Annotated in this window: 51 protein-coding genes and 6 pseudogenes; 30 read left to right on the top strand and 27 right to left on the bottom strand. The window is 67.3% G+C overall.

Annotated features, from left to right (window positions below):
* Positions 1–612 precede the first annotated feature (612 nt).
* Positions 613–1,644 carry an NlpC/P60 family protein gene (locus AB0C62_RS25020; RefSeq protein ID WP_362976630.1) on the top strand — a complete coding sequence of 344 codons (1,032 nt, stop codon included), beginning with the start codon at positions 613–615 and terminating at the stop codon, positions 1,642–1,644.
* Between the two features lie 473 nt (positions 1,645–2,117).
* Here AB0C62_RS25020 and AB0C62_RS25025 read toward each other — a convergent pair whose 3' ends face one another.
* Positions 2,118–2,474 (bottom strand): hypothetical protein, encoded by a 357-nt coding sequence (locus AB0C62_RS25025; RefSeq protein ID WP_362976721.1) that lies wholly within the window; start codon positions 2,472–2,474, stop codon positions 2,118–2,120.
* A gap of 48 nt (positions 2,475–2,522) precedes the next feature.
* On the bottom strand, positions 2,523–3,167 hold the full coding sequence (locus tag AB0C62_RS25030; RefSeq protein WP_362976632.1) for a class I SAM-dependent methyltransferase: 645 nt from the start codon (positions 3,165–3,167) through the stop codon (positions 2,523–2,525).
* A gap of 293 nt (positions 3,168–3,460) precedes the next feature.
* Between AB0C62_RS25030 and AB0C62_RS25035 the strand changes: the two genes are divergently transcribed.
* A complete protein-coding gene (locus AB0C62_RS25035; RefSeq protein ID WP_362976634.1) occupies positions 3,461–3,922 on the top strand; it encodes a hypothetical protein in 462 nt (153 codons plus the stop codon).
* A 673-nt stretch (positions 3,923–4,595) separates the two neighbouring features.
* Here AB0C62_RS25035 and AB0C62_RS25040 read toward each other — a convergent pair.
* The gene (locus tag AB0C62_RS25040; protein ID WP_362976636.1) at positions 4,596–5,066 is read right to left on the bottom strand and encodes a VOC family protein; all 471 of its coding nucleotides are present in this window, start codon (positions 5,064–5,066) and stop codon (positions 4,596–4,598) included.
* 315 nt (positions 5,067–5,381) lie between these two features.
* Between AB0C62_RS25040 and AB0C62_RS25045 the strand changes: the two genes are divergently transcribed.
* The 3 genes and pseudogenes from AB0C62_RS25045 to AB0C62_RS25055 form a co-directional block, all read left to right on the top strand.
* A complete protein-coding gene (locus tag AB0C62_RS25045; RefSeq protein WP_362976638.1) occupies positions 5,382–5,996 on the top strand; it encodes a redoxin domain-containing protein in 615 nt (204 codons plus the stop codon).
* Between the two features lie 5 nt (positions 5,997–6,001).
* Positions 6,002–6,952, top strand: coding sequence for a nitronate monooxygenase (locus tag AB0C62_RS25050; protein WP_362976640.1), 951 nt, complete (start codon positions 6,002–6,004; stop codon positions 6,950–6,952).
* A gap of 65 nt (positions 6,953–7,017) precedes the next feature.
* Positions 7,018–7,664: pseudogene (locus AB0C62_RS25055) on the top strand (IS5 family transposase); the annotation flags it as partial.
* Between the two features lie 15 nt (positions 7,665–7,679).
* Here AB0C62_RS25055 and AB0C62_RS25060 read toward each other — a convergent pair.
* Together AB0C62_RS25060 and AB0C62_RS25065 are read right to left on the bottom strand one after the other, a co-directional pair.
* A complete protein-coding gene (locus tag AB0C62_RS25060; RefSeq protein WP_362976642.1) occupies positions 7,680–8,171 on the bottom strand; it encodes a hypothetical protein in 492 nt (163 codons plus the stop codon).
* 100 nt (positions 8,172–8,271) lie between these two features.
* The gene (locus AB0C62_RS25065; RefSeq protein ID WP_362976644.1) at positions 8,272–8,442 is read right to left on the bottom strand and encodes a hypothetical protein; all 171 of its coding nucleotides are present in this window, start codon (positions 8,440–8,442) and stop codon (positions 8,272–8,274) included.
* A 153-nt stretch (positions 8,443–8,595) separates the two neighbouring features.
* On the opposite strand from AB0C62_RS25065, the gene AB0C62_RS25070 reads away from it, so the two are divergent.
* Positions 8,596–9,069, top strand: coding sequence for a hypothetical protein (locus tag AB0C62_RS25070; RefSeq protein WP_362976646.1), 474 nt, complete (start codon positions 8,596–8,598; stop codon positions 9,067–9,069).
* 266 nt (positions 9,070–9,335) lie between these two features.
* Here AB0C62_RS25070 and AB0C62_RS25075 read toward each other — a convergent pair whose 3' ends face one another.
* Positions 9,336–10,109 (bottom strand): glycosyltransferase family 2 protein, encoded by a 774-nt coding sequence (locus AB0C62_RS25075; protein WP_362976648.1) that lies wholly within the window; start codon positions 10,107–10,109, stop codon positions 9,336–9,338.
* A 622-nt stretch (positions 10,110–10,731) separates the two neighbouring features.
* Here AB0C62_RS25075 and AB0C62_RS25080 point away from each other — a divergent pair.
* Entirely contained in the window at positions 10,732–11,088 is a 357-nt protein-coding gene (locus tag AB0C62_RS25080) for a hypothetical protein (protein ID WP_362976650.1), read from the top strand.
* A gap of 177 nt (positions 11,089–11,265) precedes the next feature.
* Here the strand turns inward: AB0C62_RS25080 and AB0C62_RS25085 are convergent, their stop codons facing one another.
* Positions 11,266–11,541 carry a hypothetical protein gene (locus AB0C62_RS25085; RefSeq protein ID WP_362976652.1) on the bottom strand — a complete coding sequence of 92 codons (276 nt, stop codon included), beginning with the start codon at positions 11,539–11,541 and terminating at the stop codon, positions 11,266–11,268.
* Between the two features lie 97 nt (positions 11,542–11,638).
* Positions 11,639–12,109: a hypothetical protein gene (locus AB0C62_RS25090; protein ID WP_362976654.1), complete on the bottom strand. Its 471-nt coding sequence runs from the start codon at positions 12,107–12,109 to the stop codon at positions 11,639–11,641.
* A 450-nt stretch (positions 12,110–12,559) separates the two neighbouring features.
* Here AB0C62_RS25090 and AB0C62_RS25095 point away from each other — a divergent pair, with 450 nt between their 5' ends.
* Entirely contained in the window at positions 12,560–12,955 is a 396-nt protein-coding gene (locus AB0C62_RS25095; protein ID WP_362976656.1) for a hypothetical protein, read from the top strand.
* Between the two features lie 115 nt (positions 12,956–13,070).
* On the opposite strand, the gene AB0C62_RS25100 is transcribed toward AB0C62_RS25095, so the two are convergent.
* Complete coding sequence (locus AB0C62_RS25100) at positions 13,071–13,505, bottom strand: helix-turn-helix domain-containing protein (protein ID WP_362976658.1); 435 nt, start codon at positions 13,503–13,505, stop codon at positions 13,071–13,073.
* 821 nt (positions 13,506–14,326) lie between these two features.
* Here AB0C62_RS25100 and AB0C62_RS25105 point away from each other — a divergent pair.
* A complete protein-coding gene (locus AB0C62_RS25105; RefSeq protein WP_362976723.1) occupies positions 14,327–15,514 on the top strand; it encodes an Ig-like domain-containing protein in 1,188 nt (395 codons plus the stop codon).
* A 135-nt stretch (positions 15,515–15,649) separates the two neighbouring features.
* Positions 15,650–16,509 (top strand): IS5 family transposase gene (locus AB0C62_RS25110; protein WP_362976660.1). Its coding sequence is split into 2 segments (ribosomal slippage): positions 15,650–16,004 and positions 16,004–16,509, totalling 861 coding nucleotides; the frame shifts between segments, so codons are not numbered across the junction.
* A gap of 7 nt (positions 16,510–16,516) precedes the next feature.
* On the opposite strand, the gene AB0C62_RS25115 is transcribed toward AB0C62_RS25110, so the two are convergent.
* The 14 genes and pseudogenes from AB0C62_RS25115 to AB0C62_RS25180 all read right to left on the bottom strand — a co-directional run bounded on the left by AB0C62_RS25115 (position 16,517) and on the right by AB0C62_RS25180 (position 28,366).
* On the bottom strand, positions 16,517–16,918 hold the full coding sequence (locus AB0C62_RS25115; protein WP_362976662.1) for a hypothetical protein: 402 nt from the start codon (positions 16,916–16,918) through the stop codon (positions 16,517–16,519).
* Positions 16,919–17,130: 212 nt separating this feature from the next.
* The gene (locus tag AB0C62_RS25120; RefSeq protein WP_362976664.1) at positions 17,131–17,439 is read right to left on the bottom strand and encodes a hypothetical protein; all 309 of its coding nucleotides are present in this window, start codon (positions 17,437–17,439) and stop codon (positions 17,131–17,133) included.
* Positions 17,440–17,528: 89 nt separating this feature from the next.
* Positions 17,529–18,184 (bottom strand): annotated as a pseudogene (locus AB0C62_RS25125) (HNH endonuclease family protein).
* A 206-nt stretch (positions 18,185–18,390) separates the two neighbouring features.
* Positions 18,391–18,534, bottom strand: a pseudogene (locus AB0C62_RS25130) (Tn3 family transposase); the annotation flags it as partial.
* Positions 18,535–18,565: 31 nt separating this feature from the next.
* Positions 18,566–19,642: a pyrroloquinoline quinone biosynthesis protein PqqE gene (gene pqqE, locus AB0C62_RS25135; RefSeq protein ID WP_362976665.1), complete on the bottom strand. Its 1,077-nt coding sequence runs from the start codon at positions 19,640–19,642 to the stop codon at positions 18,566–18,568.
* On the bottom strand, positions 19,639–19,875 hold the full coding sequence (pqqD, locus tag AB0C62_RS25140) for a pyrroloquinoline quinone biosynthesis peptide chaperone PqqD (protein WP_362976667.1): 237 nt from the start codon (positions 19,873–19,875) through the stop codon (positions 19,639–19,641). Before pqqD ends, pqqE begins: the two co-directional genes overlap by 4 nt.
* A gap of 29 nt (positions 19,876–19,904) precedes the next feature.
* Positions 19,905–20,663 (bottom strand): pyrroloquinoline-quinone synthase PqqC, encoded by a 759-nt coding sequence (gene pqqC, locus AB0C62_RS25145; RefSeq protein ID WP_362976669.1) that lies wholly within the window; start codon positions 20,661–20,663, stop codon positions 19,905–19,907.
* Positions 20,660–21,556, bottom strand: coding sequence for an MBL fold metallo-hydrolase (locus tag AB0C62_RS25150; RefSeq protein WP_362976671.1), 897 nt, complete (start codon positions 21,554–21,556; stop codon positions 20,660–20,662). Before AB0C62_RS25150 ends, pqqC begins: the two co-directional genes overlap by 4 nt.
* An 11-nt stretch (positions 21,557–21,567) precedes the next feature.
* Positions 21,568–21,699: a pyrroloquinoline quinone precursor peptide PqqA gene (gene pqqA, locus AB0C62_RS25155; protein WP_362976673.1), complete on the bottom strand. Its 132-nt coding sequence runs from the start codon at positions 21,697–21,699 to the stop codon at positions 21,568–21,570.
* Between the two features lie 279 nt (positions 21,700–21,978).
* Complete coding sequence (locus AB0C62_RS25160) at positions 21,979–22,971, bottom strand: ThuA domain-containing protein (protein WP_362976675.1); 993 nt, start codon at positions 22,969–22,971, stop codon at positions 21,979–21,981.
* Positions 22,972–23,163: 192 nt separating this feature from the next.
* Complete coding sequence (locus AB0C62_RS25165) at positions 23,164–25,317, bottom strand: PQQ-binding-like beta-propeller repeat protein (RefSeq protein WP_362976677.1); 2,154 nt, start codon at positions 25,315–25,317, stop codon at positions 23,164–23,166.
* 179 nt (positions 25,318–25,496) lie between these two features.
* Positions 25,497–26,339 (bottom strand): citryl-CoA lyase, encoded by an 843-nt coding sequence (locus AB0C62_RS25170; RefSeq protein WP_266850477.1) that lies wholly within the window; start codon positions 26,337–26,339, stop codon positions 25,497–25,499.
* Positions 26,336–27,541: a CoA transferase gene (locus tag AB0C62_RS25175; protein WP_352203073.1), complete on the bottom strand. Its 1,206-nt coding sequence runs from the start codon at positions 27,539–27,541 to the stop codon at positions 26,336–26,338. Before AB0C62_RS25175 ends, AB0C62_RS25170 begins: the two co-directional genes overlap by 4 nt.
* 54 nt (positions 27,542–27,595) lie before the next feature.
* Entirely contained in the window at positions 27,596–28,366 is a 771-nt protein-coding gene (locus tag AB0C62_RS25180) for an IclR family transcriptional regulator (RefSeq protein ID WP_362976679.1), read from the bottom strand.
* A 209-nt stretch (positions 28,367–28,575) separates the two neighbouring features.
* Here AB0C62_RS25180 and AB0C62_RS25185 point away from each other — a divergent pair, with 209 nt between their 5' ends.
* The 13 genes and pseudogenes from AB0C62_RS25185 (at position 28,576) to AB0C62_RS25245 (ending at position 44,234) form a co-directional block, all read left to right on the top strand.
* Positions 28,576–30,078 carry an aldehyde dehydrogenase family protein gene (locus AB0C62_RS25185; RefSeq protein ID WP_362976681.1) on the top strand — a complete coding sequence of 501 codons (1,503 nt, stop codon included), beginning with the start codon at positions 28,576–28,578 and terminating at the stop codon, positions 30,076–30,078.
* Positions 30,075–31,823, top strand: coding sequence for a thiamine pyrophosphate-binding protein (locus tag AB0C62_RS25190; protein WP_362976683.1), 1,749 nt, complete (start codon positions 30,075–30,077; stop codon positions 31,821–31,823). The genes AB0C62_RS25185 and AB0C62_RS25190 overlap by 4 nt, the downstream gene beginning before the upstream one ends.
* Positions 31,824–31,828: 5 nt before the next feature.
* Complete coding sequence (locus AB0C62_RS25195; RefSeq protein ID WP_362976685.1) at positions 31,829–32,983, top strand: ABC transporter substrate-binding protein; 1,155 nt, start codon at positions 31,829–31,831, stop codon at positions 32,981–32,983.
* Between the two features lie 66 nt (positions 32,984–33,049).
* A complete protein-coding gene (locus AB0C62_RS25200) occupies positions 33,050–33,919 on the top strand; it encodes a branched-chain amino acid ABC transporter permease (RefSeq protein WP_164369211.1) in 870 nt (289 codons plus the stop codon).
* Entirely contained in the window at positions 33,916–35,754 is a 1,839-nt protein-coding gene (locus AB0C62_RS25205) for a branched-chain amino acid ABC transporter ATP-binding protein/permease (RefSeq protein ID WP_362976687.1), read from the top strand. The genes AB0C62_RS25200 and AB0C62_RS25205 overlap by 4 nt, the downstream gene beginning before the upstream one ends.
* Complete coding sequence (locus AB0C62_RS25210) at positions 35,751–36,503, top strand: ABC transporter ATP-binding protein (protein ID WP_362976689.1); 753 nt, start codon at positions 35,751–35,753, stop codon at positions 36,501–36,503. The genes AB0C62_RS25205 and AB0C62_RS25210 overlap by 4 nt, the downstream gene beginning before the upstream one ends.
* A gap of 209 nt (positions 36,504–36,712) precedes the next feature.
* On the top strand, positions 36,713–38,443 hold the full coding sequence (locus AB0C62_RS25215; protein ID WP_362976691.1) for an FAD-dependent oxidoreductase: 1,731 nt from the start codon (positions 36,713–36,715) through the stop codon (positions 38,441–38,443).
* A 173-nt stretch (positions 38,444–38,616) separates the two neighbouring features.
* On the top strand, positions 38,617–39,504 hold the full coding sequence (locus AB0C62_RS25220; protein ID WP_362976693.1) for a shikimate dehydrogenase: 888 nt from the start codon (positions 38,617–38,619) through the stop codon (positions 39,502–39,504).
* An 83-nt stretch (positions 39,505–39,587) separates the two neighbouring features.
* Positions 39,588–39,839, top strand: a pseudogene (locus AB0C62_RS25225) (helix-turn-helix domain-containing protein); the annotation flags it as partial.
* Between the two features lie 1,428 nt (positions 39,840–41,267).
* Complete coding sequence (locus tag AB0C62_RS25230) at positions 41,268–41,471, top strand: cold-shock protein (protein WP_362976695.1); 204 nt, start codon at positions 41,268–41,270, stop codon at positions 41,469–41,471.
* A gap of 1,444 nt (positions 41,472–42,915) precedes the next feature.
* Complete coding sequence (locus AB0C62_RS25235) at positions 42,916–43,254, top strand: MerR family transcriptional regulator (protein WP_362976697.1); 339 nt, start codon at positions 42,916–42,918, stop codon at positions 43,252–43,254.
* Positions 43,255–43,475: 221 nt separating this feature from the next.
* Positions 43,476–43,982 (top strand): MarR family transcriptional regulator, encoded by a 507-nt coding sequence (locus AB0C62_RS25240; RefSeq protein ID WP_362976699.1) that lies wholly within the window; start codon positions 43,476–43,478, stop codon positions 43,980–43,982.
* 63 nt (positions 43,983–44,045) lie between these two features.
* A complete protein-coding gene (locus AB0C62_RS25245; protein ID WP_362976701.1) occupies positions 44,046–44,234 on the top strand; it encodes a hypothetical protein in 189 nt (62 codons plus the stop codon).
* Positions 44,235–44,450: 216 nt separating this feature from the next.
* Here the strand turns inward: AB0C62_RS25245 and AB0C62_RS25250 are convergent, their stop codons facing one another.
* The gene (locus AB0C62_RS25250) at positions 44,451–44,906 is read right to left on the bottom strand and encodes an ATP-binding protein (RefSeq protein WP_362976703.1); all 456 of its coding nucleotides are present in this window, start codon (positions 44,904–44,906) and stop codon (positions 44,451–44,453) included.
* A 179-nt stretch (positions 44,907–45,085) separates the two neighbouring features.
* Here AB0C62_RS25250 and AB0C62_RS25255 point away from each other — a divergent pair, with 179 nt between their 5' ends.
* Positions 45,086–45,442 carry an STAS domain-containing protein gene (locus AB0C62_RS25255; RefSeq protein WP_362976705.1) on the top strand — a complete coding sequence of 119 codons (357 nt, stop codon included), beginning with the start codon at positions 45,086–45,088 and terminating at the stop codon, positions 45,440–45,442.
* Between the two features lie 63 nt (positions 45,443–45,505).
* Here AB0C62_RS25255 and AB0C62_RS25260 read toward each other — a convergent pair.
* A pseudogene (locus tag AB0C62_RS25260) lies at positions 45,506–45,743 on the bottom strand (transposase); the annotation flags it as partial.
* 73 nt (positions 45,744–45,816) lie between these two features.
* Entirely contained in the window at positions 45,817–46,092 is a 276-nt protein-coding gene (locus AB0C62_RS25265) for a hypothetical protein (protein ID WP_362976707.1), read from the bottom strand.
* A 551-nt stretch (positions 46,093–46,643) separates the two neighbouring features.
* Here AB0C62_RS25265 and AB0C62_RS25270 point away from each other — a divergent pair.
* The 5 genes and pseudogenes from AB0C62_RS25270 to AB0C62_RS25290 all read left to right on the top strand — a co-directional run bounded on the left by AB0C62_RS25270 (position 46,644) and on the right by AB0C62_RS25290 (position 49,814).
* On the top strand, positions 46,644–46,859 hold the full coding sequence (locus AB0C62_RS25270) for an ATP-binding protein (protein ID WP_362976709.1): 216 nt from the start codon (positions 46,644–46,646) through the stop codon (positions 46,857–46,859).
* Between the two features lie 99 nt (positions 46,860–46,958).
* Positions 46,959–47,171 (top strand): annotated as a pseudogene (locus AB0C62_RS25275) (cysteine hydrolase); the annotation flags it as partial.
* A 203-nt stretch (positions 47,172–47,374) separates the two neighbouring features.
* A complete protein-coding gene (locus AB0C62_RS25280) occupies positions 47,375–48,178 on the top strand; it encodes an alpha/beta hydrolase (protein ID WP_362976711.1) in 804 nt (267 codons plus the stop codon).
* Positions 48,175–49,464: a SpoIIE family protein phosphatase gene (locus tag AB0C62_RS25285; RefSeq protein WP_362976713.1), complete on the top strand. Its 1,290-nt coding sequence runs from the start codon at positions 48,175–48,177 to the stop codon at positions 49,462–49,464. The genes AB0C62_RS25280 and AB0C62_RS25285 overlap by 4 nt, the downstream gene beginning before the upstream one ends.
* Positions 49,461–49,814, top strand: a complete 354-nt coding sequence (locus AB0C62_RS25290; RefSeq protein ID WP_362976715.1) for an STAS domain-containing protein — start codon at positions 49,461–49,463, stop codon at positions 49,812–49,814. Before AB0C62_RS25285 ends, AB0C62_RS25290 begins: the two co-directional genes overlap by 4 nt.
* Positions 49,815–50,753: 939 nt before the next feature.
* Here AB0C62_RS25290 and AB0C62_RS25295 read toward each other — a convergent pair.
* On the bottom strand, positions 50,754–51,167 hold the full coding sequence (locus AB0C62_RS25295; RefSeq protein WP_362976717.1) for an ATP-binding protein: 414 nt from the start codon (positions 51,165–51,167) through the stop codon (positions 50,754–50,756).
* Positions 51,168–51,390: 223 nt separating this feature from the next.
* On the opposite strand from AB0C62_RS25295, the gene AB0C62_RS25300 reads away from it, so the two are divergent.
* Positions 51,391–51,756, top strand: coding sequence for an STAS domain-containing protein (locus AB0C62_RS25300; RefSeq protein ID WP_362976719.1), 366 nt, complete (start codon positions 51,391–51,393; stop codon positions 51,754–51,756).
* Positions 51,757–51,991: the final 235 nt, after the last annotated feature.

A 51,991-nucleotide genomic window follows, 5' to 3' on the forward strand; every position in this document is an offset into this window, starting at 1 on the left:
CTGAGGAGCCCGGGGCCGGCCGCGTCAGCGGCGCGTATCGCCGCCGGGCAGCCGGTTCAACGTCACAGGCCCGGGCCTTGAGGGGTCGCCGCCCGGCGCGTGGAGGTCCTCGCGACGCAGACCGCGTACTGGCCGGCCCGCGACGCGCGCCGGGGCGCACACCTCGGGCAAGCCGCCGCGGCACTCGGCCTGGATGAGCGCGGGGTGCGGGCGCTGCTGGCCTCCTTCGGCCGCTGTAGCCCCTCCCACTGAAGGGCGAGTGGGTCATTGCCGCAGGCGCCAGGTGCCGTAGAGGCGGGCGGCGGTGAAAGCGGAGAAGCCGGTGTCTCCGACGGCGCGGTAGACCCCTGCGAACGGGCCGCGACGGCGAAGAGGACCACGCCGTAGACACCCCTGATCGCGAGAGGGCGGATTGTGATTGATTTGTGCGCAATAGATGCGGAAGATGATCTCAATTGTTCTCGTCAAACTTTGAAACGGTCACAAGAAGATCACTAAGGTGAGGTCTCGAACCTTCGCACGGACAATCGCTCGCAAGGAGTGAGTGGCGGTGAAGGGGGCGCCGTCCACGGGCAGTTGGGCGGGCGCTGAAGGAAGAAGGAGCCTGTCTTCGTGGCGCTTCACCGCCGACCCAAGTCACCCAGCCGCGCCCGCGTCACGGTGATGACCGCGACCGCCGCCGCTGCCGTGGCGCTCACCTCGCAGGCCGCCAACGCGGCCCCCAAGCCGGCGAAGAGCGAGGTGAAGTCCGAGGTCGACAAGCTCTACAAAGAGGCGGAGCGGGCCACCAACCAGTACGACGGGGCCAAGGAGAAGCAGGAGAAGCTTCAGAAGGAGATCGCCCTGCTACAGGACAAGGTCGCCCGCGAGCAGGACGAACTCAACGAACTGCGCGAGGGCATCGGCGCGATGGCCAGCGCCCAGTACCGCTCCGGCGGCATTGACCCGTCCGTCCAGCTGCTGCTCTCCGCGGACCCCGACGACTACCTCGACAAGGCGTCAACGCTGGAGTCACTCTCCGCGCAGCAGGTGGAGTCGCTGCAGAAGGTCCAGGCGAAGCAGCGCGAGCTGGCCCAGCAGCGTGCCGAGGCCGCGCAGAAGCTCAAGGACCTCGCAGATACCCGCACCGAGTTGGGCGAGAAGAAGAAAGAGGTGCAGGGCAAGCTCAGCAAGGCGCAGAAGCTGCTGAACACGCTGACCGCGGCCGAACGCCAGGAGATCGCCGACGCCGAACACCGGGCCAGTCGGACAGCCGCGCAGCAGGTCGACCTCGGCAACGAGGTGGCCGCCTCCCCGTTCGGCGCCGCTGCGCTGAACGCCGCCGCCACGCAGATCGGCAAGCCGTACGCCCGGGGCGGCACGGGCCCCGGCTCCTACGACTGCTCGGGCCTTACACAGTGGGCGTACGGGGAGGCTGGGGTCCAGATATCCCGCGTCACCTACACGCAGGTCAACGACGGAACGCGGATCGGCATGAGCGCGCTCAAGCCCGGTGACCTGGTCTTCTTCAACAACACCGAGCATGTCGGCCTCTACGCGGGCAACAACCAGGTGCTGCACGCCCCGTACCCGGGCGCCTATGTGCGCTACGAGTCGATGAGCACCATCGGATCCTTCCAGTTCGGCGTGCGCATCGCGGGCTGAGCGCACAGGCATCCGCTCCTTGGGGTGTGCTGCGCTGCTCGATACGTCGCCCGACGGGTCAATCCAACGCCCGGCCGCGCCACGGGTTCCTGCATGCCTTCCCAGAACCGCCCGCATCGACGGCACCCCGGAACGTCAGGGGGCCGTCAGGTCACGCCGTAGCCCCACGCTCGATCGACTCGAGACACTTCGTGCACGCCGTCACGGCTGTCCGCCGCCCGGTCTCCGAACGACTCTCAGATGAGCTGGGCGAGGACGGCAGCGAACGACTGGTAGGTGTCGCGCACCCCGTCGGTGTCGTGCAGGCGGTGCCGCTCCAGACGGATGGCTCCGAGGTGGGGCGCAAGCAACGGACCGGCCGCTGGCGACGGGCACGCGCTGCCTCTGACCGATATAGCGAGGGCGCCATGTGCTGTCAGGGGTGAAGTGGCTGGCGTTTGTGTGTGAGCACCCGGCGCCGTCCCGACGCCGTTTCACCCCTTCGGTGATTCCGGCGTGCGGTCTGTCCCTGTTGCGGCATGGTCGTTGTCGGCGCCCCGGGCCCGGCGGCGTGTGCATCCGGCTGGCGGGGTGGGGTGTGGGGGATGGCGAGCGGGAGACGTGGGGGACCGAGGAGTTCGGGTTCCTGTCACTTCGTGGATCACCTGCGACATCCGCAGCCCTGTCTCCGTCTCGATGCCCTTGATCAGGCTGACGACGACCGTGCCCGGCCGGATGTATCGGCCCCAGTCGGTGAGGTTGCCCCGCAGCGTCTGCGCCGGGACCGACAGCGCCAGGTACTCCGCGCAGGTGGTGTGATCCCGGGCGGTGGTTGCCGGAGGCTGCCTCAGCTGGTTCGGTCTGGCTCTGCTGTTTCGGACTGGGCCACGTTCGAGTGGTCAGGACTGACGGCGCGCGAAGAGGACCGAACCTGGAACGCTCGCGTCGGGGTCGATCAGCATGTGGGCCTCGATGGTGAACCCGGCATCGCGTAGCCAGGCCGCAACTTGGTCAGGCTGGCGGCGGTGAACGTGGACGTTCATCGGGTGGCCGCCGTAGCCATGGGTCTTCAGCCTCGACTCGTCGCCGACGTGAAAGCCGAGCAGCAGTGGTCCGCCGGGACGCAGTACCCGCCGGAAGTGGCCGAACACCGTAGGGACTGCTTCGTCGGGGACGTGAATCAACGACCAAAATGCGAGAAGGCCGACGACTGAAGCATCGGCGAGGTCGAGGTCGGTCATCGAGCCCACCTCGAACCGCAGGCGGGGGTGGTCCCGTCGAGCCACGTCGATCATCACGGATGAAAGGTCGATGCCGAAGGCATCCACACCCAGGTCGTGCAGGTGAGCGCTGACATGTCCAGGTCCGCAGCCCACGTCTGCTACTGGCCCACCGCCGGCGCCGTGCACCAAGTCGGCGAACAGCGCCAGAGCCGCCCGAAGATACGGCGCCTCGGCCAGAGCCTCGCGTAGCTGGTCGGCATAGCTGACCGCGACCGTGTCGTAGGAGGTCCGGGTGTCTGCCAACCAGTGTTCCGGGTTCATGGCTCGGCAGAGTAGTGCAGCGATCAGGATGACGAACCAGATCAACTGAGGTCAACGACGAAACAGAGCAGGTCACCTGTCACGGAGGTCAGATCCTTCGACGCGGGACGCCTCGGGACATTGATGACCGCGGCCGATGCGGCCCGCGAACCGGCTTGCGACGCTGCCCGTATGCTCGCACGCGCCCCCGCGCCGGACTACGTGGGGAAGAAGATCACGCGAAAGGGTGGCGGAGAAAGAAATACGCGAAATCCCGGTGGAAGATGGGACATTCCTCCACCGGAAGGACCTCCATGCGTCTGACGCGCACCGCAGCCGTGACCTCCGCCACCGCGCTCGCCCTGCTGCTTCCCGCCACCACCAACGCCCACGCCGCCGCTGTCGCCTGCGGCGGATCCGTCTCGACCCAGGGCATCGCCGCCAACGGCTGCATCAGCGCCGAAAAGGGCAAGGAGGGACGCATCTACACCCGCGACATCAAGGCCCACGTCGTCCTGACCAACACCAGCCCCCACGCTGCCCACGTCGAGTACGAAGCCTTCTTCCGCGTCGTCTCCGGCGGCCACTGGGTCAAGATCGGCAACGGACGCACCCTCGTCCCTCGTCGTACGACCACTGGCCCCACCGAAATCGGCAGCACCACCCGCGTCTGCTTCGTCGTCAACGCCAAAGTCGAGATTCGCGTCCACGTCAAACCCGCGGGAGGCGCCTGGAGCAACTGGACCGGCGCCGCGACCTCCCAGTGTCAGACCTGACCGCCAAGGCGCCCGGCGCTCGCCGCCCCCGTGAAACCCCAGGAGGGCGGCCCCACCACTCCTACGGTGAAAGCGATTCGATCGCCCTCGGTCGTCCTGCCGGGGAGGTCCGTTCAACCCGCACCGCGGCGGATCCGACGACGGGGCCAGCCCGCACCGGCTGGCCCCGGAGCCACCCGGTGCGGGCCGGCCACGGCTGACGAGGACGAGGGGGAGATGCCGGTCGTGCGCACTGCTTTCCGATTGCGTCGTCGCGCCCGGAACGTCGCGCACAAGTGGGCACCTGGAGGGCCGACAGCAGGGTGCCTTTGGACCGGCCAGTACGGAGCGGACGAAACGCTGAGGGCTCGCCCCGGATGGTGCGCTGCAGAGGAGAGGGCCCTCAACAACTGCGCGGAGGGCCGGGGGAAGCCTGCGCGCTGTCCTCTCCACCGACGCATCGCGTGGACGGACACACCCTCGTGCACCGGGACGTGTCTTGCCTCCGTTGCGAACCGATGATGTGGCGGCCTGGCACTGCGGAACCGGGTGGAACGTACCAGGCCGCCAGGTCACCAACGTGCTGCAGGCCGTGACCGCGACGTCAAGCGACCTGGCTCAGACGGGCGCCATCGGTAACTCGCGCAGTCAAGGTTCACAGCGGGGCGCGACGCGCGATGCGCGTTCTCCGAGCTCACTCAGAGTCGCCGGAGCGGGAACTCGGGGGCCAGTGAGCCGGTGTCCAGTCTCCCTCCGGGTCGGTGGCCTGCCCCACTTCGATCAAATGGCCGTCAGGGTCACGGATGTAGCAGCGGATCTCGTACGCGTGTTGTTTCGGCGGCGTCAGGAACTGGGCACCTCGGGCGCTCCACTCCTCGTACAAGGGGTAGATGTCCTTGACGCGGATATTGAGGAAACTGCTGACCCGGCTGGAATCGCGCGGCGCCTCCAGGGTGACCGATGGCTTGTCGTCCGTCGGGCCTCCGCCGCCGTTGATGATGATCCAACTGTTGGCCAGTGCGACGTAGGTCAGGCCTCCAGGTCCGGAGTAGGCCAGTCGGCCGCCGAGCACTTCGGTGTAGAAGCGTCGGGAGCGTTCGACATCGTCCGAGACGATGAAGTGGGCCAGCAGAATTCCCTCTGGCGGTGGCGGGAGATCGGCCATCTGGTGCCTCCACTTGTCGGTCTCATGATCCGTTGATGATGTGCACTGACGGTAGGTTCGCCTTTCGAAGTGGCCGGTGATTCACCAGCTCGCCCTCGGAAGATTCGCGGACAGCTGTACACGGATGGCTCCCCGCTTGAGGCCATTGGAGCGACGCGGAGGTGTGCGCGGAAGCGCAGACGGTCACACATCAACGGCAGCAGCAGGCATGTTCGTGCCTCCCTGCACAGCCATGTCCTGACGTACAGCACACAGACACTGCGCTGCGCCGTGGGTGGGTCGCACCCGCGGCATCGCAGGAGAGGCGGTCATCCCGTGCGTTCTGACATCGTCCCGGGCGGGACCTTTCCCGATTTCGCGCTGCCCGACCACACCGGTACCGTCCGCACGCTGAGTGAGATCCAGGGCGGCGATCCGTTGATCCTGACGCTCGCGCGTGGCCACTACTGTCCGAAGGAGAACTGGCAGCATCGCGAATTGGCCGAGAACTACGCGAAGATCGCGGTGGCCTATACGCAGGTAGCCACGATCGCCACCGACGACCACCACACATTGCAGGAGTTCCGTGCCTCCGTCGGCGCCCACTGGCCCTTCCTGTCCGACCCCGAGCGGACCGTCCAGCAGGCTCTGGACATCCAGGAGTACACCGACCCCGAGCACAACCCGATGATCCCGCACACGCTCGTGCTCAAGCCGGGGCTGGTGGTCCACAGCGTCTACAACGGCTACTGGTTCTGGGGGCGCCCGTCGTTCGTCGACCTGTGGCACGACCTGCGGACGGTAACCCGCGAGATCCGCCCGGACTGGGATCTGAGCAGCCCGGGACTGCACGAAGCCTGGGACGCCGGCGACTTCTCGAAGTTTCACGGATGGGATCGCCGGGCCCCCGACTCGATGCCCAACTCGTATGTCCAGCCGGGCAAGGGATGAACGCGATGCCCACGCCGGTGTGCGCCTTGCTCGGGATCGAGCAGCCGATCGTCCTGGCGCCCATGGTTGCGGTTCCCGCGCTGGCCGCGGCAGTGTCGAACGCCGGCGCGCTCGGCATGCTGACGCTGTCGTGGTCGGACGATGTCGCAGCTGTGGTCCGTGAGACGGCGGCACTGACCGAGCGGCCGTTCTGCGGCAATCTCGTGCTTACCGAGGATCGGCACCGTCGCCTTGACCAGGCTCTTGACGCCGGCCTGCGGATCGTGTCGTTCTTCCTGGGCGACCCCAGCGGCTACACCGAGCAGGTCCACGACGCCGGAGGGATCGTCCTGCACACGGTCGGCACCGCCGAGGAGGCGCGGCGGGCGGTCGACTCCGGCGTGGACGTGGTCGTGGCGCAGGGCTGGGAGTCCGGCGGGCACGTCTGGGGCACCGTCGCGACGCTGCCTCTCGTGCCGGCTGTGGTGGACGCGGTGGCGCCGGTTCCGGTGATCGCGGCCGGCGGCATCGGTGACGCGCGGGGCGTCGCGGCGGTGCTGGCGCTGGGTGCGCAGGCCGCGTGGCTTGGCACGCGGTTCCTGCTGGCCGAGGAGATGCCGATCCACGACGACTACCGGCGCCGTCTGATCGCCGCGGGAGAGACCGACCCGCAGCGGTACGCCAACCTGTACTCGGTCGGATGGCCCGACTCTCCCCACCGCGCGCTGCGCAACTCGACCGCCGACGCGTGGCAGGCCGCGGGCCGCCCTCCGCTCGCGCAGCGGCCAGGCGCCGGCGACGTGATCGCGCATTTCAGCTCCGGCGAGCCCATCGTCCGTTACGAGCCGGCGCCGCCCATGACCGGGACGACGGGTGACATCGAGGCGCTCTCGATGTGGGCAGGGCAGAGTGTCGCACTCGCGAAGAGGTCGCAGCCGGCGGCGGACATCGTCGCGGAGCTCACCTCTCGGATCTGAGCCCGCAGGTCTCCTGTGTCTAACTGATCGTTTCAGGATGACTTCAGCTGCGGGCCTCGCATTCGATGATCTTGGTCGGCAGGGTGTCCTGGCCGCGTGCCGATTTTGGTCCTGACGAACTGTGGGAGTGGGGAGCCCCGCTGCTGCCGCCCGCTCCCGAGCGGCGCCGCCACCCTGGGCCGCTGGGCGTTCCCGATCGAGCAGCACTTGCGGGCGTCATGTACGTGCCGCGGACGGGTGTCGCATGGCGTGATGTCCTTGGAGTCGGTGGGCTCTGGGGTGACGGCTTTGCGTCGGCTGAGGGACTGGACCGAGGCCGGAGTCTGGTCGGCAGTGCACCGTGCTCTGCGTGCTCTGCTGACTGAACTGCGCGCTGGAGACGCGCTGGACATGGACGACTGCGCAGGCGACGGCTCCCACGTCCGGGCGCTCAAGGGGGGATCACGTCGGCCTTTCACCTGTCGACCGCGGACGGCCCGGATGCGAGCATCACGTGATCGTTGACCGGCAGGGGACACCGCTCGCGGTTTCGCTGACGGGCGGAAACCTCTACGACGTCACGCAGTTGATTCCGCTGCTCGACGCGATCCCTCGTACAGGCGGGCTCCGGGGCCGTCCGAGGAACCGGCCCAAGTGGCTGTTCGCCGATGGCGGCTACGACTTCGACAAGTACCGCCGCCTGATGTGGAAGCGCGGGATCAAGCCACTCATCGGTACTGCCGAAACTTCACGGGTTCGATGGTGTCGAGGATGTTGTCCAGTCGCCTCGGTGTTCGCGCCACGCGGTCCTGAGGGCTTCGAGCTCGGTGCGAGGGAAGTGCTCGCCCCATTTACCGCGGTACGTGCTTTCGCCGTACTCCCTCACGATCTCGTCGAAGCAACGGATCACTGTTCGGGCTAGGACGTCGATGGTCTGCTGAGTGGACCAGATCTCGGTCCCCGTGTTGTCGTGGCCTTTGCCGTCGGCCAGCTCCAGTAGGCGGATCCACACGTTGGTGTCTTCACGACAGAAGATCCAACGGAACGCGGTGGGCTCGGCCTCGAACTGTGCTCGGCATTCCGTCTCGCCGACGACCAGACGTGTTGCTGCTGTCAGGAGTTCTTCGGGGCCGGCAGTGACATAAGAGACCGTGAGTTCGACTTCCGCACGGTGGTCACGGACGGTGCAGTCGGCCCAACCGTGTCCGGACAGGACCCAGACGAGTTGCAGGTGGGCCATCGTCGATCCCCCTTCGGTCGCGGGTCTCCCGCGAGGTCCTCTCGTACCCGTCCGAGTCTGAATGATGAAGTGTCTGGTGACCAGCAGACTTTGCCGTCCCTCAGCCGATGGTTCTGCGATCGGGCAGACGTCCGTCGTCGACATGGTCTGCGAGATTGATCAGCGTCGACTCGGCCGTCATCCCGAATGCAGCGCCGACGAGTTTGAGGTCCACGGTGTTGACCAGGTCGAGGAGACGAGTGTTGCGGATCATCCGCGGTGGGAGTCTCAAGGGTCAAGGGTATGTGAGAGATGGGCAGTTGAGGCCTGGCTCCGCTCAGGCCGGCTCCGGCAGCTCGTCCTGGCCAATCCAGAAACGTGAAGAGCACGGAGCTGTCAGCTCGCCCTCCGTGCCTGGGAACACAGGCGACTACGATTCTCGCCCATGGAGACTTCCATGGTGCGCCCGGAACCCTTGACGGTCCTACCCGCGTGCGTTTGGAGTGACGATGAGCGGGACGCGATTCGGCTTGGTCATGTCAGCCGCGCGATGGAGGGCAAATGGAACGTGGTCTCCGAGGGCGACACCGTCCAGCTGCTGAGAAGCTGGACGGGGCACGCAATCTACCGGGCCGGGTTCGGCCCAGTGGAAACGTCCGAGGGCTGCGGGTGGGGCATCGTCCGGGCTGAGGCAGAACGAGATCCGGACCGGTACTGGAACTTCGGAGCGGAGTTCGACGCGGTGATGCTGGAACTCGTGTTGCGCACGTACGCCCTGTCCGAGCCCGCAATGGAACTGCGCACGCTCATGGTCTCCCTCGTTGCCGATGCTACGGGCCGTACCAACGGCCCTCCCGCTCTGGTGCAGATGAGTCTTCTCGGCACGCGTACAGGTCCGCCGTCGATCTATCGGCCATGACCTGCCTGCGCTTCGGCCCAGCGGCAGTCGCCGACCAGATGCCGGTCCGGGCGATCGCGAGGAAGCTGGGGGTCGCGAGGAACACGGTCCGCAGCGCGATCGCGGACGACGCCCCGCCGAAGTATCAGCGGTGCCGGCGACGGTTCGGCAGCGTAGCCGAGCGACGGCACCGGCAACCGGGTTCGGTCCTCGAGCACGCGGCACGCGACGGGGCGGGCGCCCACAGAAGCGGTCGCGTACATGGCTCTGTGGGCCCGTGCCGGGGGTCAGATGCGCGAGTTGCGCAGCGACTGCCACACGGCGCCGGCCAGCGCCCGCGTCGCCCGCGGGGCCGACAGATGCTCGTGCTCGCGGTACAGCGACCAGTTGTGCTTGACCAAGGACAGCTTGTTGGAGGACAGCGATCCGGCCTGGTGCGCTCGGTACACAGCGAGCGGCTCAGCCAGGCCCCGGGCTTCAGCACCGTCTCGCATGATGCTCAGCCACAGTGCGTAGTCCTGGCGCTTGCGCATCTCCGGCATCAGCCTCGTGCCCAGGACATTGCGGTCGTACATGGCGGTGAGAGCACCGATGTGGTCCTGGACCAGCATCGCGCGGTAGTCCACGTGCGCCCGCGCACGGATCACCCGGCCGTTCGGGACCCAGTCGGTGCTCTCGCCGTCGTAGCCGGCGTCCATCTTGAAGTACGAGGTGAACGTCAAGGGCGCAGTAGCCTCCGCAGCGAAGGCGAGCTGCTTCTCGGTCTTCTCCGGAAGCCACATGTCGTCGCTGTCGAGGAAGGCGATGTAGTCACCGCGGGCCCGCTCGATCGCGAGGTTGCGGGCCCGGCCCGCACCGCCCTGTTCGGGCGCCGAGCCCGGCCGGACGCGCTCGTCCTGCTCGGCGAACTCGCGCAGCAGGTCCATGGAGCCATCGGAGGACTGGTCGTCGGTGACCAGCAGCTCCAGGTCGCTGTGGGTCTGCGTGAGCACCGACCGGACCGCTGCGCTCAACGTCGCTGCCGAGTTGTACACGGGCATCACGACAGACACCAGGGGCACGGCATTTCTCCTTGCTGGATAAGGAACGAAGGTCCATTCAAGCACCGCAACCGAGTAGGAGTTGCCATGCAGACAGTCGTCGCCGGTCACGGTTAGGCGGGGCTTCCCCTGGCCGTACGCGCCGCAGAGGTGGGTCGTCGGCTACGACGTGGACCCGCACCGTGTCCAGCAATTCGCCGCCGGCCAGACCTACGTGAGGGGCGTGGCGTCCCCGCGGCTGCGCGCGGTGCTGGACTCCGGGGCCTGCTCAGCGACCACCGGCGCTGCCGCGCCGGCACAGGCCACAGCCATCTCGGCAGGGCCTCGGTGTGCCTTTTTTGCGCTGGGGTGCTGCAATGTGGCGCTCTACCTCGCCGGACTGGTCATGGATGGGTACGCCTCCAACCCCGTGCTTGAGTCCGCCGCTGCGCTGCTGGTCGCAAGCTGGACTGCCGGAGCCTTGCACCTTCGCCGAATCCGCAAGGGAACCTGGCAGTAGCCATAGGCCCTAAACGGTACAGAACCGGGCTACGGCAACCACCCCGCCTGGGTCGAGGTAGCCCACATCGCACCTGTGTGCGAATCTTTGGCCGGGTCGGTGCACCGCTCGACCTCAGTCGCGGCGCCAGGAGGGCACCACCCGATGACGCATCCCGATCCGACCCCAGGCAGGCCACCCGGCCCATACACGGGCCCACAATGGCATGCTTCGTCCGGCCCTTACCGCTCGCCCGGCGAACCGGTACACCCGCCGACAGCGTGGAACGGCGCCGCCATCACCGCGCTGGTCCTCTCGCTGCTGTCGTTGCTGTTGCTTCTCGGTCTCGGCGTCCTGGGGCTGCTTGTTTCGTTGCTCGTCTTCACGCCGCTGGTGCTCGTTTTCAGCATCACCGCCGGCATCCAGGTGGCGCGACGGGGCCAGCGCGGCATGAGCCTGGCCGTCATGGGATTCCTCCTCGCGCTGCCAGGATGGCCGATCACCGCTTTCCTGTTGTGGTGATCGCGCTCTCCCTGTCGAGGCAAGGGGGCGCCGTGCGCAGACCGACTGGGAGCTTCCCCCTCATGCAAGGGCACGGCCCCGTCGTCCGGCGCGGTCAGGGGCGCCATGGCGTCATGGATGGGCGTGTCGGCCAAGCGGCCCGCCGGACCCGCGGAAGTCGATGTGCGGCTGTCGCGGCTACCTTCGGCGTCGGATGTACCAACCAGCCACCAGCACGATGAGGATGGCAACGACGAAGGCCCACACGGTCGTTGCGCCGTGGTAGGAGCGGTAGGCAGTCAGAGCAAGCATGTTCAGGCGGATACCCCGGGCGGGCGGCTTCAGCGTCTCTCGGCCGGCCGCATGTACCGGCAGTACAGCAGGCAAGTCCAGCAAGCACAGCAACCGGCCCCACCCGGCAGCGTCCATGAAGAACAGCAGCGCAACTGGTTTGCACGCCACCAACTGATCCACATCGAGCTACGGATCAGAAGGTCCCGCCACCGGCAGGCGGTTTCAGCTCCCGCCTCGGGCCGTCGTGGCGCAACAGCAGGTCTCAGTGCCGCGGACTTCAGCGCAGAGTCCGCCGCTCGTCTACTCGATGGGTCGGTGTCCCCAGAAACACGTCGGGCGTAGCAGAGCCAAAAAGGATGTTGAACGTCTCCAGCTGATAGGACCAGGCCCCGTCGCATCTGCCGACGAACCGGTAGTTGATCTGCCATTGCAGCCACTGGGTGGGAGCCAGGCGAATGGCCGGCGGGCGCCGATTGCGTCGTGGCATGCCGAACACGGTCATCTCCGGTGGATCCACGCGGAGCACCCCATCGGCCTGGCGGAGGATCGTTCCGGGCGCCGACAGATCCTGCACTTGCATATGAGGCTCGAAGGAATCGGACTCCCGCATAGCGATGTCGTGGAGGGCGGCCCGCAGTCCGGGAGGCAGCAAGAAGACTGTCGGAGCAGCGTTCCTCAGGGCAGCGTCGGGACCGCCGCGCGACTTCTTCGTCCACGACGTGCGCACCCGCTGAACGACAGCATCCATGGGCTCGATCATCCGGCATGACGCCACACCGCGGCCACAGAGTTATGTGCCGTGCGAGACAGCGCGGGGAACCACGGGAAATCCCGCTCACCGAGCCAGCGGCCACGCGGGACACCGCCCCGACGCGGGTCAGACGTGGTCGGATGTTGGAACACCTTGATGGGCGGGATGACCAGGATGCCGACCTGGTTCGGGGCGGCCCGAACGGCCGGCTGAGTCTCGCGGAGGCGCGTCGGAACTTTCGTGTCCTGGAGGCCGGCGACGAGCGGTGTACTCAGTTCGTGCGCGCTCTTCTGCTCAGCGAGCACCCGTCGGTCTGACATCAACGGCTGACATCAACGAGGTTGGACGGGGCGTACGTGGGTGACTCTGTCCGGCAGCCGCAGCAGCTGGCGACAACAGCAGAAGCGGGCTGGGATCGGACTCCTGTGGTCGCTTAGGCTCGGTCTTGTGAGCGAAGAGGCCCAAGTCATTGCGCGTCATCGTGTCCACGTCGTACCTGTTGTCTTGGCTCTGGCCAATCCACCGTGGCAGCGGGACGTGTGGTTGGACCCTTCGAAGTTCGAGAACATTGACCACGTCTTCCATACGCTCTTCGATGACTTCTGTGACGCCGATGAGCCCGAGCGGTACCTCGGCGTCAGCTTGAGAACCGACGAAGAGGTAGCCCTCATGCGGGCCCTCGGTGTTGCGCTCAACGCTGCCGCGGTCGAGGCCTCCCACGACACCGACGCCGAGTACCTTCAGACCGCAGCCTGGCCCGAAGTCGTGGCTAGCGCCGGACGCCTCGCCCAAGTCATGGTCTCGAACGACCTGAACTTGCTCAGCTGCGGTCGGCATGAGTGAGCGTCCAACTTCGTGACCCCACCGACGAACAACGGCGGCCAGCCGCGTACGTCTGCGTACCATCAGCGCAGGTGAAACAGTGAGTCTGCGGCCATTGGGGTTGGCCCATCCCTTATCAGCTACCGCCGGATGACAGCCCTACTCCGGGCCTGAGCCGGTCCTCTTGCACGTCGAAGCCGTCGGGTACAGCTGGTTGAGGCAGCATTCCACGACGTTTCGCCGGCGGTAGATCCCGGTCGAAGGCCGGTGGCCTGTCGCTGTGGCGGCCGCAGTGGTGCGGCCTCGGGTGTGGCCGCGTGACAGAGGTGCTCGCCGTCGCTGACCGGCCCTGAGCCACCGCTCCAGCGAGCAGCAGCGGTTCCCGCAACGCGAAGTCACGGTCGTCCACCTTCGGACGCTTCGCCGGCCCGGACGCTTTCAGGGCCTGGAATCCGCCCTCACGCCAGGAACGGCGCCATCGCTCCACCGACCGCACACTGACCCGAAGATCCTTCGCGACCGCCGTGTTCTTCTCACCCCGCGCAAGGCCTTCGGCAGCCAGCATGCGCATCTGTTCACGCCCAGACTGACCTTGCGTAGTGAGGCCACCACCCTACGAATACCTCATCGTCCCTGCCGACCCTCTGCTGCACCCGCAGGTTCGGCAGCCTGATGGGGCCCGGATCCATGGTCTGCTGACCCGGCCGCGAACGGGGCGCCGGTCCCGCTGGCCACGCTCACCCACGAACTGGGCGGCGGGGCCGAATGGCCCGAGATCGGCGACTTCGAGCGCGTCACCACCGACCTGGTCGCCCTTGCGCGAGGCGAGCTCTGTGACGGGCCGAGCCTGAGACGGCCGGAGCTCGACCGGGCCCTCGTCTGCATGGGACCCGCTGCCGGCCAGGAGGTGCGGATCTTCGACACTGCCGCCGAGACTTCCGCCAGCGTCGGCTTCGACGTGTACGGAGAGCCAGTGCGAGCGAGTACGCGGACACGGGGCGCGGCAGCGGCTGCTCTCGTCCGTGACGGTGCCCGCCCGCGCTCACGCGGGTGGCGGCGGCAAGCGACGCTGTGGCCGGAGGGTGGTGCGCCAACCAACCCATACAGCGCTGCACCGAGCGCCGATGAACCAGGCCTCCGCCAGACCTGTCGCCGTAAGCCCTGCAGCGGTCGACGAGAGCGGATCGATCACACGCCATCCGGCCGTCTGGCAGATCTCAGTGCCGGGCATATAACGCGTGAAACCCGTCACAATCCTCCCATTAAAACGGACCAATGGGTAAAAATATCCCCTTAGGACTGACTGCCCCTCTGTCGATCGGCCGGGGGATTCAACGACCAGTGGCCCGGGAGAAGCGTTTGATCACCGCACGCAAGCGAGGCGCCGTACTGATGGCTTCGGCCGGGGCCCTCGTACTGACGGCCCTGACCGGTACCAGCTACGCCGCCACCGGCGACACCGGGGCTCACCCTGAAAAGCAGGCACGGGCGGATCGGGCGGACACCCAGGACGCTTCCGATGCCCGAATAGAGATCACGCCCGGTGGGGCCCACGGCATAGGAATCAACGACCCCGTGAGTGTCACCGTAAGTAACGGCAAGCTCACCAAAGTGACCATGACTGCCGTCGCGACCGGCACCGAGGTTCCGGGCACCCTGTCCGCGGACGGCACGTCCTGGGCGCCGAACGGCCCACTGAAGCAGGCCACCCGATATCAGGTCGCCGCGGAGGCCGAGGACGCGAAGGGCCGCTCCGCCAACGAAAACGCGGCGATCGCCACGGTCTCCCCGGCCAACGACTTCCTCGGGCACCTCTCCCCTGAGAACGGCTCGACCGTCGGCGTGGGCATGCCCGTGACCTTCAACTTCGACAAGGCGATCGGCGACAAGGCCGCCGTGAAGTCGAAGATCCAGGTCAGTTCCAGCAGCGGCGAGCAGATCGTCGGTCACTGGCTCAACAGCAGCCGGCTGGACTTCCGCCCCGAGCACTACTGGAAGCCCGGCTCCACCGTCACCGTCAAGATGAGCCTCGACGGCGTCCAGAAGACGGTCACGTTCAAGATCGGCCGGAGCCAGATCAGCACCGTCGACGCCAAGACGAAGCAGATGTCCGTCGTGCGGGACGGCAAGACGATCAAGACCATCCCTATCTCGTCCGGCAGCGCCGAGCACCCGACGTACAACGGCCAGATGGTCATCTCCGAGAAGTACCGGCAGATCCACATGAACGGTGCGACCGTCGGCCTCACGGAGAAGAACGGCAAGCCCTCCTACGACATCGAGGCCGTGCCGCACGCCATGCGCCTGACCGACTCGGGCACGTTCATCCACGGCAACTACTGGGGCGGCGACTCGGTCTTCGGCAAGGTCAACACCAGCCACGGCTGCGTCGGTCTGAAGGACGTCAGGAACGCCGACGAAGGCAAGCTGCCCGCCGCATGGTTCTTCGACAACTCGATGACCGGTGACGTCGTGATCGTCAAGAACTCCGCGGACAAGGCCACGGTGGCCCCGGACAACGGCCTCAGCGACTGGAACATGCCGTGGAGCACGTGGGTCTCGGGCAGCGCATCGAACTGACGCACAACGATTCGTACGCCGTAGGCCGCCGCCGCTACGACCAGGCGTATCAAGCCCTACGGGACGCCATGTGGCACGACCTGGGGGCCGACACCTAGGGCGTGTCTCCTTGGTCTGCTCGTCGGTTGATCGGATGTGTCTGTCCGGTGGGTGATCACTGATGCGATGTGGGACAGGATCGAGCCGTTGATGCCGGCCGATCCGGTCCGTGGTCGGCGATGGGCCGACCACCGTCGAACCCTGGAGGCCATCGCGTGGAAGTACCGCACCGGCTCGCCTTGGCGGGACCTGCCGGATGAGCTGGGCTCATTCCAGACCGCTCACAAACGGCTGCTCAGGTGGGCCGTGGACGGCACCTGGGAACAGATCCTCGCCGCGCTCCTGGCAGCGGCCGACGGTGCTGACGACATCGGCTGGACCGTGTCGGTGGACTCGACTGTCTGCCGGGCCCACCAGCACGCCGCCGGAGCCAGGAAAAAGGGGCGCCGTTTCGTGTCGAGCCCGATGACCACGCGCTCGGACGTTCCCGCGGCGGCCTGACTACGAAGGTCCATCTCGTCAGCGACAGCCATGCACGGCCTTTGACCCTCCGCGTCACTGCTGGCCAAGCGGGCGACGCCCCGGCCTTCGAGACCGTCATGGCCGGTATCCGTGTTCCCCGAAGCGGAACCGGAAGGCCGAGGACCCGCCCGAACGTCGTCCTGGCGGACCGCGCGTATTCATCCCGTGCGATCCGTGCGCATCTTCGGCGGCGAGGTATCCGTGCCGTGATCCCGCAGCCCGCTGACCAGGTCGGTCACCGACTGCGGCGAGGTCGCGCCGGTGGTCGCCCGCCCGGCTTCGACGCCGAGGCATACAAGCAGCGCAATGCCGTTGAGCGGTGCATCAATCGCCTCAAGCAATGGCGCGGTCTGGCCATGCGAACGGACAAGCTCGCCATCGCCTACCAGGCCGCACTGCACCTCGCAGCCATCCTGATCTGGACGCGGGTCTAGGTTCGAGTCAGCGGGAGCTGTGCGCTGCCTGAAGGGCCGCCCACTCCAAGGCGGGGAACTCGTAGCCCCAGCGCCTCCTGTACCCGTGTGTCCCATGCTCGGAGAGAAGCTCCTCGATCATGGCCATGAAGGCACTGACGAACGCCTCTGTTTGTACCCGACCTGCCCAGACCAGTCTCGCGTTCGACCACCAGGACGCCGGCTCGTTCAGGTCCGCGAACTCCACTATCTGAACGAAGACTTCCTTCTCTGTCTGGTTGAAGAAGACTCTCGTCCCGCTCGGCTCGTCGAAGAACGTCACGAAGGTCGCACTGCACCCGAGGAGCAGAGCCTGGACACCGTTCATGAACCCGGCCAGGACCTCAGGCCCTACGTACGAGGCGCGCACCATCTGTTCGGCATCGTTCACCGACCACGACCATGTAGCCCACCCAGACCCGCCAAGCTTCCAGCGCATGCTCTGGTCATGCGCCGAAGAAACGTTGAATGGACTGTGAACCATGCCTTCCCCCTGCGCCAGGCGACGCTGCCCTAGAAGTCGCCGAGTCGGCCATGACTCGATCACGAGTACGACGATGTCATAGACGGATCTGAGAGACACGCCCTAGGTCCCGGCAGGCGTCAGCCCGTGGGACGACGACGGGCCCGCAACAGGCGAACGCCCTTCACCACATATCCGGCCGTCATGAGAACGAAGCCGAACAACCCGAGCCAGAACCAGGACACAGAAGCCACCAGCGTCAGCCCGAACCCACCGAACGCCAGCAGACTGCCCACGGCGTCGAGCAGGTCCAAGCGTGCCTCGGAGCGCACGGCGGGATCCGAGGCACGCAGTCGGCCGCTGATGGGAACGAGGCCGATGGCCTGCAGTGCCGCAAGGCCGAGCATGATCCAGACGGACCAGTCGGGTATGTAGTCGGGGATGTCCACGGCGCGCACTGTAGTGCCGGTCCGGGGGCATCAGAACGAAGATCGGAAAGACGGAGCGTGGACGGAAGACGGCATCTGATGCCTGTGAGCTACGGAGCCGCCTCGTAGGTGACGGGCTCCTGCCCACACCCCGCCGCGATCTCAGCGAGTGCCGCCCGTTCGCGGTCGTCCACGGACAGCTTCCACCGCAGCTTCGTGGCGACCCGGTCCGCGGCGTACGTGCAGCGGGCGTCGAGCAGGGGAGGGAGCCACTCGGCCGGGTCCTGGTCGGCCTTGGACCGGTTGGTGCGGGCGGTGACCGCGACCAGATTGCTCTCTGCGTCGGGGTCGTTGGCGTAGCCTCGCGGCGCCCCGGGGTCCAGGCGGAGGCCTCGGAGTCCCAGGCCTCGGCGAGCGGAACCATGTGGTCAATGTCCAGGACGCCCGGCGTGGTGACGGTGACGCCGTCGTAGAAGGAGTACCACTGGCCGGCGGTCACCTTGCAGCCCGGCTCGATCGTCGGCTGCACGCGGGATTCTGAGATCAGTACCTCAACTCGGATGCTGCAGCCGTCGTGGTCGGCGTCGACCCAGTGCTTGAAGCTCGTGCGCTGGTAGCCATCACGGGACTCGGACGCCTGGGCAACAGATCGACGGCCGCGGTCATCGGCAACGGGCTCGGTCTCCATCTCATGTGCGCAAGCGGGGGTGACGTTGAGAGGCAGGACGAGGAGGGCCGCAGCCACGGTCGCGATCTTCGAGAACATGAGGTCTTGCCAGCGGCGCCCGACCGCGACCCGCCCGAACTCCTACTGGGTCTCACCCGTGCGAGGGCCATGGTCATTCCGCACCAGAACTCGAAGTGCCGCCACAGGGCGCGTTGGTCAGGACGTTGTCCTCCCACCCCCGTGCCTGGAGGGCGAACTTCAAAGACGAGGCTTGCGCAAACGGCAACGCACAGCGCCGCCAAGTCCCGAAACCGCGGGCTGAAGTTGTAGCCGCGGATCTTGAACAGGCCGGACATCATGCCGGAGTTCGACGCGTTGTCGGTGGCCACCATCTCCGGCTTCACCGCGCCGTCCAGGTCTAGCAGCGCGTCCAGGGTGTGCAGGGAGGAGCGGGGGTTCTCCCCTTCAGGCTGACGGGTTTTACGGCCGACGTGGGATCAGTTCGGTCACGCCGCTCGTTGCCGGCCGAGCCAAGGTTGACAGTGTCGCGTGGTCTGGAGACAGAGAGCAGGCCGGGTCGGTGCGGGTGGCATCGCCGGTCAGGGCGAAGGCCTGGCACCGGCAGCCGCCGAAGTCCTGATCGCGCCGGTCGCACGTTCGACATGGGGAGGACATCCAGTCAGTGCCTCGATAGAGGTTGAACGGCTTGGATTCCTCCCAGATCCAGCGCAGTGGGTGGTCTTTGACGTTGACCCGGTCAAGGCCGGGCAAGGTGGCAGCTGCTGGGCAGGGCAAAGCGGTGCCGTCCGGGGTCACGGTGAGGGAGACGGCTCCCCAGCCGCCCATGCAGGGTTTTGCCACTCCGTCGAAGTAATCCGGGGCCACCCATACGATCTCCAGCTGCCCGTCGAGCCGCTCCCTCCATCGGCTGACGGATTCCACGGCCCGGGCGAGCTGGTCCCGCCCGGGCATCAGCGCTTCCCTGTTCAGGAGGCCCCATCCGTAGAACTGCGTGTTGGCCAGCTCGATACGATCGGCACCCCACCGCAGCGCCAGTTCCACCAACCCGTCGACGGCGTCCAGATTGTGCCGGTGCAGTACAGCATTGACACCCAGAGGCAGCCCTACGTCTTTGACGAGCGCCGCAGCAGACTCCTTGGTTGCAAAGGCCCGGCTGCCGGCGATCAGGTCCGAAGTATCGGCGTCGGAGTGCTGGACAGAGAGCTGGACGCTGCGCAGCCCGGCATCGGTCAGGGAGCGCAGCCGACCCGCGTTGAGGCCTGAACCACTGGTGACCAACTGGCTGTACAGGCCTGCCGTTTCGGCACCGGCAACAATGACATCGAGATCTTTGCGGAGCAGCGGCTCTCCACCGGACAGATGGGTCTGCAGAACTCCGAGCTCAGCGGCTTGACGGAACACCTCAACCCATTGTTGTCCGCTCAGTTCTTGTGATCGGCGCGTCAGTTCCAGGGGATTGGAGCAGTAGCCGCAGTGCAGGGGGCAGGCGTGGGTCAGTTCTGCCAGTAGGCCCCACGGGGGTGGGATCGTGCTCACCGGATCCAGCCTTTCTCACGCATCCGTTCTATGAACGGACCGACCTCTGTGTCGACGGGAGCGTGAGGGAACCGCTCCCGGAGCTCTTCGATGATCTGTTCAACCGCTCGGGTTCCGTCGCACAGTTCCACCACCTGCCGGGCACTGCCCTCCAGCACCACGACCCTCTCCGGCATGAGGAGGACGTGGTTGCCGCGTGCCCTGTCGTGGCGCAGTACCACGGCGGGTGACATCTGCGGACACCATGAGCGCTCCGGGGCGCTCACCGTGCTCTCTCCGGTGTGCCGCCGTGTTCCACGCTGTCGAGAAGAGACCAGAGGACGTCACATTTGAAAGCCAGTGCCGACAGCGCCTTGTGCTGGTCGCTGCGGGTCCGCGCCCAGTCGATCACCCAGGCGAGTGCCTCGACGCCGTCCCGGCTCCCTTGCGGAACCCTGCTGCGAAAGTAGGCAAGGCCCGCTTCCTCGATCCACGGGTAGTGGACGGGGAAAGTTTCCAGGCGGGTCATCATGATGTTCGGTGCGCACAGTTCGGTGAGTGAGGAGGCGACGGCCTCCAGCGCAGGGCTGAGCCGGCAGAAGTTCACGTAGCCATCGACGGCGAGTCGCACGCCAGGCAATACATGTGCGCCCGCAACTACTTGGCTGCGGCTCAGGCCAACCGCCTCACCGAGGCGCAGCCAGCGCTCGATGCCGCCCTCGCCGTCGACCAGGCCGTCGTGATCCTGGATCCTGCGTAGCCAGGAGCGCCGCATCGACGGCTCGGGCAGCTTGGCGAGGATCAGCGCGTCCTTCACCGGGATGCTGCGCTGGTAGTGGAAGCGGTTGGACACCCAGGTGCGCAGCTCGTCGGGTGAGAGCTCGCCCCGGTGCATCCGCAGGTTGAACGGGTGTCTGTCGTGGTAGCGGCTCCTGGCCAGGTCCCGGAGCTCGGCTTCGAACAGGGTGGGGGACAGGGGCTCGTCGTCCGGTTCCTGGGCGTCTGCAGCTTCCGTGGCGTGTCGCGGCGGTGCCGTCGTCATAGCTCGATCACCATCCCGTCCTGCGCCACCTCGAGTCCTTGCTCGGCCAGAACGCCGTGCTCGGGAGCGGAGGGGTCGACCAGGGGATTCGTATTGTTGAAATGGGTGTAGAGGCAGCGGGCGGGCAGCGCGGCGAGCCGTTCGGCGGTTCCGTCCGGGCCGTCGATGGGCAGATGCCCCATACCGGTGGATGTCCGACTGGAAACGCCCATCCGGCGCGGCTCCTCGTCGTCCCAGAACGTTCCGTCGATGAAGGCGCAGTCGGCTCCGGCCACTGCCTTGGAGAAGTCCTCGCTCCATTCAGCGAGTGCCGGCGCGTACAGCGCAGTCGTGCCGCGAGCGGGATCGTGCAGAGTGACCGCCGAAACCCAGGCACTGTCTTCAGGCGCGTCCGCCGCGTAGCGGGGACGCTTGGTTGACAGATGTACGGCCGCGATCTCAATACCCGCGACAACTGCTGCACTCTGGTCGACCTCGGGTAGGTCATGCCAGGTGAGTGAGGTGTAGGGGGTGAGGACAGTGTCCAGCGCCAGACGCTCGCGCACGGCTTGGCGCACAGGCTCGGTGGCGTAGATCTCGATGTGACGTGCCTCGCGGAGCCTCAGCAGCCCGCTGGTGTGGTCGAGTTCGGCGTCGGTGAGCAGGACTCGGACGACCGGGGTGCGTTCCTCCCCAGGCCCTGGCCGCAGTTCGCTGTGTGCCTCAAGGTGAGCTGCCACATCGGGGCCGGCGTTGACGAGGAACCAGGCGGGCGGATTGTGACCCAGGACGGCGAGGGAGTCGTGGCTGCGGCGACGGTCGGGGTGGGTGCGTGCCCCGGAACAACCGGGGCACGCACAGTTCCATTGAGGAACGCCTCCACCTGCTGCCGTGCCCAGCGTGAGCAGGCGCACGGGGCCTTCTTCTAGAGGGCGTTGAGGGAGTAGGCGGTGACCTCCATGGCCGTGTCGACGACCGTGAAGTCAGGGGTCACCCAGGCGGTGGTGGCGTTGATGGTGGTGTCGGCCTGCGGCTCGGGTGTGGTGTTGTCGAGCATCTCGGTGTCCCTTCGGGAACGGAATCGGGGGGTCGTGGCAACTCTGTGGCTGGCTGGCTGGCTCGCGGTGGGGCGGAGGCGGGCAGAGACCCAAGAGCCAGGACCGCTAGGCGGTTCTCATGGGCCGCCAGATGGGTTGCCTCATACGCTAGGCAGGGTGGGCTGCAGTGGCAAGGGGCGGGACGGATGTGATCCGGATTGCCGTCGGCCTCACTGCCCCGGCGGGTTGGTTGGCGGTACAGCCTGCTGTACCGCCAACCAACCCGCGCCTGATCGCCGCTACTTGCAGAAGGGCTTCATGCCGGCGGCGGACTGGATGCCGCCGACGATGAGCTTCTGGAACTCGGCCGCACCGGCGAACGAACCGTCGGTGGTGAACTCCTTGGCGTCGTGGCCGAGCGTGGTGACCCAGGAGCGGCCGCCGTCGTAGTACTGGCACCAGGCAACCGGGTGGTTGTCTCCGTGGCCGGGGTGGTTGTAGTTGCCGGCCACGCCCTTGGCGAGGGTGCTCTCGTCCACCTTGGCGAGAAGGCGCACCTTGGTCGGAGCGGGCACCAGGTTGTACCACTCGTCGGTGAAGTTCCAACGAGCGGGAAGCTCCTTGGTCGAGGTGTCCTTGCGCTCCACCGTCTGGACGACTCCCGGCTGAGCCGCACCGTGGTCGTAGAAGTTGGCGTTGCCCAACAGGCCTTCATACCAAGGCCAGTTGTACTCCGTGCCGAAAGCGTTGTGGATGCCCACGAAGCCTCCTCCGCCGCGGATGTACTGGCGCAGGGATGTCTGGGCGGCGTCGTCCAACGCGTCCCTGCTGGTGGAGAAGAACACCACGGCGTTGTACTTGAACAGGGTGTTCGGCGAGGCGAGCTGGCTTACGTCCTCGGTGTAGTCGACCTGGAAGCCGCCCTTCTCACCCAGCTTGAGCATGGCGTTCTGGACCACGTTCGCGTCGGTCAGCGGCGGGTTCATGCCGGCGCCCAGTGCGGGGCCGAGATTGGCGTGACGGGGCCCTGCGGTGCGGGTGTAGAGGAGCACCTTGTAGCCCTTGGCCGGGTCGAAATTGCCCCAGTCGTGGTAGCAGTCGTCGTCGAGACCGCGGCAGACCCCGTAGTCGGGGTCGCCGAGTTCCTGGGCACCGGTTCCGATCCGGCCGTGGGCGAAGCTGAGAGTCCCTGTCGCGAGGAGCGCCGCGACCATGGCGAGCGTCATCCCGATGGTGGCCAGGACGGCTGAGCGAGTGCTCAGGGCTCTGGCCCGGAGCGTTCTTCCTGTCATGAGAGTGCTTCCTTCTGGTGCGGACGGCATGCCGAACCGGCACGCCGGCAGACGTGCTGAAAGAGAGGGGCTGGCGGTGGCCGCGCGCTGTCACCGGGTTCGGCGAACTACAGGGGCACGGACCGTTACGAAGGGGCGGCGGGCGGCGCCGGGAGGTTGAGGGCCGCGGCCTGGCCGAGCGCAGCGAAAACGCTAGGAGACGACGATCTTGCCGGTGCTCTGCGGGGACACCGGGTCGTTGTAGAAGAACTCGCCGGGCGTGTCGAAGGTGTGGGTGTACGAGTCGCCGGGCATGAGCAGGCCGGTGTCGAACTCGGCCTCGAAGAAGGCGACCGCGCCGTGCGCCGTCTTGTTGGAGGCGGGGTTGGTGAAGGTCACCGTGGTGCCCTTGGAGATGGCGAGGTGCTGCGGAGACATCGCGTTCTGAGCGACCAGGTTCTCCGTGGCGCCCGGCGCGGCTTTCGCGCTGTCCCAGACGCGGCCCAGCGTAACGGTGTTGCCCGCCGTGGCGCCGCTGACCGCCGCCACACGGATCTGGTTGCGCTTCGAGGGCGGCACGGGGGCGGCCGCCGGTCCGACCTTGCCGCCGACCTTGAACGCCCAGAGGTGGTCACCCTTGGGGATGTCCGGGTAGGGCAGACCGTTTCCGCCGGCCAGGACCGCGATGTACTGCTCGCCGTCCACCTCGTAGGTCATCGGGCTCGTGTTGACGCCCGCGCCGCACTGCCAGGTCCACAGTTCCTTGCCGGTCGCGTCGTCCAGAGCGGTGAGGACGCCGTCGGGACGTCCCTGGAAGAGCACGCCGCTGGCGGTGGACAGGACGCCGTTGCCGTGGGCGAGCGACCAGTCGCCCTCCTGTCGCCAGGAGACCGTGTTGGTGCGCGGGTCCACCGCCACGACTCCGCCGGCGAAGTACTCGCCCAGCGGCCGCGCGGTGTTGACCCGGCCGCCGTGGGTGTTGGAGTACGCGGAGTTGATCAGGCCGTACCCCACGTAGACCAGCCCGGTGCGATGGCTGAAAGAGGGAGAGGACCAGTCGGCCCCGCCGCCCGCTCCGGGGTAGAGGATGGTCGGCCGGTCCCAGTGCACCTCGAAGAGTCCGCCGGTCGCGTAGAACGGCACGGGGCGGGTGGCCTTGTCGATCCGCGGTTCCGTCTCGACGAAGGGCTCACCCCCGGGGAAGGGCTGGGTGGCGGCGGTCTTCTGTGCCTCGTGCTGCGGTACCGGGCGCTCCTCCATGCCGTGCACCGGATCGCCCGTCGCCCGGTCGAGGATGTAGTACATGCCGGTCTTGCTGCCGTAGACGACGACCCTGCGCTTGCGCCCTTCGATCTGGATGTCCGCGAGGACCGGCGACATCACGCCGTCGTAGTCCCAGATGTCGTGGTGGACGGACTGGAAGTGCCAGCGACGCTTGCCCGTCTTGGCGTCGATGGCCACCAGGCAGTTGGCGAAGAGGTTGTCCCCGCCCCTCGTGGAGCCGTCGGTCCGCGGGTAGGGGTTGCCGAACGTCCAGTAGACGAGGCCGAGTTCGGGGTCGACTGCGGGGTGGATCCAGCAGACCGCACCGCCGGTCTTCCAGGTGTCGCCTTCCCAGGTGTCGTGCCCGTACTCGCCGGGACCGGGGGTTCCCCAGAACGTCCAGACGACCTCGCCGGTGGCCGCGTTCAGCGCGTAGCCGCGGCCGCGGGCGCCGGCTGTGCTGCCCTGGGTGCCGACGTAGATGAGGCCGTCCCAGTAGACGACCGCGCCGGCCAGACTGCCCCTGCTGCCGCCGCACTGGCCGCTGGCCGGGTCGCAGTCGGGATCGCCCTGGTCTTCGATGAGCATGGCCTTGGTCCACACGACCGCGCCGGTCTTCTGGTCCAGGGCGTAGACGGTGTTCTCGCCCGAGATGGTGAAGGCGAGACCCTGGCCGAGGGCGACGCCGCGCATGTTGGTGGTCTCGGCGCCGACGTTGGTCTTCCACTTGACGGCACCGGTCCGCCCGTTGACGGCGAAGATGTTCTGCTGGGTGGTGGCGATGTACAGCACGCCGTCCTGTGCGACGACGGCGCACTGCTGGGCGCTGCGTGTGTCGCCGCCCTCCAGGTTGATGTGCCACGCTCCGCCGAGCTGCTTCACGTTGCGCGGGGTGATCTTCTTGAGGGCCGAGTAGTTCTGGTTGGCCAGGTTGCCGCCGGCCTTGGGGAAGTTCTTGTCCGTCGGCGTGAAGGCCTGCCGGGGAACGGGAGTTGCCAGCGTCCCGGTTCGTGATTCCGCGGCCTCGGCGGGGGCGTTGAGCATGGCAACGGTCGCTGTCGTGCCTGCTGCCGCGGCGGTGGTGAGGAAACTGCGTCTGTCCATGAACCCTCTTTCGTGGCATGACCCTGCCAGTTCCGGATCCACCTGATGGTCCGGTGGGGGCGAGGGGAAGAGAGAGCGGGAGAGCGGATCTTGGTCCGCTGTGCGGTTTGCTAGACCCGCACGATGGTCGCCCGGAGGCGGTTCCATACGTTAAGGACGCTGCCGACGCCTGACAAGGGCTACGACGCGGATTCCTCGACGGAGAGCGGTTCCGCGGATGTCAGACGGGCGGGAAGGACGGACCGCGGAATGGGGCCCTTGTTCCGCCGGCCCTGCCCCGTCTCCTCCCACGCGTGCGCCAGGATCCCCACCGACCGGCTCAGCACGAACAGGCCTCTGGCGAGCGGCGCAGGGAAGCCGAGTTCGGCATAGATGACGGCCGTGGCACCGTCGATGTTCATCGGTACAGGGCGGGCGCCGGCCCGGCGCTGCTGCAGTGCGCGCTCGACGGCAAGAGCGGCCTGGAGGTGGTCTCCCGCAACGACTCCGGCGGTCACGGCTTCCTCGGTCAGCCGCAGCAGCGGATCGCGGCGGGGATCCACCGGGTGGAAGCGGTGGCCGAAGCCCGGAAGGTAGCGGGATCGGGCCTGCCAGAGCGCCATGACCTCACTGGCCGCCGTGTCCCAGTCGTCTCCGTCCAGGTGGAGGGCCCGGATCTCCTCCAGCATCTGCACGCACTGCTGCCCCGCGCCGCCATGGACGTCGCCGAGCATGTTGACGCCGGTGGCGATCGCGCTGTTGAGGCCGACACCGCAGGTTGCGGCCATGCGCGCGGCGGCGATCGAAGGCGCCTGCGGCCCGTGGTCCACGCCCGCCACCAGGGCTGCCTCCAGCAGGGCGGACTGTCTGGGGGACGGGAGGTCGGCGCGCAGCAGCAGCCAGATCATGTCCACGAGACCGACCGCGCCGATCAGGCTCTGGACGGGCCGGCCACGCAGTTCGATGGAGCCGGGTTCGATGTGGCTGACGTCGGTGGCCCACCACTGCGCGGCCTCGTTCTGTTCCGGTGTGGGTGCACTCATGTGCGGGTTGTCTCCTTCGCGGCGCTTGTGTTGGCGGACCAGCGCGAAGCGAGTTCGTCCCGTTCGTGGTTGTGTTCGCCCAGCAGAGGCGGCGGGGTCCGCGGCAGGAAGGCCTCGCCGTCGAAGAGCACTCCGCTGCCGAGCACCGGAAGAGCGGTGCCCGACCCGTCGGGCCTGCTGAGTTCGGCAATGAACCCCCGGTGCCTCAACTGAGGCTGGTCCAGGGCCTGCGGCACGGTGAGAACCCGTGCGGCGGGCACGCCGGCGGCCGTGAGCATCCGTTCCCATTCGGCTGCCGGACGCCGGGAGAGCGCGGTGTTGAGAGCTGCGTTCAGCTCTTCACGCCGGGCCTTGCGGCCCTCCCGTTCGGCGAAACGGGGATCCGTGACCAGTTCCGGGGCTCCCACCAGCTCGCACAAGACCTCGAACTGGCGCTGCTGGTTGGCCGCGATATTCAGAGGTCCGTCCGCGGTGCGGAACGTGCCGGACGGCGCGGCGGTGGCGTTCTGGTCCCCCATCGGTTCCGGGGGAACTCCGCTGATCATGTAGTTCGACACGGCCCAGCCCATGGCGGACAGGGACGTCTCCAGCATGGAGACGTCCAGTCTGCTGCCCTGTCCGGTGCGTTCCCGGTGCAACAGGGCAGCACTGATCGCGAGGGCTGCGGAGAGCCCGCCGGTCGTGTCGCACACCGGGAAGCCGACCCGCAGGGGAGCTGTGTCGAGCGTGCCGGTGACACTCATCATCCCGGAGAGCCCCTGGATGATCTGGTCGTAGGCCGGGGCATCGCTCATCGGCCCGGTCTGCCCGAAGCCCGAGATCGAACAGCAGATCAGGCGCGGGTTGATCCGGTCGAGCTCGTCCTGGTCGTATCCCATCCGGGACAGGACGCCGGCCCGGAAGTTCTCCAGGAGCACGTCCGCACCGGCCAGCATCTCCTCGAAGACGGCGCGATCCGCCGGGTCCTTGAGGTCGAGCTCCACGGACTTCTTGCCGGCGTTCTGGGCCAGGAAGGAGGCACCGATGCCGGCCCGGTTCAAGTCGGCGTCCGGGCCGAGGTTGCGAGCCAGATCGCCCTGCCCGGGGCGCTCCACCTTGATCACCTCCGCCCCGAGCAGCATGAGGTGGTAACTGCAGTACGGGCCGGCCAGAACGTTCGTCAGGTCCAGCACTCTTATGTCATCGAGCGGTCGCACATCCATACGTGGTTACTCCTCACGCGGTGCCCCCTGAGGACACCGTCATCGACACGACGGTCAGCCCTTCGGTCCCAGAGGGTGATCGACGAGTCCTTGCGACATGATCTGAGCGGCCACCTGGAGCAGGTCCTGGGCGAAGTCCTCGACCAGGTCCTGGGTGATGCGAGCGCTGGGGCCGCTGAGGGAGAGCGCGGCGACAACCACGCCCGACCCGGTACTGAGCGGCACCGCCACGGCCGTGAGGCCGACCTCGCGCTCGCCCTGACTCACCGCGTAACCCTGTTGGGCCGCCTCATCCACCCGCTCCCGCAGCCGTTCCGCGTGAGGTGCCCCGTACGGCGAGGCCTGCGCGATCCGTGTCAGCAGCGCATCGCTCGCACCGCGCAGCAGCACCTTGGACGACGCACCGGCCCACAGGGGAAGCTCGTCGCCCACCCGCACCACGTGGCGCAGCGGCTTGGGGCTCTCCTGCTGGGCGACGCACACGCGGTGGATGTCGCGGCGGATCATGACGTTCGCGGTCTCACCACGCCGATTGGCCAGATCCCGCAGCACTTTGACGGTCTCCGCCGGCAACTCCCAGCCCTGACGCGCGAGATGGGCCCAGCGCCACAGCCCAGGGCCTGCGGTGAACCCCGCGTCCGTCAACCACAGCAGACCGTAACCCTCAAGCGTCTGCACCAGCCGCACCACGGTGGTCTTCGCCAGACCGGTCGCCTCCACCATCTGCTTCAGCGAGACGACAGGCTGATCCTCAGTCAGCAGCGAAAGGATGTCGAGGGCGCGGCGGACGCTGCGCACACCATTCGGTCCCTGCTCAAGATCCATGGTTTCTCCTTCGTGGGGGTTGCCGGGTGCCCGCCGTGGGTGCGCCGCGACAGCGTCAGGTCGTCGGCAGCGGCACCCAACTGGTGCGCTACCTCAGGGTTCAACTTCTTCCGTGCTGACTATTGCCAAGCCCAACCGGCGCCCGTACGTTACACGCCAGTCCACAAGGCGGTCTACGCAAACCGCTAGATGGCTTATCTGGAGAAGTGATGCTGGAAGTCCTCCTCAAATCCGTCGCCGATGCAGACGTCGTCGACGCACCACCATTCCTCGCGGGGACATGGTCCGGTGAAGGACCAACCGCAGAACGCGCCGGCCCCTACCTGCGGCGAACCGTCAGCCGCGCCCCCACCGCCTTGCCTGCCGAAATCGAGCAGGCGGTCGCCGACGCCCGCCGGTACGCGCCCCAAGTGGCCTCGCTCGCTCCTGCGGCGCGGGCCGACATTCTGCAGCGAGCTTCCGCCCTTGCCTTGGCCAACCGCGATCAACTCGCCCAGCTGCTGGCCCTCGAGCTCGGGAAACCGGTCAAGGACAGCCGCGTAGAGATCGAACGAGTCGCCTCCACCTTCGAGGTCTGCGCCGCGGAAGCCCGCCGCATCGACGGAGAGACACTGCCGGTGGCGGGCTGGAACACCGGTGTCGGCAACAGCGCCTTCACCTACCGGGCGCCGGCCGGAGTGGCGCTGGCCATCACACCGTTCAACGCTCCCGCCAACCTCCTGGCCCACAAGCTCGGAGCCTCCTTCGCGGCGGGCAACACCACCCTCGTGAAGGCCCCGCCGCAGGCGCCCGCCATCTCCGCCGCCATCGTGGCCCTGCTCCTCGACAGCGGAATGCCCTACCAGGCAGTCCAGTTGCTGCACGGCGGGGGAGAGGTCGGTGCCGCCTTGTGCGGTGCCACCGAGGTCGACGTCATCAGCTTCACCGGAAGCGCCGCCACAGGGGCGGCCGTCGCACGCGCAGCCGGCGCCAAACGGCTTGCCCTCGAACTCGGCGGCAACGCAGCCACCATCATCTGCGAAGACGCTGACATCGACGCTGCGGCCAAGACCGCGGCACGCACCGGGTACAGCAACTCCGGCCAGAGCTGCATCTCCGTCCAGCGGGTCTACGTCCACCGCAGCCGCTACCCCGACTTCCTGGACGCGTTCGCCGCGGCCGTCGACACGCTGGTCGTCGGCGACCCGATGGACCCCGGCACAGACATCGGATCCATGGTCGATGAGGACGCGGCCGACCGCGTGGTCCGATGGTCTGCCGAGGCCCGCGAGCTGGGAGCCAGCGTGCTGCGCGGCGGCACCCGGGACGGCGCCACGGCTGCCCCGACCATCATCGCCGGCCCGCCCGCACACGCCTCGGTCGTCGTCCACGAAGTCTTCGGTGCTCTTGTCGCCGTCATGCCCTACGACGACTTCGACACCGTCCTGGGGGAATGCAACGCCAGCCGCTACGGACTGCAGGCCGGCCTCTACACCCACGACATCAACCGCATCTTCACTGCCTGGCGCCGCCTCGAAGTGGGCGGGCTGATCGTCAACGGAACGTCGAACTTCCGTCTCGACCACGTCCCGTTCGGCGGGGTCAAGGACTCCGGATTCGGGCGCGAATCGCCGCGCTGGCTCATCGACGACTACACGGTCGTCAAGACCCTCATACTCCGCGGCCTGTCCATCTGGGGCGATCGCCATGACCTCACGAAAGAGAACCAGTGACCACCGTAACCGCGGCTGAAGCGCTCGTCACCCAGCTGGAGTCGTACGGCGTCGAGTACGTCTTCGGCACCTGCGGCCACACCAACATCGCACTGCTCGACGCCCTTGGCCCCAGTCCGATCCACTTCGTCATCGCCCGGCACGAGCAGGCAGCCGCCCATGCTGCCGACGGCTACGCCCGTGCCTCGGGAAAGCCCGGCGTCCTGCTCACGCACGTCGGCCCCGGCATGATGAACGCGGTCACCGGCGTCGCCACCGCCGCCATGGACTCCGTCCCACTCATCGTCATCTCCGGCGACATCCCCTCCTATTACTACGGCCGTCACCCGCATCAGGAGGTCAACCTCCATGCGGATGCCGACCAGACCGCGATCTACCGGCCCTTCTGCAAGCGTGCCTGGCCCGTCCAGCGCACCGCCGACCTGCCGCGGACCCTGGAGCGCGCCTTCTGGACCGCAACGTCGGGCCGGCCGGGCGCCGTACTCGTCAACGTGCCCATGGACCTTTTCTCGCGGCAGGTCGAGCCCTACACCCCCGGAACCCACGCCATACCCGACAGCGCGCTGCCCGGACTGACGGAAGAGACCGCCGAACGCATCGCCCAGGCCCTGGTCGACGCCGAACGGCCGCTCATCTACTTCGGTGGGGGACTGCGCACCCCCGAGGCCAAGCACGCACTGCTCGCACTGGCCGACCACCTCGACATCCCCCTCGCGCACTCCCTCATGGGCAAGGGCGCCATCCCCGACCGCCATCCCCTGCTCCTTGGCATGCCGGGCTTCTGGGGCCTCGACTCGACCCACGCCCACACCAAGGACGCGGACGTGGTCCTGGCCCTCGCCACCCGCTTCGCGGAGACCGACGCCAGTTCCTGGGAAGCCGCTTACACGTGGAACTTCCCGCCGAGCAAGCTCATCCAGATCGACATCGACCCGGCCGAGATCGGCCGCAACTACCCGGTGGAGATCGGGGCCGTCGCCGACGTCGGCCACTCCGTGCGCGCCATCGACGCCGCCGTGCGAGCCCTGCAGCCCGAACCCACGCGCCGCCCCGGCCTGCGAGAGGCCATCGCCGCGAGCCGAGCTGAACTCTTCCAGAACGCGGACGAGAACGGCGCGAGCGACAACTTCCCGCTGCGTCCTCAGCGCATTCTCGCCGACCTGCGGGCAAGCCTGCCCGCCGACACGATCCTGGTCACCGACGTCGGCTGGAACAAGAACGGCGTCGCACAGTCCTACGACCTGCCGCCCCAAGGACGGTTCATCACGCCAGGCGGAGCTTCCACCATGGGCTTCGGACCGGCCGCGGCTGTCGGCGTCCAGATGGCCCAGCCGCAGCGCACCGTGGTCGCCCTCATCGGCGACGGCGGAATGAGCGCCCAACTGCCCGCCGTGCCGATGGCGGTAGAGCAAGGGCTGCCGGTCATCTTCGCCGTCATGAACAACCGCGCCCACGGCACCATCTCCGACCTCCAGCGCTCCAACTACGGCCGAGGGTACGGATGTGACTTCACCGGTCCGGACGGTCAGCCCTACAGCCCCGACTTCGCCGCGTACGGAAGGTCGTGCGGCGCCGACGGCTACGAGGTGGCAACCGCGGAGGACCTGGCCAAGGTGATCTCCACCGCGGTGGAGCGTCGACGGCCCGCAGTCATCGACATTCCCATGGTCAACGAGCCGGTCCCCACGCCCGGTCACTGGAACATCAACGACATCTACCAGGGCATGTTTCAGGACGAAGGATGATTTCCATGCGCGCAAGACTCCGTCACACCGTCACCGTTCCGGCCGTCGCTCTCAGCGCCCTTCTCGCCGCGTCCGCGTGCAGCGCCCCGGGCGACTCCTCGTCGGACGAGGCCGGCAGCAGCGGACCGATCAAGCTTGCCGTAGTGGACGCCCAGAGCGGTCAGCTCGCCTCCCTGGGGGACTGGGAAGCCAAGGGCGCCAAGCTCGCGGTCGACGAGTGGAACAAGAAGGGCGGCATCAACGGCCGCAAGATCAAGCTGACGGTCTTCGACGACCAGGGAGACCCGACCACCGGCACCAACATCGCGCGCAAGCTGGACAGCGGGAACTACATAGCGATGATCGGCACCGCCGAGAGCGCCGTGACCGTCGCCATGGCCCCCATCCTCAAGCAGGCCCAGATCCCCAACATCACCTCCGGTCAGGCGACGGCCCTGGTCGACGTCAAGAGTCCCTTCCTCTTCCTCAACGGGCCGACCAGCACCACCTACGACTCCACGCTGGCCGACTACCTGATCAACACCAGGAAGTACAAGAAGATCGCACTGATCTCCAACAACGGCTCCTACGGCAAGGGCGAGCACGACGCCTTCACCGCCGCACTGAAGAAGGCCGGCATCACCCCCGTCGCCGACCAGGTCGTCACCACCGACCAGAAGGACTTCAGCGCCTCCCTCTCGCGCATCCGTCAGGCCAAGCCCGACGTCATCTTCCTCGGATCCGAAGAGGTCGAAGCCGGCCTCATCGTCAAGCAGGCCCGCGACCTCGGCATCAAGGCCCCCTTCGCCGGCGCGGCCCCCCAGGGCACACCCGTGTTCACCGACACCGCCGGCGCCGCGAACGCCGAAGGCACCATCGTCAGCTCCCCGTACCTGAGCAACGACATCAGCGACGCCAGCCGGTCCTTCGCCGCCGCCTACAAGGCCAAGTACGGCAAGGACGCGGAACTGCACGGAGCCAAGGCCTACGACGGCACCAACATCGTGCTCACCGCCCTGAAGAACACCAAGGTGGCGACCGGCAAGAAGCTCGCCGACGAGATCCGCGCCACCAAGTACCAGGGCCTGCTCGGGGACTTCGCCTACGACGACACCGGCGTCGGCATCTTCAAGACCACCATCGGAGTCATCAAGGACGGAAAGCTCTCCGCAGCTCAGTAGGGCCGCCTCGCCCGCCAGCCCGTCGAGCCGAGAGCCGGGCTCCGCAACCGGCTTCAGGGAGCCACCATGCAAGTCACCATGCAAACCCTCGTCGGAGGGCTCAGCCTGGGCGCGATCTACGCGCTGATCGCTGTCGGCTTCTCCGTCGTCTACCGCACCATGGGCCTCGTCAACTTCGCACATGCCGACGTGGCGATGATCGGCGCCTACGCCTGCTCCACGTTCTACCTCACCTCGCACGTGCCGTTCGCCGCGGCCATCCTCATCTCGATCGTCGTCACGGGCATCATCGGTCTGGTCATCGAGCGGGTGCTGCGCCCGCTGGAGAACAAGGACTTCGACCTCATGCTGATCGGCACCATCGGCTTCGGCACCGTCCTCCAGGCGGCCGCGACGCTGATCTGGGGGACCACCGGACGGGCCATGCCCTCACCGATCACGTCCGGCCCCCTGGAGATCATGGGCGTCCGTATCCGTACCTACGACCTGATGGTCATCGCCATCACCGCGGCCTCCGTGGTCCTGCTCACGCTCTTCCTCCAGCGCACCAAGCCAGGAGCGGCGATGCAAGCGGTGGCCATGGACCATGAGGCCGCCACCGCCGTCGGCATCCACGTGGGCCGCAGCAACGCCCTCGCCTTCGCGATAGGCGCCGGCATCGCGGCGCTCGCCGGAAGCCTCGCCGGTCCCATGCTCTACGTGGACGCCACCCTGGGCGGGGCCCTGGGCGTAAAAGGCTTCGCCGCAGCCATGCTCGGCGGATTCGGCAGCATCCCGGGTGCAGTGGTGGGAGGCCTGGCCATCGGGGTCCTGGACTCCTACGCAGGAGACCACTTCCAGGGCTACAGCGTTCTCGTCACCTTCCTCGTCTTCACTGCGGCCATCATGATCCGCCCGACCGGCATCTTCGGCGAGAGGACGGTGAGCCGAGCGTGAGCATCCTCAAGTCAAAGCTGACGCTCATCCCGCTGGCCTGCGTCCTGGCCTACGCGCTCCCGTACGGCCTCAACAGCTACTCCATCCATGTGGTGGACATCGCCATCATCTTCGCCCTCCTCGCCGTCGGCATGGGTCTCGTCATGGGCGTAGCGGGCCAGATCAACCTCGCCCAGGTCGCGTTCTTCGGAGTCGGGGCCTACACCACCGCCATCCTCACCACCCACTCCGGATACGGCTTCTGGACAGCCGCGATCGTCGGCATGGGAACGACGATGCTCGTGGGTCTGCTCGTGGGCCTGCCGGCCCTGCGCATGCAGTCCCACTACCTCGGCATCGTCACGCTCGGACTCGCGCTGGGATTCGTCAACTGGATCACCAACGCGGAGATCACCGGAGGGGCGGACGGGATCTCGGGCATCCCCGTGCCACCGCTCTTCGGGATCGACCTTGCCGACGAGTACATGTACTACTACCTCGAGATCGTGGTCTTCGCCCTCGCGCTCGCCTTCGGCACCTTCGTGGTGCGCACCAGGCTGGGGCGCCGGCTGCGCGCGATGAGGGACGACTCCCTCGCCGCCGGCGCCATGGGCGCGGAAATTCCCCTGCTGCGTATGACCGCCTTCCTTCTCGCCAGTGCCTACGGGGGAGTGGCCGGCATCCTCTATGCCGGCCTCATCCGGTACGTGGCACCTGAGACCTTCAGCCTCAGCAACATGTTCCTGCTGCTGGCCATGGTCATCATCGGCGGCCGACGCAGCCTCATCGGCTGCGTGGTCGGCGCGGTCGGCCTCGTACTGATCCGCGAGGCCCTCGTCGACTTCGCCGTCTACGCCCAACTCGGCTACGGCATCGTCGTCGTCCTCATGGTGGTGTTCGCCCCGACCGGCATCGCGGGGATCCCGGAACGCATCAGGGAAGCCATCAACCGCCACAGGAAAGGCGACGACGTACGCGCCCCGGAACTTGGCCTCTACCTGCCGAGCGTCATCCCCGAAGACCAGACACCCGACAGCGGACAGGGCAACGGGCCAGCGCTCGAGATCAGCCACATCACCAAGCGCTTCGGCGCACTGACCGCGCTCAACGATGTGACGCTGACCGTGGACCGCGGAGAGATCCGCGGCATCGTCGGACCCAACGGGTCCGGCAAGACAACCCTGTTCAACGTGATCAGCGGGCTCTACCGGCCGTCGGGCGGCAGCGTCACCGGCGTCGGCCGCGACATCAGCCGGGCACGTCCCTACCAGTTGTCCCTGGCGGGAATGGCACGCACCTTCCAGAACCTGCGCCTCTTCTCCCAGATGACCGTCCGCGAGAACATCCTCGTCGTGCTCGACCGGTCCCGCACCAGCACGGTCTGGCAGTACGCCGTGTGGCCTGTCGGCGTTCTCTCCAACGAACGACGGCTGCAGGCAGAGGCCGACCACATTCTGAAGGAGTACGGGCTCACCGCTTTCGCCGACGCCCACCCTCAGGCGCTTCCGTACGGGATCCAGCGGCGTATCGAGATTGCGCGGGCCATGGCAGGGCGGCCCAGCCTGCTTCTCCTGGACGAGCCGGCAGCCGGCCTGAACGGTGAGGAGGTCGGCCAGCTCTCGGCGATCGTTCGGTCGATCAGCGATCAGGGCGTCACCGTTGTCCTCATCGAACACAACATGGGGCTGGTCATGTCCCTGTGTGAACGGATCACCGTTCTCGCCGCAGGCAACGTCATCGCTGAGGGAACACCCGCCGAAGTGGCCGCTACCCCCGAGGTCATCGAGGCCTACCTGGGCGATTCGATGACCGCCGACGACATACACGTCGATGCCGCACCGGAGGTTTCGCGATGACCACCACAGCTGCCCAGCCGTCCGCGGCCGACGCCGGCACGGACAGCCTCGCCGTCACCGACCTGACCGTCCACTACGGCGGAGTCTGTGCGGTCAGATCGGTAGCCCTCAGCGTCGCCCCCGGCGAGTCCATGGGGATCATCGGTTCCAACGGTGCAGGAAAGACCTCCACGCTCAAAGCCCTTATGGGGCTTGTCCCGCGCAGCAGCGGGCGCATCACCCTTGGGAATACGGACCTCAGCAAAGTACGAGCGCGGGACATGGTCCGCCACGGCGTCGGCTACGTCCCCGAGGGCCGCCACGTCTTCCCGGGACTCTCCGTCGAGAAGAACCTGCTGCTCGGCGCCTACCACCGCTCGTGGAAGGGGGAAACCCGCGACACCCTCGCGCACGTCTACGACCTCTTCCCCATCCTGCGGGACTTCCGGAACCGGGCAGCCGGCGACCTGTCAGGAGGACAGCAGCAGATGCTGGCCATCGGCCGGGCACTCATGTCCAAGCCGAAGCTGCTGCTGCTGGACGAACCCTCGATGGGGCTTTCACCAAAGCTGATCGAAAACGTCCTGGAGATCCTCATCCGCCTACGCGGCGAAGGACTTGGCCTCCTTCTGGTCGAACAGAACGCCAAACTGACCTTCGGCGTCACCAGCCACTGCCTGGTGATGGAGAACGGCTCTGTAGCCATGTCCGGCACGTCCGAAGAACTCGCACACGACGAGCGGGTACGGCAGATCTACCTCGGGCTATGAGCTGCCCCAAGCAGCCGCCTTCCCGCCCGACCCGTTGTTTCTGAACACCGACCGCCGATCGGCCACTGGGCCGCGTCCCACCCGACGCGGCCCAGGCGACCAGCGGATCTACGACGAGAGTCGGCGAAGCCACGGCGTCCGAGCGGGGCGCGCGCCCGCCCGACCCTGCACGGCGCGGGCCCCCACGGCACCTCGATAGGAATCACCCCATGACCGACTCCTGGGACCACCAAGTCGACCTCCTCGTCCTCGGCTCCGGAGCGGGTGGCCTCGGCGCTGCCCTCGTCGGCGCCACGGAAGGCCTCGACGTCCTCGTCCTGGAAAAGAGCGAATGGCTCGGCGGCACAACCGCATACTCGGCGGGCACCGTCTGGGTCCCCGGCCACCGCCACCAGACGGATCCTGCCGCGGATACCGCTGCAGCCCAGGACTATCTCGACACCCTCGTCGGTAATCGCGCCCCCAAGGAACTGCGCGAGAGCTACCTCATCCACGGCCCGGCAATGATCGACTACCTGGAACGCGCCGGGATCAGGTTCTGGCACTCCGCGACGGCCGTCGACTACCACCCCGAGATACCCGGCCACGGCATCGGACGCGCCCTCGAACCCCACACCTTCGACGGGCGCAAGCTCGGCAAAGACCACTTCAGCCGCATCCGCCGCCCGGTGAAGGAGTTCGCCCTCTTCGGCGGCACACTCATGGTCCGCCGCTCGGAAGTAGACGACCTCCTTTCCGTGTTCCGCGGCTCGGCGCGCGGCACGGCCCTGGCACTACGCCTCGGCGCCCGCTGGGCAACGGACATGCTCCGCTACCCACGCGGTACCCGACTCGCTATGGGCAACGCCCTCACCGCAAACCTCTATCACCATCTTCTGCGTCGCGACGGTGATGTGTGGTTCACGGCACGGACCACCGAACTGATCACTGATGCCGGCCGAGTAGTGGGCGCACTCATCTCACAGCGGGGACGCACAATGCGGATCGCCGCACACGCTGGTGTCGTCCTCGCCACCGGCGGATTCTCCGCCAGCCCGGAACTGCGTGCCCGCCACCTGCCCACGCCCACTGCGCAGTTCACCCGCGCGGCCGAAGGAGCGACCGGCGATTCGATGAGGCTTGCCCGGGCCGTGGGCGCCGCGACGACAGAACCCGATGGCGACAACGCCCTGTGGTTCCCGAGCTCCATCGGGCGCCGACGTGACGGATCCACCGCCGTGTTCCCCCACATCTGGGACCGGGCCAAGCCGGGGATCATCGCGGTCAACGCCGCGGGCCACCGGTTCGTGGACGAGTCAGTGTCCTACCACCGCTTCGTCCGCGCCATGTACACAGAACATGCCTCTGTCCCGACGATCCCTGCGTGGCTCGTGACCGATGCACGGGCCCTGGCCGCGTACGGACTCGGCATGATCCGCCCGCACACACCACGCCCGCTTCTCACACGCCACCTGCGATCCGGCTACCTCCGCACCGGACAGTCGATCCACGAACTCGCAGCCGCGATCGAAGTCGATCCAGCCGGTCTCGCCCGCACCATCTCAGACACGAACGGTTTCGCCCGCACCGGTCGCGACGAAGCCTTCGGAAAGGGATCCCATCCCTACGGGCATCAGTACGGCGATCCAGTCCACACACCCAATGTGAACCTCGGCCCGATCGAGCGACCACCGTTCTACGCCATCGCCGTCGTCCCGACGCCCCTCGCGACCACACTCGGCCTGAGGACCAACCACGAAGGCCGGGTACTCGACGACAACGGCGCACCCGTTGACGGCCTCTACTCGTGTGGCAACGACGCCAACTCTCCGACCGCATCGGAGTACCCAGGAGCCGGATGCCAAATAGGCGCCGCCCTCACCTTCGGCTACTTGGCTGCGCGCCACGCGGCAAGATCGCTTCCAGCGTTGCCCGTCAACCATCACGACGGCCGCTCGTAGCGCATCCCCGTGCAGCCCATCGTGTCGGAGACCGCATCCCGCCCCACCGCACACAAGTCCTCGGCAAGCAGGTATACGTCTGCCGCCCCGGGGCAGCAGGCGCCATCGTGCGCGCGGAGATCCACGAATGCACCGCCCCGACCACGTCGCCTCCTGCTGGAAGAGAGCGCACCATGCCCCCGGCCCCGGCCCCGGCCCCGGCCCCGACCTCGTATCTGATCGGTCTCATCGGATCCGGTATCGGCCCCTCCCTCAGCCCCGCCCTCCACGAGCAGGAGGCGGACCACCACGGCCTTCGGCTCCTCTACCGCACTCTCGACCTTGACCAACTCGGCCTGGGGGCCGACGACGTCGGACGCCTCGTTCACACGGCCCGCCGGCTCGGCTACGACGGGCTCAACATCACGCACCCCGGCAAGCAGACGGTCATTCCCCACCTTGACGACCTGTCCGAGGACGCCAGCCTGCTCGGCGCGGTGAACACCGTAGTGTTCGGTCCGGACGGCAAGTCCTGCGGTCACAACACGGACTGGAGCGGGTTCACCACGTCGTTCGCTCACGGCCTGAAGCACGCCCCCACCCGGCAGATCGTCCAGCTCGGTGCCGGAGGCGCGGGTGCGGCCGTGGCACACGCGATGCTCACGCTCGGCGCCGGCCAACTCGCCTTGGTTGACACAGAGGCGGGCCGAGCCTCGTCGCTCGCCGCCGAACTCGTCGCCCGCTTCGGCCCGGGCCGGGCGGCAGCCGCCCCGCAAGAGAAACTTGCCGACCTGCTCGCGACGGCCGACGGCCTGGTGCACGCCACCCCTATGGGAATGGCGCACCACCCAGGACTTCCGCTCCCCGCAGAACTGCTGCATCCACAGCTCTGGGTCGCCGACGTGGTCTACCGGCCCCTCGACACCGAACTGCTGCGCCGGGCGCGAGCCCTCGGCTGTCGAACGCTGGACGGCGGCGGGATGGCAGCCCACCAGGCGGCGCAGGCATTCAGGCTCTTCACCGGCTGCGAGCCCGATGCTGGCCGCATGCTCGCCCACATGGCCACCCTTGTCGCCACCTAGAGCTCTGACCACATCGGTTCGCCGGGTTGGTGGTCGGGGCGGTCTGAGGTTGCGTGTCGTCCGATCCGAGTGCTGGGGGTGCGGTGGCTGAGCCTGTCCGCGTGCGCAGGTTGACCGACCCGGAGGAGCAGAAGCTGCACCAGATCGTGCGCCGGGGCAGCACCAGTTCGGTCCGCTTCCGACGCGCGATGCTGCTGCTGGCCTCGGCCGGCGCGAACCGGGTCCCGGTGATCGCCCAGCTGGTGCAGGCCGACGAGGACACCGCCCGCGATGTGATCCACCGGTTCAACGAGATCGGGCCGGCCTGCCTGGACCCTCGGTGGGCGGGAGGCCGGTCTCCGCTGTCGCAGAGGTTGCCTCCAGGATCTCGAGGTCAGCCGGCATATCCACCTCGATGTAACCGGCGGGCGGCTGGGTATCAGCCTGCGCCGGGTACGCGACGAGAGATGACCTCGCAAGCGCCGCAGCGCCGCCCATGACTGCACACTTCAGGCGCATCTTGCCGATGTTTCCAGTTCCCCACCCCGACCTCGTGGTCGAGGTCGTCATTCAAGTTGTGATTACGCAGGAGCGTAATCACACGAACGCGCGAACAGGAAGAGGATCCAATGTGAAGAGAGCAGGTCAGGCCGTGCCCCGGCTCTCGTCGCGCTGACGCTGCAGCGCCCCACGAAGCGCTCCACGCCCACTGAGGCGTGCCGCCACAGGCTCGCCGACAAGATAGTGACGTCCGGGAACCTGCTTAGATCCCGTTCACCCATAACGCATCACTTTGTGGCGGGTACCGTCACGTTGGTCGCCGGAGGCTCCGTCGCAGGTGTGGCCTCATCGATCTCGGAGACATCCATGTCGATCTCGCAGCCCGCTGGCATCTGATCACTGATCGTCGCGCAGGCCGAGGGATCGACAGTGGAGGCACTCCTGTTCTCCTGACCCGAACTCGTCTTCTCCCTTGAAGTGGAGCCACTCGGAGACCCGCTGCCTTCCGAGGATGACGTGCAGGCCGCCGAGCTGAGCAGAGTGCAAAGCATCAGAACGGCGGACGCCGCAGCAGCACGAGTACGCATGTGAAGTTCCCCCCAACGCGGACGCGGGGGCGTCCGATTCATCAAGTCGATCAACTATGCCACCGCGTGATTTGGGGACGGCGCGGAAAACGTGAAGAAATTGCACGCGCGCTTGACCTCGCGTGTCCACAGCGGAACGGCTGATTCAGCCGCCGACCTCCGGCGGCAAGGCGCGGACGCCGACCAGCGGCCGGGCGGTATCCGGCTACACGAAGTCTTCGTCACCGCCCCCGACGGAACCACAAGGCATCGATCGCCGTGTATTGGGCCGGGACTGGACTCGGGAACTCACCCCCAGGGGACAGCAACAGAGTCGTCCCGCACCGAGGGTGCGGAGCAGCGACGAGTTCCATCCGTTAGAACCTGTCGTGCACGCCTGACGCATCCCGAGGCGGGAAGGCCATGGGACGTCGTTCCTCTTTCGTGAGGACAGTCGTGGCCACCTGCCCGAGGGCATGGAGAACGATTCGGTCTTCGTTCCCGAGATCACCCGCGAGGCTCTTGAAGATGTAGGGAATGTCGGGTCGGAGCCTGCATAGCGATCCGTGCCGCCCCGGCCACGGGACGTGGTGCCGCCGGAGATTGTTCTGCGGGGCGGGTGGGGCAGAACGGGTGTCGGGTGCGCTCTGGTGACGGAGGGGCGCCTGTCACAGCTCAGCCGGGGGAGACCCGGCGTTATTTCGAAGGAACAGCAGCATGGCCAGCGCTACCGTGAAGTGGTTCAACTCCGAAAAGTGCTTCGGCTTCATCGAGCAGGAGGGCGGCGGCCCCGACGTCTTCGCCCACTACTCCAACATCTTCGGCAACGGCTACCGAGAGCTGGGCGAGGGCGAGCGCGTCAGGTTCGACGTCACCCAGGACCAGAAGGGCCCCCAGGCCGAGAACATCGTGCGCGGCTGACCTGAGCGGGCTGGCCGAGGACTCCTGCGGCTCCCAGGGCCTCGGGTTGACTCCCATTGCGTGAGGAGGGGCCCGGCGCTGCTGGGTCCTTCCGCCGTTTTGTGGCGAACACGGCCCGGACAGACGGGATGGCAGCAAACGGGGGCCGGGAAACAGCCGGGTATCGCTCTCTGTGTCTTCCTGCTACGACGAAGACATCGCGTGTAGCGGACCGGGTGATGCCAACCTTTGCCGAGAACCGATCAGCCGTCCTCGGCGGCCTGTCGTACAGGCAGAAGCCCGACCGGGTCTCCAATGTGCGATCGATCATTGGGGCGTGTCAGTGCTCTCCGACATGGTGCCGCGCATGATCAACGATTTGGACAGCGTCGACTGGTCGTCCATGAGCCATGCGGCCCGGGAAGCACGCACCAGCGGTGAAGGCGCAGATATCGCAGGGCCGGCCTGGTCGCGCAGGCCACGGAACTCTCTCTCCAATCGGACGGTGACGCCGCCGCATCTGCGCCAGGCCGGATTCCACGCCTCTCGCAGCAGGCGCGGCAGCCCGTCCCGGCTCGCATCCGCGAGGTACGGCGGCTGGGATCGTACAGACTTCAACCGCGCGACTCGACCTGCACCCTGTGCTGCGCCTCGGCTACTCCCCGGGGAGCAGCCGTGCTCCTCAAGTCTGATTACCTCCTTACTGGCCGCGCGTAAATCTGTGATGGCTGGAGTAGACATTGGCTGATCGGCTGGCTATGGTTTCTCTCGTAGCCAGGAAGACAGCAGGGCCCGGCAGACACGAACTGCCTGGAGCAAGACCAGTGGTTGCAGTTAGTAGGGCGGTGCGGTGGTGGAGTTTCGAAGCCAGGGTTGTTGCAGGTCGGCGACGGGACTGGCTGCCGGACCGGGTGGCCCGCAGTGATCAGGGGCCACCGTGAGCAGGACCGCAGTTGAAGTTGCAGGTGCAGGACCGGTAAGTACAGTTCGCAGGACCCAGCAGTGAAGTTGGTTTGTGGTACCTCGGTGAAGGCGTCGGCTGCGGGCGCGCGCATCGGGAGGTTCGGCAGTGGGGTTCTAAGCCAGAGCAGTTGCTGGATGGGCGACGGGGCTGGCTGCCGAAGTGTGACGCTTTCTCAGGTCGCAGTAGGAATCGCGCAGTAGAGCAGTGCCAGAAGTACGCAGTTCCCTTCGGTAAGTGTTGGTCAAGAGGAAATATCGGAGGAGTGAAGCGCCATCAGGATCGCCCGGGCGGAATGACGGAGCCCGGGTACCGCAGGACATCGATAGTGAGGTGGTCTCCGGTCGAGCAACCGCGATCCCCGCATTCCCCGTCTGTTGCCGGGTGGGTGTGCGGATAAGTAGGCCGGTGCAGGATCAGGGCCGGCAGATGGTGTAGCAGTTCCTTCGGGGCCCTGGCGCATTCGCGCCAGGGCCCCTCCACGCGTTCTATGAGAGAGGTGCGATGACAGCAGGCGATTCGTTCGACCGGCTCGACGATGACGACTACCCCGCGTACACGATGGGCCGGGCCGCCGAGATGCTCGGCACCACGCAGGGTTTCCTCCGCGCGATCGGCGAAGTCCGCCTGATCACCCCACTCCGTTCGCCGGGCGGCCACCGCCGCTACTCCCGCTACCAGCTGCGCATCGCGGCCCGCGCCCGCGAACTCGTCGACCAGGGCATGCCGGTCGAGGCTGCCTGCCGGATCGTCATCCTTGAGGACCAGCTCGAGGAAGCGCAGCGCATCAACGCCGAGTACCGTCGCGCGGCCGGATCGGCCGGCCCGTCGGCCGCGGCCTGAGACGGCTTGGACCGGCCGCGGGGTGGTACGCGGGGGAGGCGTACACATCAGGAGCTGGCGGCAGGGTCGGCCTGCAAGGGCTGTCGTATCGTCATATGTGAGAGAACGGGAGGCTTGGTGGCCATGCCCAGGGGCCTCGTCCGGCCGGGTCGGACGTGCGTGCTGCCCGGCCATGCATACAGGAACTGGATCAGTAACCGGGCCCCGCGGACACAGAACGCATGAGCGAGCGCACCAGCCCCGGCTTCGACCCCGTCCGCGCCACGGCCCGTCAGGCCGGCAGCCTTGCAGAGCTCCTCGACGTGATGTGGGAACAGGACCGCAACGACGGCCCGCCTCCGTACATATCGGTCTCGCAGCTGCGCGTGATGTATCTCGTCGACCGCGACGACGGGATACGTATGCGGGCGCTCACCCGGCTCTTGGGTGCGTCGCCGCCCTCGGTCTCTCGCCTGGTCGACCGTCTCCAGGCTCTTGGCTTCGTCGAACGCCGGCCGTGCCCCGACAGCCGCCGCGAAGTCATGCTTGGCGTGACCCACGCGGGCCGTAAACACCTGGCCCAGGTTCGCGAGCGGCGCGACCAACTCCTCCTGCAAGCGCTCGACAGCATGCCCGGGCACCAGCGCGCCGCACTGACCGAAGGCCTCGCCGGCCTGCAGCGAGCACTGGCCGGACACCCCATGCTCCGCATCGCCGCCGAGAAGGTCCCACCCCCGCCGACGCTGTGATTCAGGCCCGGCCAAAGCTATCGCCGGCGAGTTGCGATCTGACCTGGGCAAGGAGGCATCTGCATGGGGGAGGCCGTGAACGGACAGGCCGTGAGGTGGAGCCTTTTCACCAACCACGCCCGCGTGCTGATCGTCGTTGCCCGCGACCCTGCCGCGCGCCTCCGTGACATCGCCGCGGCCTGTGACGTCACCGAACGCACCGGGTGGGGTAGCGGTTCGTCGCTGATGCGGGGCCTGTGGGCGGCCTACTGATGGCCAATACGCCAGTTCGGCAGTGAGGCTCGGTCGGGTCGTGGGTTGCCAGTTGGGGGGCTCGTGGACGATGGTTGCCCTAGGGCAACATTTTCTTCGACTCGATGAGGTGAGGGTTCGTGCAGCGGGCCTTACTTTTGCGACTTCCACTCAGCAAGGACATGCCGTGAGCGCTGTCGGCGGCCGACGGGGGAGCACCGGGCTGGCCGTTGCCCCCTACGCGCCGGTCGTATCGAGAACGATCTCCGCTGTGATGCGTTTGCCGACAGCGGCCGATTCGATGGTGACGGTGCGGGCGAGTGCGGTGACAAGTTCCAGGCCATGCTGGCCCACACGGTGTGGGTCCAGGGTTTCGGCGGCCGGAAGAACGGGGCTGCCGTCCCAGAGCTCAACTCGCAGCACGGGCCCGACAATCCGCAGATGCAGCGTTGCCGGTCCAGGCGCGTATTTGCGGGCATTGGTGACCAGCTCGCTGACGATCAGTTGAACGACCTCAATCGTGCCCGTGGCCACCAGGATGCCGTAGTCGTCCCTGGCCTCCGCCAGGAAAGCGGCTGCGTGCTGCCGGGCATGGGCGATGCGGGAGCCGTGACCGTCCAGTTCGAGTGAGACATCCCGCAACAGGGCAGGACTCGACCGCCCGCCGCCGACGCAGTCAGGTGATTCGTCCATGTCCGCCCGCTTTCTTATCCCCCGCCACATACCCCGCCTGGCACCGGGCACGCTCCACCCGGCGCGTCAGCCGCAACACAGCCACCAGAACGAAGGATCCGTAGGGTGCGGTGGTTGCGGCCTTCGCCCCGAAGGCGCTACCTGATGAAGCAGACAATCGCGAAGGGTATGGGACAGCCATGCAGAATCCCGCCGAGCAGCATGACCGGCTGTCGACAGCTCAGACCACCTCCGCAGGCATCCAGGTTCTGGCCTGTCAGGGCGAGTTGGACGCCGACACCGTGGACGCCCTGCGCCAGGCACTCCAGGCCGTCGACAGCAACCCCATGCGGTGGGTGCTTGACCTCAGTGCCGTCACCTTCATGGACTCCAGTGCCATCAATGTCCTGGTCGCGGCACGCCGCACCGCGACAGCATCCGGCGGATGGATCCGCTTGGCGGCTCTGAGCGCCCCGGTCCAGCGCGTCATTGAGATCGTCGGCCTCGACACGATCATCCCCTGCTATCCCACGCTTTCCCAAGCCCTCGCCGCCTGACCCGGGATCCGGCAGCCCGGGGCCTTCGGATGGAGTCCCGGACCGCCACACCAGGGCGGCCGGGCGCCGCCAGCAGGTCATGCCGGGCCGAAGCCCAACTCCTGCGGCAGGTACTCCCATTGGATCCCGGTGTGCAGGACGAAACGCCCCCCCACAGGGCCTGCCGGTCCGGCACTCGAGGTCTGCCCTCCACCAGCTTCGGTGCCAGCATGGGGAGCAAAGGTTCGATAAGCGGGCACAGTTCATCCGCCGCGATCCGCGGTCGCGACTGAGGCTTTCCCGCGACCAGACCAACGACCATCCCAACCGAGAGTCACATGATCGACGGCTTCTGTTAGGAGCTTTAGGCCGGGCCGCCAGGGCGTTGTCCCGGCCTACGTCAGGACGAGAGGTACGGTGATGGTGAGGTGTTCGTCGGTGGTCGGCAGGGCGGTGGCAAGAGCGTTCATGCGAGCTGCGAGGTGGCCGATCACCCGGCTCGTCAGTTCCTCGTTCCACTCCGCTGTGCCTTCCGGCGGCAGGCGCATCTCCTCCCTGGCAGGCGGGTTGTCACCGCGATAGCGCGCGGTGTCCATGTTGACGACCCAACAGGCCAGCGCGATCTTCACCTGCCCGGGTGCCGCCCACTGCGCCCGTATGTGGGCGCACATGCTGAAGTCGTCACCGCCGAATGTGACCGTAGTGGAGAACGACCTGCCACGGGGGTATTGCCGTGTCAGTCGGAGTACTGCTGGTTCCACAACCGCTCGCGCCATAGGTTCCGTATACACCGTCTGCCCCCCCACGCCGAGCCTGGCCTTCAGCATCCCAGACGGGGCCTCCGGCGGACAGATCGGCTGCCGTCCCGACCGTTTCCTCTCCAGGGGAACGCTGTGCACCTCGTGGGTAAGCGAGTGCTACATCAAAGACGAGAAGGGATTGATCTTCAGTGGCCACCCCGGCGATCGAGTGCTCCACGGCGCAGGATCTCCAGCGCAAGGGCGTGCGCGCCATGAGCCGCCGTCCAGGTGGGCGCGCGGGCATGCAGCTGATCAGTCGGCGCGGGCGCCGTGCACAGACCGTAGATATAGCGGGAACCCCCTGGCATGCCCGGCAGATGGCTCTGTGGTCCCGCGCGCTGCGCCCGGTGCGCGTACGCGCACCGGGACGTTTCGCTGCCGTGCGGGACGCTTCCTGGCCTCTGGTTCCGGGAGGAACCTGCGTGCGGGAGACGCGCCGGCTGGCGACCCGGCAGGTCGCCGGCTGGCACCTGAGCGGCCTGGCGGACACGGTCGAGCTGCTGATCAGCGAGCTGGTCGCGAACTCGGTACGGCACACCCCTGGACCGATCCGGCTCACGCTGGAGATAGGGGACGGCCGGCTGCGCTGCGAGGGATCGCCGGCCTTCTCACCACATGGGCGTCCCGCGGTGAGCTGAACCTCGGGATTCGCCCTGCCTTGGAGGAAGCCATCCGGACCGAACACCGGATCGCCAGGCGGATCGCTTCAGCGGCCGTGTGAGCCTGTGGGGTCAGCTATGGGCAGGACCGCACTGATCGTCATCGACATGATCAACACCTACGACCATCCCGACGTCGACCTTCTGCTGCCCTCTGTCCATGAGGTGGTACCGCACGCGGCTGCTCCCCTGGAACGGGCCCGCCACAGGGATGCGCCCGTCATCTACGTCCATGACAACTTCGGAGAATGGCGCTCGCATCACGGAGAGCTGCTCGACAGCGCGCTCGCGAGACAACGCCTATCGGCGCTTCCCTGTCCGTCCCTTTTGGGGTTTCCGGGCATTCCATCCCGGAAGCTGACGTGCCGGACGACAGCACTGAACCTGAACACGCTGTCGGCGAATGTGGTCGGGCTCCCTTCAGGGCAGCCGCTTTGACCGGCGATGGATCTGGCTGATGTCGAGGGCCACGAGGGGGATGGGAGACTGACGTCATGGATATCCGTCGCAGGAACAATGTCTCTGTCACCGGCCGTGCCGATGGACCGGTTGTGCTGTTGGCGCATGGGTTCGGCTGCGACCAGAACATGTGGCGGCTGGTGGTCCCCGCACTGGCCAAGGACTACCGGGTGGTGCTGTTCGACTACGTAGGTTCCGGAAGCGCGGACTCCTCGGCCTGGAGCGAGCAGCGCTACAGCTCGCTGGAGGGCTACGCCTCGGATGTGCTGGAAGTCTGCGAGGAGCTGGACCTGCGCGATGTGGCCTTCGTGGGGCATTCAGTGAGTGCCATGGTCGGCGTTCTTGCGGCGGTGAAGGCCCCACAGCGGTTCTCCAGTTTGGTGATGGTGGCCCCTTCTCCTCGCTACATCGACGATGACGGCTATCGGGGCGGTTTCAGCGCGGACGACATCGATGAGCTGCTGGAGTCCCTGGAGTCGAACTATCTGGGGTGGTCCGCCGCGATGGCCCCGGTGATCATGGGCAATCCGGAGCGGCCGGAGCTCGGCGAGGAGCTGACGACGTCGTTCTGCGCGACCGACCCTGCCATGGCCCGGGTCTTTGCCCGTACGACGTTCTTGTCCGACAGCCGCGACGATCTCAAGAAGGTCACCGTGCCGACGCTGGTCCTGGAGTGCAGCCAGGACGTGATCGCCCCGCGCGAAGTCGGCGCATACGTTCACCAGGCGATTTCCGGAAGCCGGCTGATCACGTTGGAGGCGACGGGCCACTGCCCGCAGCTGAGTGCCCCACAGGCCACCGCCGCTGCGATCACCGAATTCCTCGGTGATCGCCGATGATGTGCAGCCGCGACCAAGACCCGGATACGGAGCACGAGACAGGTGCCACGGACGCGGCGTTTACCTCGCTGCTGGAGGACAGCGTCGATGAGCTGTACGAGCAGGCGCCGTGCGGGTACCTGTCGACCCTGATGGACGGCACCATCGCAAAGATCAACACCACACTGCTGGATTGGCTGGGCCTCTCCCGCAACCAGGTGGTGGGCCGGATGCGGTTCGCCGACCTCCTCACCGTCGGCGGCAAGCTCTACCACGAGACCCACTTCGCCCCGATGCTGCAGATGAAGGGTGAGGTCAGCGGCATCGCCCTGGACCTCAAAATCGCTGCGAAGAAGCGCATGCCGGTGCTCGTCACCTCCAAGGTCAAGACCAGCGAGGACGGCGAGCCCCTGCTGATTCGCACCACTGTCTTCGATGCCCGCGAACGCCGAGCGTACGAGACCGAGTTGCTGCGGGGACGCCAGGCAGCGGAAGAAGCACACCGGCAGGCGGAGGCCGACCGCAAACGCCTCCAAGAAGCCCTCGCCGTTCTCCAGCAGAGCCTGCTGCCCGCGGCACTGCCCGATGTTCCCGGGCTGGATGCAGCCTCCTACTACCACACCGCCTCCCCGGACCTGCTCGGCGGAGACTTCTACGATCTCTTCCCCCTCGGCGATGGCCGGTGGGCCTTCTTCCTCGGCGACGTGTGCGGTAAGGGTCCCCAGGCAGCAGCCGTCACCTCACTGACCCGCTACACCCTGCGGGCCGCAGCGCTGCACAACCCCGACCCCGTCGCTGTGCTCAGCACCTTGAACACCGTCCTGCACGAGCGCTACACCAGCGGCGAGACCCGCTACTGCACCGCCATATTCGGCCTCCTCCACCCCCACCCCGCCGACGGAAAAGCCGACGTCCACTGGGCCTCAGGAGGCCACCCCTCCGCACTCATCCAGCACGCGGACGGCACAGCGGACTACCTGCCCACCCCCGGTGGCCTGCTCATCGGCGTCCTGCCACGCGCACCGTTCGCCACCGCGAGCGCCCAGCTCCTCCCCGGCGACACCCTGCTGCTCTATACCGACGGCCTGACCGAAGCCCGCACAGGTCCTGAGCGCGAGCTGTACGGCGAGGACGCCCTGCGCGCCTTCACCGCAGCCCAGCCCGCTGCAGGACCAAAGGCCCTGGTCACCGCCTTGACCGGGCTCCTCGCCGGGTTCGGTGACGGGCTGGACGACGACACAGCACTGCTCGCTCTCGGCGTGCCCGCCCCGCTCCCCATCGCCCCCGCGAAGGACGACCGGACATGAGCCAACTGACGATCACAACCCGCAACGTTGCCACCGGACCCATCCTGGAAATCACCGGTGACCTCGACTACGACAGCGCTCCCCGCCTTCGCGAGACCGTCAACGAACTCACTCTGACCCGCGGGCAAGTGCTGACCCTGGATCTGGCCGGCCTCGAATACTGCGACTCCAGCGGCCTCACAGTCATCTTGGCCGCCCGCAACCTCGCCACCGAACAAGACGCCGACATCGCTCTTGCCGCGATCCCCGACAACGTGGCCCGCATTCTGTCCATCACGGGCCTGGACCGGGTCTTCACCATCCACCCCGATGCCTCAACGGTCAACGCCTCCAGATCCGCGGCAAGCTGACCCGTCCTCACCTCCGAGCGACGCAGCAACGAACTCGCTTTCTTGGCGCAGGGCGCGATCGACGAGGTGAGAGGCGCGCATGACGTGACGTGACGGATCAGGGGATGGCCGCGGTTGTCGTGGGGCGGCCCGGCCGAGGGGTGAGTCGGCACCGGGCCGCCGCAACGGCATCCTCCAATAGCAAACAAACCTGCACCAGGCGGGCGTGGTATGCGGGCGAGGGCCCGAAGCCGATCCCGTCAGGGCTTCGGGCCCTCGATTGGCGCGCGGTCTCAAGAGCGCTGATATCCCGCACACCGATCCGCTCAACGAACCCGTACTGGAAGTGACGCGGCGTACCGGCCCCTTCCCGCAGGCATAGGAGTGAGTTCCTCCCGCGACGACTGCCCGTGGGCGAGTCGTTGCCCCGACGGCAGAGAGTGACGGGACGACCAGGCGTCGCGCTCGCTCTCAGACCTGGCGAGGGCGGCTTCCTGCCGCTGTGGTCAGGTCCGGCAGAGCCCGGCGGTCGGCCCCCTGCCTCGGGACGACCGCCCGGCACCACGTCAGACCGTCGTGGTGCCTGCACCAGCACGACAGGGTCACCGGGGCAGGAACGATACGACCGTCACCAGGCCGCTGCCGCTCAGACGCGCGTGTTCGGCGAGTTGGGCCCCCAATCTGCTCCGGACTGAGACCGGCCCGATGGCCCATGGTCCGAAGCCGGCCGGGTGACGTCAGCAGCCAGCCACCACCCGAGCCGCAGTTTCACTGGGTCGTCCTGCCGCTGCGTCCCCCCGCGGTCGGGCGCCGGTCAGACGATGGGCTTGTCGTGGTGTGGAGGATCAAGGGGGCCAGAACTGACCTGTGTTGCCGTCGTCGTGGTCTCGTCCAGACAGCCTTCCGTGCTCGCTACGTCCGGAGCAGCAGGGAAGACCCGGTGAGCCGCCCGCCGGGGCGTCACTGCGGCGGCTGCGGGGCCATGGTGCCGAGAGCGACATCGGCAGTGATGCACTTGCCGACCGGTGTCTGTTCGACGGTGACAGCCGATGCGAGGGCGGCGACGATCTCCAGCCCGTGCTGGCCGATGCGTTCGGGATCCGGGGCCTTCGCCGTCGGTGCGGCAGGGTTGCTGTCGCACAACTCGACCTGCAGGACAGGTCCAGCGATCCGCAGATGCAACTGGGCAGGACCGGGTGCGTACTTGCGCGCGTTGGTGACGAGCTCACTCACGATCAGCTGGGCGATCTCCACCGTCGCTCGCACCACCGGCACGCCGCGTATGTCGCGCACCCCGGCCAGGAAGACGGCGGCGAGGTGGCGGGCCTGCGCGATGCGCGAGCCGTCACCGTCCAGCGCGAGGGAAGCTTCCATAGCTGACGGCAGCCCCCACGGGCTACCGCTCTCCTCAGACGATCGATTCATCGTGCGCCCTTTCGTGTCGCCCGTCGGGTACCCCTGCCAGCTCGCTGACACCTCAGGTCGCGGAGTTACCCGCGGACACAGCCACGCGGACGCGCCACCCGTAGGATTGTCGACCTTGACAGGCCTTCAGTCCGAAGGCCGTGACCTGGCACGACGGAATGACTGAGGGCCCATGGCAGACACCCACCCAGCCGGACAGCCCGCCCGCCTGTCGATCACCCGGACAGACGTCGACGGCATCCGCGTCCTGGCCCTGGCCGGCGAACTCGACGCCGACAACGCCGACGCCCTGCGCGAGGCCCTGAGCATCGAAGAGAGCAGCACTCCGCCGCTGACCGTCCTCGACCTCGGCGCGGTCACCTTCCTGGACTCCAGCGCCATCAGCGTCCTCGCCCTCGCACACCGCGACGCCAACGCCGCAGGCGGCTGGCTGCGCATGGCAGTCCTCACCGCACCAGTCGAGCGGGTGGTCCAACTGGTCGGTCTCGACACGGTCATCGGCTGCTACCCCACCCTCGCCCAGGCCCTCAAGCCCTGACCCAGCAGGCGTGGGGGCCGGGCGGCCCGGTACCCCGCAGTCAGATGTACCGGGCCGCCCCGACACCCCCCAGTCTTTCAGCGCTGCGAACTGCTACCGGAATCCATTCGCAGTGCATCGGCCTTCAGGCCGGTGGTGAGGCGAATCTGATGGTGGCGACGCGGAGCGTCGCGGATTCAGGTCCGGCGGAGCCGGATACCGCAGTTCCTTGCCTGGGGTGCGGAGCGTCGCGAGG

Source organism: Streptomyces sp. NPDC048643, assembly GCF_040650615.1.
Lineage (GTDB): Bacteria > Actinomycetota > Actinomycetes > Streptomycetales > Streptomycetaceae > Streptomyces.

Excerpts from the sequence above, each read along its gene's own strand:
- AB0C62_RS25235 (WP_362976697.1), top strand. The coding sequence starts at position 42,916 with ATGACAGCAGGCGATTCGTTCGACCGGCTCGACGATGACGACTACCCC.
- AB0C62_RS25285 (WP_362976713.1), top strand. The coding sequence starts at position 48,175 with ATGATGTGCAGCCGCGACCAAGACCCGGATACGGAGCACGAGACAGGT.
- AB0C62_RS25040 (WP_362976636.1), bottom strand. The coding sequence starts at position 5,066 with ATGGCCGATCTCCCGCCACCGCCAGAGGGAATTCTGCTGGCCCACTTC.
- AB0C62_RS25170 (WP_266850477.1), bottom strand. The coding sequence starts at position 26,339 with ATGAGTGCACCCACACCGGAACAGAACGAGGCCGCGCAGTGGTGGGCC.
- pqqD (WP_362976667.1), bottom strand. The coding sequence starts at position 19,875 with ATGTCACCCGCCGTGGTACTGCGCCACGACAGGGCACGCGGCAACCAC.
- pqqC (WP_362976669.1), bottom strand. The coding sequence starts at position 20,663 with ATGACGACGGCACCGCCGCGACACGCCACGGAAGCTGCAGACGCCCAG.
- AB0C62_RS25300 (WP_362976719.1), top strand. The coding sequence starts at position 51,391 with ATGGCAGACACCCACCCAGCCGGACAGCCCGCCCGCCTGTCGATCACC.
- pqqA (WP_362976673.1), bottom strand. The coding sequence starts at position 21,699 with ATGCTCGACAACACCACACCCGAGCCGCAGGCCGACACCACCATCAAC.
- AB0C62_RS25165 (WP_362976677.1), bottom strand. The coding sequence starts at position 25,317 with ATGGACAGACGCAGTTTCCTCACCACCGCCGCGGCAGCAGGCACGACA.
- AB0C62_RS25105 (WP_362976723.1), top strand. The coding sequence starts at position 14,327 with ATGGCTTCGGCCGGGGCCCTCGTACTGACGGCCCTGACCGGTACCAGC.
- AB0C62_RS25250 (WP_362976703.1), bottom strand. The coding sequence starts at position 44,906 with ATGGACGAATCACCTGACTGCGTCGGCGGCGGGCGGTCGAGTCCTGCC.
- AB0C62_RS25070 (WP_362976646.1), top strand. The coding sequence starts at position 8,596 with ATGGAGACTTCCATGGTGCGCCCGGAACCCTTGACGGTCCTACCCGCG.
- AB0C62_RS25185 (WP_362976681.1), top strand. The coding sequence starts at position 28,576 with ATGCTGGAAGTCCTCCTCAAATCCGTCGCCGATGCAGACGTCGTCGAC.
- AB0C62_RS25280 (WP_362976711.1), top strand. The coding sequence starts at position 47,375 with ATGGATATCCGTCGCAGGAACAATGTCTCTGTCACCGGCCGTGCCGAT.
- AB0C62_RS25060 (WP_362976642.1), bottom strand. The coding sequence starts at position 8,171 with ATGGCCCACCTGCAACTCGTCTGGGTCCTGTCCGGACACGGTTGGGCC.
- AB0C62_RS25090 (WP_362976654.1), bottom strand. The coding sequence starts at position 12,109 with ATGGATGCTGTCGTTCAGCGGGTGCGCACGTCGTGGACGAAGAAGTCG.
- AB0C62_RS25230 (WP_362976695.1), top strand. The coding sequence starts at position 41,268 with ATGGCCAGCGCTACCGTGAAGTGGTTCAACTCCGAAAAGTGCTTCGGC.
- AB0C62_RS25030 (WP_362976632.1), bottom strand. The coding sequence starts at position 3,167 with ATGAACCCGGAACACTGGTTGGCAGACACCCGGACCTCCTACGACACG.
- AB0C62_RS25160 (WP_362976675.1), bottom strand. The coding sequence starts at position 22,971 with ATGACAGGAAGAACGCTCCGGGCCAGAGCCCTGAGCACTCGCTCAGCC.
- AB0C62_RS25080 (WP_362976650.1), top strand. The coding sequence starts at position 10,732 with ATGACGCATCCCGATCCGACCCCAGGCAGGCCACCCGGCCCATACACG.
- AB0C62_RS25050 (WP_362976640.1), top strand. The coding sequence starts at position 6,002 with ATGCCCACGCCGGTGTGCGCCTTGCTCGGGATCGAGCAGCCGATCGTC.
- AB0C62_RS25100 (WP_362976658.1), bottom strand. The coding sequence starts at position 13,505 with ATGCGCATGCTGGCTGCCGAAGGCCTTGCGCGGGGTGAGAAGAACACG.
- AB0C62_RS25200 (WP_164369211.1), top strand. The coding sequence starts at position 33,050 with ATGCAAGTCACCATGCAAACCCTCGTCGGAGGGCTCAGCCTGGGCGCG.
- AB0C62_RS25240 (WP_362976699.1), top strand. The coding sequence starts at position 43,476 with ATGAGCGAGCGCACCAGCCCCGGCTTCGACCCCGTCCGCGCCACGGCC.
- AB0C62_RS25265 (WP_362976707.1), bottom strand. The coding sequence starts at position 46,092 with ATGTGCGCCCACATACGGGCGCAGTGGGCGGCACCCGGGCAGGTGAAG.
- AB0C62_RS25220 (WP_362976693.1), top strand. The coding sequence starts at position 38,617 with ATGCCCCCGGCCCCGGCCCCGGCCCCGGCCCCGACCTCGTATCTGATC.
- AB0C62_RS25180 (WP_362976679.1), bottom strand. The coding sequence starts at position 28,366 with ATGGATCTTGAGCAGGGACCGAATGGTGTGCGCAGCGTCCGCCGCGCC.
- AB0C62_RS25035 (WP_362976634.1), top strand. The coding sequence starts at position 3,461 with ATGCGTCTGACGCGCACCGCAGCCGTGACCTCCGCCACCGCGCTCGCC.
- AB0C62_RS25195 (WP_362976685.1), top strand. The coding sequence starts at position 31,829 with ATGCGCGCAAGACTCCGTCACACCGTCACCGTTCCGGCCGTCGCTCTC.
- AB0C62_RS25215 (WP_362976691.1), top strand. The coding sequence starts at position 36,713 with ATGACCGACTCCTGGGACCACCAAGTCGACCTCCTCGTCCTCGGCTCC.
- AB0C62_RS25255 (WP_362976705.1), top strand. The coding sequence starts at position 45,086 with ATGCAGAATCCCGCCGAGCAGCATGACCGGCTGTCGACAGCTCAGACC.
- AB0C62_RS25290 (WP_362976715.1), top strand. The coding sequence starts at position 49,461 with ATGAGCCAACTGACGATCACAACCCGCAACGTTGCCACCGGACCCATC.
- AB0C62_RS25295 (WP_362976717.1), bottom strand. The coding sequence starts at position 51,167 with ATGGAAGCTTCCCTCGCGCTGGACGGTGACGGCTCGCGCATCGCGCAG.
- AB0C62_RS25210 (WP_362976689.1), top strand. The coding sequence starts at position 35,751 with ATGACCACCACAGCTGCCCAGCCGTCCGCGGCCGACGCCGGCACGGAC.
- AB0C62_RS25245 (WP_362976701.1), top strand. The coding sequence starts at position 44,046 with ATGGGGGAGGCCGTGAACGGACAGGCCGTGAGGTGGAGCCTTTTCACC.
- AB0C62_RS25175 (WP_352203073.1), bottom strand. The coding sequence starts at position 27,541 with ATGGATGTGCGACCGCTCGATGACATAAGAGTGCTGGACCTGACGAAC.